Origin of the sequence: Microcoleus sp. K1-B1 (assembly GCF_036704705.1) — a bacterium.
In the GTDB taxonomy this organism is placed as follows: Bacteria; Cyanobacteriota; Cyanobacteriia; order Cyanobacteriales; family Microcoleaceae; genus Microcoleus.
In genome coordinates this window covers 1-57671 of record NZ_JAUBSH010000025.1, presented here as the reverse complement: position 1 = coordinate 57671, position 57671 = coordinate 1, and the positions used below count along the sequence as shown (strand labels likewise).

The window sequence follows — 57671 nt, the reverse complement described above, 5'->3', positions numbered from 1 at the left end:
TCACCAATCTGACAAAACTGGTTCTCTACATCAATCAAATTACCGACATCAGCTCCCTCCGCTCGCTCACGAGTCTGACAAAACTGTATCTCGGCAGCAATCAAATTACCGACATCAGCTCCCTCAGTTCGCTCACCAATCTGACCACACTGGATCTCCACAACAATCCAATTAGCGACATCAGCGCCTTGCGAGCGCTCACCAATCTGACAACACTCGCTCTCTACTTTATCAATCAAATTACCGACATCAGCGCCTTGCGAGCGCTCACCAATCTGACAGAACTGTATCTCACCGGGAATCCAATTAGCGACATCAGCGCCTTGCGAGCGCTCACCAATCTGACAACACTGTATCTCGGCAACAATCGAATTACCGACCTCAGCTTCCTGGACTCACTCACCAATCTGACAACACTGCATCTCGGCTGGAATCAAATTACCGACATCAGCTTCCTGGACTCACTCACCAATCTGACAACACTGCATCTCGGCAACAATCGAATTACCGACATCAGCTTTCTCGGCTCGCTCGCCAATCTGACAACACTGCATCTCGGCTGGAATCAAATTACCGACATCAGCTTTCTCGGCTCGCTCACCAATCTGACCACACTGGATCTCAACAACAATCAAATTACCGACTTCAACTCTCTCGGCTCGCTCACCAATCTGACAACACTGTCTCTCTGGCGCAATCAAATTACCGACATCAGCTTTCTCGGCTCGCTCACCAATCTGACAACACTGGATCTCGGCAACAATCAAATTAACGACATCAGCTTCCTGGACTTACTCACCAGTCTGACAGAACTTTATCTCGGCAGCAATCAAATTAACGACATCAGCTCCCTCGGCTCGCTCACCAATCTGACCACACTGCATCTGGGCTACAATCAAATTAACGACATCAGCTCCCTCGGCTCGCTCACCAATCTGACAACACTGTCTCTCTGGCGCAATAAAATTACCGACATCAGCTTCCTCGGCTCGTTCACCAATCTGACAACACTGGATCTCGGCGACAATAAAATTACCGACATCAACTCTCTCGGCTCGCTCACCAATCTGACAACACTGAATCTCAACAACAATAAAATTACCGACATCAGCATCCTCGGCTCGCTCACCAATCTGACCACACTGTCTCTCAACAGCAATCAAATTACCGACATCAGCATCCTCGGCTCGCTCACCAATCTGACCACACTGGATCTCCACAACAATCAAATTACCGACATCAGCATCCTCGGCTCGCTCACCAATCTGACCACACTGAATCTGGGCAGCAATGAAATTACCGACATCAGCATCCTCGGCTCGCTCACCAATCTGACCACACTGTCTCTCAAAAGCAATGAAATTACCGACTTCAGCTTTCTCGGCTCGCTTACCAATCTGACGACACTGCATCTCGACGGCACTCAAATTACCGACATCAGCTTTCTCGGCTCGCTTACCAATCTGACGACACTGCATCTCGACGGCAATCAAATTAGCGACATCAGCTTTCTCGGCTCGCTTACCAATCTGACGACACTGCATCTGAGCTTCAATCAAATTAGCGACATCAGCTTTCTCGGCTCGCTTACCAATCTGACGACACTGCATCTCGACGGCAATCAAATTACCGACATCAGCTTCCTGGACTCACTCACCAATCTGACCACACTGAATCTGTACAACAATGAAATTACCGACATCAGCTTCCTCGGCTCGCTCACCAATCTGACCACACTGCATCTCTGGCGCAATCAAATTACCGACATCAGCTCCCTCGGCTTGCTCACCAATCTGACAACACTCGATCTTCGCAGCAATAGAATTACCGACATCAGCTCCCTCGGCTCGCTCACCAATCTGACAACACTGGATCTGTCCGAAAATCAAATTACCGACATCAACATCCTCGGCTCGCTCGCCAATCTGACCACACTGTCTCTCAGCTTCAATCAAATTACCGATTTCAGCTTTCTCGGCTCGCTTACCAATCTGACCACACTGTCTCTCAGCTTCAATCAAATTACCGATTTCAGCTTTCTCGGCTCGCTGACCAATCTGACCACACTGGATCTCTACAGCAATCAAATTAGCGACATCAGCTTTCTCGGCTCGCTCACCAATCTGACCGCACTGCATCTCAACTACAATCAAATTACCGACATCAGCTTCCTCGGCTCGCTTACCAATCTGACCACACTAGATCTCAGCTTCAATCAAATTACCGACATTAGCTCCCTCCGCTCGCTCACCAATCTGACCACACTGAATCTCGACTCGAATCAAATTACCGCTATGTGCGTGGTAGGCGAACTCGCACAAAAACGTCTTACTCTCTTGACTACGCCAATTGATGCTCAAAAAGCCACAGAAGCAGTCAAAGTTGCTTATGCCGCTATGGGCTTAGGAGAACCAGAAGTTATTATTTGCAGCAGTCCCCGCGACGCTTTTCTCCAAATCTTCAACTTGGCAAAAGGCGACCATTCACCAAACTGGTCAAACGAAGGGCATGGGAATAGATTGGGGAAAAAGCTAGACTGGAAATGGATGTCCATGTCCCCATCGATTGTGAGAGACTTTACAAGTCCGGCGGTGTGGGAGTATGAGCTCCGTAGCATGACGATGGAGTCGGAAGCAGACACCACAATGAGTTGGCTCATGTACGATTTGGTTGAAGAATATGAGCGAGCGGAACGAACGATGGGGAATGTTTTTCCCGCTCATTGGTTCGACCTGAAATACCCTGAAACCCCCACGACTTTGTTTAAATCAATCTATTTGACTGAATGGTATATTTCTTCATTAGGGGTCAATATTTCCCAAAAGGCACAAGAAATACTTCGCTGCCAAAAGCAGCTTTTCGAGCATTGCGGTTGGATATTTCCCTTTGAAAAAATTTGCGCGGTGTGCGATCGCCCCCGCCACCTGCGCTTTGACAGTCAAAACCGCCTGCACGCGGAAGGAGAACCTGCGATCGAGTTTGCGGATGGATGGAATTTTTATTATTATCATGGTGTCAGATTGCCTGAAGAATACGGCAAAGTCCACCCAAATCAATGGCAATCCCAATGGCTTTTAGCAGAAGAGAATGCCGAAGTTCGGCGAGTGTTAATTGAAGGGATTGGTTACGAGCGCCTTTGTCAAGAATTAGAAGCAAAACAAAAAGATAGTTGGCAGGAATATGCACTATTACAAATAGATAATGCCGATGTCGAGCCGATTTGTTTGTTAAAAATGACTTGTCCGAGTACGGGATTCATTCACGCTTTGAGAGTGCCGCCTGACCTGACATCAGCGAGGGAGGCAATTCGCTGGGCAAATTGGGATATCGATCCAGAGGAATTTTCCGTGCAGACTTGATATAGCAAAAGGAAGAAGGAAGAAGGAAGAAGGAAGAAGGATGAGTTAATAGTAGCAAGGATTTCAGCGATCGAGAATGTCCTTGTTTTAATTTCAGAAACGAGATGACAATTCCTGCAAGAACCAGCTAGCCTAGCTGTAGGCATCTATTTCAATCGGGACTTACGCACGGGCGATGGGAAACGGTTTTTTTTGGGGAATACTTAGTTATAGCACCTAAAAGCGACAAAAACCCTGTTTCTTTGGTGTGGATGCGTAATATCCTGTCCGGTAGATTAGCGATTTGTCGTCGGGCGGGGGCAGGTTTATGAGATTGTCGGTTTTCGGCAATTATTGTCGGTGAACCTGCCCTCCCCCACGAATAATCCCCTCAAATCAATCGGACTCGATCTAACTTCTATTATTCCTAGAAATGCACCGTATCAAACTTCATTCACCCTCCAAACATGGCAAAACAACTAGCAATAGAAACTCGCGGGCTGACGAAACAATTCGATCGCCATATAGCCGTCAATGACATCGATTTGCAAGTAGCAGCAGGCGAAGTATGCGGACTGATAGGCCCCAACGGTGCCGGCAAAACTACTTTGCTGCGAATGTTGGCGGCGGCTGAGGAACCGACTATAGGGGAAATTTACATCAACGGGGATAGGTTATTGCGCGATCGATCGCACCCAATTCTCAAACAGCACATCGGCTTTCTTCCCGATGACTTTCCCCTCTACGACGACTTGACTGTTTGGGATTATTTAGACTATTTTGCCCGACTCTACAACCTCCAGCAACCGCGCCGCCGAGAGCGAATCAACTCCGTCTTAGAACTCGTGCAACTAACCAACAAGCGCAACAGCTTAATTTCTACCCTGTCGCGGGGGATGAAACAGCGCCTGAGTTTGGGGAGAACTATTATCCACGAACCGCTATTGCTGTTGTTAGACGAACCCGTTTCTGGCTTAGATCCGATCGCCCGAATGCAGTTCCGCGAAATTATCAAAGTTTTGCAAGAAGTCGGCATGACCGTAGTCATATCATCTCACGTCCTCAGCGACTTAGCCGAACTTTGTACCTGGGTCAGCATCATGGAACTCGGATATCTGGTCGAAAGCGCACCTTTACAAGAACTTTACAAACGCCTCAGCCGCCAGCAAATTTTCATGTCGGTTTTAGGAAATAAATTAGAAGCGCTAACATCGGAGTTAAAAAACTTTCCGTGGGTGGAAAATTGGGCAATAATCCCGGAAACTCAACAGGTGTGCGTTGATTTTTCAGGAAGCCCGGAAGATGCCGCAAATTTATTACGCGAACTCGTCGCGGCCAACATTCCCCTAACCGAATTCCACTGCACTCAAGAAGACTTAGAAACCATCTTCCTCAAGATGGGACACCAGCAAGCATCCTAAGAAAGCTTTTTCCCTCGTTACCAAGATGAACAGTGAGTTATAACTAACTCATCACCCATTCCTCATAACCAATAAGCAATGACACTCAACTTGTTAGATAAAATAGGCAACTGGAATCCCCAGTTATTTCGAGAAATCAAAGGTCGCTTGAAAATGGGCAATATGGCGATCGCATCTGCCCTTTCTGTCAGCGCTCAACTGCTGCTGTTTATGTATTACAGCGCCCAGATTCCCGTTCCCCCTGCTAATGGCGAGCACACTTATCCCATCTATCACAGATTTTGCACTATAGAGCATGACACTTCCTATGAGACAGAGTGCTTCAGAGATGCCTTTGGCAACTTTATCATTAACTGGCGGGAGTGGTGGTTGCAAATATTCATTTGGCTGAGCATCTTGAGCGTCTTAGCTTTATTAGTAGCAGGGACTTATATGCTTGTGGGCGACTTAGACAAGGAGGAACGCCGCGGCACGCTCAACTTTATTCGCCTCAGTCCCCAGTCAGCCAAAACAATTTTTCTCGGCAAAATTCTCGGCGTCCCAATTTTACTGTATCTAGCAGCAATTCTGACAGTACCGCTGCACCTGTACAGTGGATTAGCTGCTCAAATATCTCTGAATGAAATTTTATGTTTCTACACAGCATTTGCAGGTAGCTGTGCTTTGTTTTACAGCAGTGCGATGCTATTTGGATTGACAACCAGTTGGTTGGGAGGATTTCAACCTTGGTTGGTTAGCGGTACGGTTTTTGTTTTGTTTGGGATTTCTACGCTCCCGTTAACGCGCACTACTGGCGATTTACTAACATTTTTGTCTCCCCTTGCTATCTTGAAATACTGGATTTTTGGAGTGGGGAATAAATATGAAAATTTCCATTGGTTAGCTGAAGATTTAGACAAGTTGCAATGGTTTTACTTGCCCGTCGGTGAAAATATTGCAAGTGGCCTTGCTTTGTCTCTCTTAATTTGTGGTACAGGAACCTATTGGATGTGGCAAGGATGGCAGCGCCGCTTTCCAAATCCCAGTGCTACAGTTTTGAGCAAGCAGCAAAGTTATGTGCTAGTTATCTGCTGTCAGCCAATAATTTTAGGATTTGCACTTCAATCAAACCCTTCACCCTACGCTAATGAAGCCAGTTTACTTGTCTTGAATTTGCTGATTTTCTTAGCTTTAATGGCAGCTTGAACATCGGACAGACAATCTTTGTACGATTGGGCGAGGTATCGGCAACAAATCGTTCCCAGCAGTCAGAAGTTGTGGCGGCGCTACCCGCTAGTCGATTTAGTTTGGAGCGAAAAAAGTCCAGCCATAGTTGCGATCGCGATTAATCTCCTCAGCTCAGTCATAATTTTAATACCTGGGATGCTGTTGAAAAGCAATGAGATAAACGGATTTTTGGGAGTAATTTTCTGCCTAAATCTGATTCTAATTTACGCAGCCATCGTCCAACTATTCCTATTGACAAAAAATCGAAACGGGGAAATTTTGACCGTTATCACAATCGGGAGCGCTATCTTCTTGCCCCCTCTAATTTTATCTATGCTCTTGCTAACCCCCGAAAAAGCTCCTATTTTGTGGTTGTCTTCAACATTTGGTGGCTTTTGGTCTTTGTCGTCTCTGGCAGCGTCAGGAAACACCATTTTGCTCTCCATACTCGGCCAGTGGACTGTCTTGGTGCTGCTGAATCTCAAATTGCGATCGCAACTGAAACTCGCAGGGCAATCAGCTTCTAAAGCACTGCTGAAAGCTTGAAAAAGCAGGGGAAGAACAAGGGGAAGGAATCATTCGGAATTAAAAAACTTTCCTTGGGTGGAAAATTGGGCAATAATCCCGGAAACTCAACAGGTGTGCGTTGATTTTTCAGGAAGCCCGGAAGATGCCGCAAATTTATTACGCGAACTCGTCGCGGCCAACATTCCCCTAACCGAATTCCACTGCACTCAAGAAGACTTAGAAACCATCTTCCTCAAGATGGGACACCAGCAAGCATCCTAAGAAAGCTTTTTCTCTCGTTACCAAGATGAACAGTGAGTTATAACTAACTCATCACCCATTCCTAATCACCAATAACCAATGACACTCCACTTACTAGACAAAATAGGCAACTGGAATCCCCAGTTATTTCGAGAAATCAAAGGCCGCTTGAATATTGGCAATATGGCGATCGCCTCGGCTTTTTCCCTAAGCGGTCAACTGCTGCTATTGATGTATTACAGCGCCCAGATACCCGTTCCCTCTGCTAATGGGGAGTACACTTACCCCATCTCTCACAGATTTTGCGGTTTAGACACTGGCAATTCCTATGATACAAAGTGCGTCATAGATGCCTTGGGCAACTTTGCCATTAACTGGTCGCAGTGGTGGCTAGAGATATTCATTTTGCTGAGCATATTGAGCGTCTTAGCTTTATTAGTAGCAGGGACTTATATGCTTGTCAGTGACTTAGACAAGGAGGAACGCCGCGGCACGCTCAACTTTATTCGCCTCAGTCCCCAGTCTGCCAAAACAATTTTTCTGGGCAAAATTCTTGGCGTCCCAATTTTACTGTATCTAGCAGCAATTCTGGCAGTACCCCTGCATCTGTACGCTGGATTAGCTGCTCAAATACCCCTGAATGAAATTTTATGTTTCTACATAGCAGTTGCAGCTAGCTGTGCTTTATTTTACAGCACTGGGATGCTGTTTGGATTGACAACCAGTTGGTTGGGAGGATTTCAACCTTGGTTGGCTAGCGCTATGGCTTTTGTTGTGTTTGGGTTTTCTTGGCTCCCGCTCACGCGAGCTGCTGGGGATGTGTTACATTTTTTGTCTCCCCTTGCTATCCTGAGATATCCGCTTTTTCTAGCTGATAAAACTGATTTCGATTCGTTAGTTGAAAACTTAGACAAGTTGCAATGGTTTTACTCGCCAGTGGGTACAAATATTGCGAGTGGCATTGCTTTGTATCTCTTGGTTTGTGGTACAGGAACCTACTGGATGTGGCAGGGATGGCAGCGCCGTTTTCCCAATCCCAGTGCTACAGTTTTGAGCAAGGGGCAAAGTTATTTGCTAGTTATCTGCTGTCAGGTAATATTTTTAGGGTTTGCACTCCAATCCGACCCCCCAAACTCAGGTAATTTCATCTGTTTACTTATCTTGAATTTGGTGATGTTCTTAGCTTTAATTGCAGCTTTAACATCTGACAGACAATCATTGTACGATTGGGCGAGGTATCGGAAACAAATCGTTCCCAGCAATCAGAAGCTGTGGCGACGCTACCCACTACTCGATTTAATTTGGAGCGATAAAAGTCCGGCTGTAGTTGCGATCGCGATCAATTTCCTCAGCTCAGTAATAATTTTAACACCTTGGGCGCTGTTGGAAAAAAGTGAGAATAATGGATTTGGGGGTGTAATTTTCTGCATGAATCTTATCCTAATTTACGCAGCCATCACCCAACTATTCCTATTTACCAAAACCCGAAATCCGGAAAATTGGGCCGCAGCCACAGTCGGCAGCGCTCTCTTGTTGCCACCTCTGATTTTATCTATTCTCTTGCTCTCCCCAGAAAAAGCTCCTATTTTGTGGTTGTCTTCAACCTTTATTGGCGTTTTCTCTTTGCCGTCTTTGGCAGCCGTGTCAGGAAATACGGTTTTGCTATCCATACTCAGTCAGTGGACTGTGTTGCTGTTGTTGAATCTCAAATTGCGATCGCAACTGAAACTCGCAGGGGAATCAGCTTCTAAAGCACTGCTGAAAGCTTGAAAAAGCAGGGGAAGAGATCAAACGTGAAACTCCGGTTCAGGCATGGATTTAAATCCCTGCCTGAATGCTTGAGTCCTCTGAAAACGACTGTTTAACTAACTTATTATGCCAATTTCGCATTTATAATCCACTTTATATTGAGCGATGGTTGTCGCCGCTACACAGACAAAGCCCACCTTCGCAGGCTTTAAGATTAAAGTTGAAAAATAATTTCTGACCGTACAGATCCAAAATTATAGAGTCAGCGTATATTACTAATGAACGCAGTACAAAATTTCATAGGTTCGCACCGCTAAAAATTTCAGCTTGCCTGTTTGCAGTTGAGCTGCGATCGCCCTTGGCTACACACCCAACTATAAAATACGGCTAAGCGATCTGTATTTAAAAGTGGGTTTATTTGAATCGGGGGCGAGTTTATATATCATTTTAGCTGCGTGTAATACTTTTATGGCAACCCACCCCTACAGCCGAAAATAAGAAAAACTATCCTAAAAGTGCGAATTTGTGATATTTTGACTGAGAATACCACCGCCGTTAGGCAACAAAAGTATCAAATTTAGAGGGTGACTAGAACATGGCCGAAATTAGAGACACCGCCCAAGCAAACTTGCTAGCAGGAACTCCAGAAGATGACCTGATTTTTGGTTTGATGGGCAATGACACCATTGCCGGAAACTCTGGTAATGACAGCATTTATGGAGGTAAGCAAAGCGATTTAATTGAGGGCAATTCTGGTCAAGATTCGCTATTTGGAGATTTAGAGAACGACACTATTAACGGCGGAGAAGGCAACGATTTTTTAGTGGGCGGGAAAGGCAGCGATTCCATATCGGGCAACTCCGGCAATGATGTTTTGTCGGGGGATAGAGATACTGATATCCTGATAGGGGGAGACGGGGCAGACCTATTTGTTTTGAGGCGCTACGCTGAGGCTGACCCTTTCCGTACCAGTGGCGGTGTGAGTTTGGCAAATGCCGACGCGATCGCCGATTTTACACCCGGTACAGATTTAATCGGTTTGGGGGAAGGTCTCAGTTTTAGCGACTTGAATATTCTGGAAGCTGGAAACGATACTGTTATTCAAGACCGGGTAACAGGAGAATTTCTCGCTACTCTCAGAGGGGTGAGACAAAGTTCGATTAACCAGGCAAGTTTCACTAATAATATTGGCAGCGTTGTTCCCAATCCCCCGCCTCCAGCGCGGACAACGGCTTATGCTTTAACTCCTGCTAATCGGATTGTCGGTTTTAGTCTTTCCAATCCGGGAAGTGTCATCACAGATTTGCCCGTGACTGGATTGCCAGCGGGAGAAAGTTTGCTGGGAATTGATTATCGGCCAGCTAACGGTTTGCTTTACGGTGTGGGTTCTAGCAATCGCTTGTATACTCTCAATCCGATGACTGGGGAAGCAAGTCCAGTCGGTAACGGGCAGTTTGCTGTTCCCCTAAATCCGGGGGCTGCGGGTTTTGATTTCAATCCGACAGTCGATCGAATTCGCTTTGTCAATGAAGGCGATCAAAACGCCCGCCTCAACCCGGATAACGGGGCACTTGTGGATTTTGACACGGTGGCGGGGGGAATTCAACTCGACGGGAATTTGGCTTATGTTGCGGGCGATCGCAATTTTGGGTCAAATCCGGCGGCAGCAGGGGCTGCGTACACGAATAACTTTGCCGGGGGAACTTCGACAACCCTGTTTGTAATTGACAGCGATTTGGATGTTTTGGTGCGACAAGATCCGCCGAATAATGGAGGGTTGAATACGATCGGATCTTTGGGAGTTGATGCTACTAGCGTTCTCGGCTTTGATATCAGGAGTATTGGCGGCCGCGAGGTGGCAGTGGCGGCGCTGGAAGTTGGTGGCATTTCCGGCTTGTACAATATCAATTTAAGTAGCGGTCAAGCTTCCTTTGTCGGTCAAATTGCCGACGGGAGAGAGATTAACGGTTTGGCTTTGCCTTTGCCTACAGCTTACGCCTTAACTGTCAGAAATGGCGCTGAAACAATTGTCGGTTTTAACGAGGCGGCACCGCGGGCGATTCTCAGTGACGTGGCAGTTACAGGGTTACAGCCGGGAGAAAGTTTGCTGGGAATTGATTTTCGCCCCGCTAACGGTGTGTTATACGGTGTGGGTTCTAGCAATCGCTTGTACGCCATCAATCCGGTGACTGGGCAAGCAAGTCCAGTCGGTAGCGGGCAGTTTGCTGTTCCCCTAACTCCGGGGGCTGCGGGTTTTGATTTCAATCCGACGGTTGATCGAATTCGGTTTGTCAATCAAGCCGGTCAAAACGCCCGCCTCAACCCGGATACGGGGGCAATTGTCGATGTTGACACGTTGACGGGGGGAGTTCAACTCGACGGGAATTTGGCTTATGCTGCGGGCGATCGCAATTTTGGCAATCCCGGCGCGGCTGCTGCTGCTGCGTATGTGAATAACCTTGCAGGGGCAGCTTCGACAACGCTGTTTGCAATTGACACCAATTTAGATGTTTTGGTGCGACAAGATCCGCCGAATAATGGGGTGTTGAATACGATCGGATCTTTGGGAATTGATGCTGGTACCGTTCTCGGCTTTGATGTCAGGAGTGTTGGCGGTAACGAGACGGCTTTGGCTGCGATCGAGGTTGGCGGAGTTTCCAGTCTATACAATATCAATTTGACGACTGGTCAAGCTTCGATTGTCGGTCAAATTGGCGACGGGCGAGGAATTAAAGGCTTAGCACTGACTTTGATTTAAATAGGGGAAGGAAGAAGGAAGAAGGAAGAAGGAAGAAGGAAGAAGGAAGAAAAATAATTAAACTTTTTTAATTTACCAATGCCCAATTCCCGATTCCCGATTCTCAATGCCCAATTTGAGTTAATCTATTATTTTGCCAACCAAGATAATATGTTATCTCAAGTTTTTTACTTGCTACGTTCCCGCAGTGACGGCAAATATCTGTCCGCGAATCCCAATCCTGATTCGGCAGTGAGTTACCTGCTGATGTTTCGCGAAGACTATGACGCTTTGAGCTATCTCAATGCCCACGCTGCTGATGTTGCCGATCGATTCGGAGTAGAATCGATTTCCGGTTCTCAGGTGAAAAAGCTGCTTGAACGTTGGGGCTTTAACGGTGTGGGGGTTGTTCAAGACCCGCTGTTACCCAATATTGAGTTTTTATTGACAAAGGGTTGACAATTGACAAGATTTGCTGTTCACCCGGTTTCAGAAAGAAATCGGGTTTTTTTGTCAAGTTTTGAGCCGATCGCCCGATCGAGCTTGTACACTTCTGTGCCCCATATCTAGTGCAAATTGTCAAATTTGTCAAGTTTTCACCCTAAAATCGAAAATCTCAAATCCCAAATCGAAGTAGGATGGCTTTCTGCAATCTAAAATCTAAAATCTAAAATCTAAAATCGACAGATGCCCCATATCTAGTGCAAATTGTCAAATATATTAACCTTTTACCCTAAATCTGAATCCTGTTGTATATTCGTAGTCTGTTGATTTATTCCGACACGTCAGTACACAACCTATGGTTCGAGAATTAGAGCGATCGAGTGCCAGCGAGAAACGCAACCTGTCCGATTTCCCCGAAACAGCACCCGCAGCCAATCCAGTATTTTTCAGGACTTACAGTCGCCGTACCGAGACGGGAAGGGAGACTTGGGCCGAAGTGTGCGATCGAACAGTCAAGGGGCTGCAAAAGCTGGGAAACCTCACCCCCGAAGAAACACAACTGCTGCACCGGATGCAAAACGAGCTCAAAACCCTCGCTTCAGGCCGCTGGCTGTGGGTAGGTGGCAGCAAATGGATCGAGCAACCAGAGAATTTTTCCGGCGCATATAATTGCTCATCAACAAATATTCTCGACTGGCGTTCCTTTGGCTTGTTGATGGATTTGGCAATGATGGGCTGCGGCACTGGGGCAGTCTTGGAACCACAATATATCAACCAACTGCCGCCGATTCGCAACCGTTTAACCCTAACCATGCAAGGCGAAATCGGCTCGACACCCGCCCAGTCGCGCCGTCAAGAAACAGAAGTAAAAATAGCAGAAAAAACCGCCACTATTTATGTCGGAGATTCTCGCCAAGGTTGGGTAAGCTCCTATCAAAGTTTGCTGGAATTATCCACAGATGAAAGATTTGCAGGAGAAGTTCAAGTTTTTATCGATTTGAGCGACGTTCGCCCGGTGGGAGAACCTTTAAAAGGTTTTGGCGGAGTAGCAAATCCGGTGAAATTGCCCGACCTTTATCAGCGCTGCGCCGCAATTTTGAATAAAGCTTTAGGGCGGCAGTTAAATTCAGTTGAATGCTGCGTGTTGATTGATGAAGCTGCGGTGACAATTGTTGCTGGAAACATTAGAAGATCGGCCGGAATGCGTCAGTTTTATGCTGATGACGAACTCGGAGCAAATGCTAAAAATAATTTGTGGCAACAAGATGAAAGCGGCAACTGGAGAATAGATCCAGAACGCGATGCCCTTCGGATGGCCAACCATACGCGAGTTTTCCATACCAAACCTACACTAGAAGAATGTATTGATGCTGTCCGTAAACAGTATTACAGCGGCGAAGGTGCGATTCAATGGGCCGGCGAAGCTGTAGCTCGATCTAACGTTGATTTACTTTCAACACCGAGTCTTAAACTTGAGTTTTTGAAAGCTTATGACGAAGGAAAAGCTAAAGAGTGGTTGCAGGAACGCCATCCTAATATGACTGCTGGCGAGTTAGAGCATAGGTTAGTTCGTGTGGGCTTAAACCCGTGTGGTGAAATCATCGGCTCTAATTTTCATTGTGTCAGTGGCGACACTCTGCTAATTACTAGAGACGGACTGCATAAAATAAAGGACGTTCTTGGAACTGAAATCGAGATTTGGAATGGTAAAAGATGGAGCTGCGTCACACCATTTAAGACAGCGAGTGATACTTGTGGCGGGCGACGCAAACTTTATCGTGTAAAGTTTGGTGATGGTACTTATCTGGATGCCACAGAATATCATCGCTTTTTTGTCAAGGATCGCTTTGGTAAAGTTTACAGAGAAGTTCAAACCAAAGACTTGATGGATACAAGCCGCTATAGCATTCATACTGAACCTTTTACAATTCAGTATGAAGATGGCTTGAATATCGATTCAAGTTATGCTTACACTTTGGGGGTCGCTGTAGGAGATGGAACTACAGACAAAAATGACAATGCGAAAGTTCGACTTTACGAACATAAAATGGCATTGTCAGTAGCAGGAAATAAGTCTCATGAAAGAAGCTATGACTATTTACCTGCTTTTACCGATGTAACTAACTTGAGCTTTTCTGGAGAGTTGCTGAAAAGTTTGAAAGTTAACCCAGAAGCACTAAATGTAATTGCGAGCTGGAATCGGCAAGCAATTTTACATTTTATTGCTGGATTAGCCGATACTGACGGCTCGAATACCCACAGTAATGGTATCAGAATTTATATTTCTGACCGCGATCGCGCTTTTAGAGTTCAGTTACTTTTGACCAAATGTGGTATTCGTTCGTCGCTAAATCTTTGCGCTCATCAAGGGTCAATTACTAATTACGGTGTCCGAAGTCGAGATTTGTACTACTTGCAAATTACTGAATGTGGTGAAATTCCTTGTCAGCGGTTAGATGTGAGCAAAGGGACGAATGCTAAACACAAAGGTAAATGGCAAGTGGTCAGAAGTGTCGAAGAATTACCAGGATTGCACGATACTTACTGCTTCAACGAACCAGAGTTTCATAAGGGAGTTTTCGGCAATACCCTAGCTGGAAACTGTAATTTGGCGGAGGTTCACCTCAATCAAATTGACCCTTACAACTTCAAAGAACAGGAAGAAGCTTTCAGGGCTGCGGCTCTATCTGTCGCGGTACTTCTCAATCACAAATTTCTTGAACCCCGCTATCAATACAGCCGCGAATTAGACCCGATTGTCGGCGTATCTTTCACGGGATTGTTCGATTTCTTCGTTCATGCTTTTGGCGTTGAGTGGCTGCGCTGGTGGGTGGAAGGCCGCCCGCAAACTCCCCAAGGAATCGCTTTTAAACAGCGGGAAGAAGAGTATTTGAGTGGTTGGCGCGAGATTGTCGATCGGGTAGTATGGGATTATTGCGATCGCCATTCCTTAAAACGCCCAAATCGCTGCACAACGGTTCAACCATCGGGTACTAAATCTCTGCTGACAGGTGCTTCGCCGGGGTGGCATCCGCCGAAAGCCCAGCGTTTCATTCGCCGAATCACTTTCGGCAAAAACGACCCCGTAGCCCTCGCCTGCATCGACTACGGATACAACGTGATTCCGTCTCAATCTGACAAGGATGAAAACGGCAATTTGCTGAACAATCCCTTCGATGAACGCTGCACGGAATGGCTGGTAGAAATACCTGTTGCAGTAAGTTGGGCTGATTTACCCGGTGCTGATGAAATTGACATTAACAAGTTCTCAGCGGCGGCACAAATGGACTTTTATATGCAAGTGCAAAAGTTCTATGTCAGACATAACACTTCGGCCACGATTGAACTGCGCGAAAACGAAGTGGAAAGTTTGGGCACTCGGATTTATGAAGCGATTCGCGATGATGAAGGCTACATTTCCGCAGCGCTTTTAGCTCGGTTTGATGCTCTTGAAACTTTCCCGCGTTTGCCCTTTGAACCGATAAACAAGGAAACTTACACCAAGATGGTGGAAGAGACTTTAGCGCGCCGCCAAATAGATGTTTTTCATGCGGCACTGAGTCGCTATGACTTAGGTGAAATGATGGATTCAGGGCCAGCGGGCTGCGATTCCGATAAGTGTTTGATGCCAGAGACTAAGGCTATGTAATAGCCTTGAAAGAAATCCCCCGTTTGGGGGATTTTTTTATGTTGTTTTTAAGTGCTGGTTCAGCAAAAATCGTAGGGGTGAGTTCACCAACCATAATTGCCTAAAATCAATAATCTCGTAAACCCGCCCCCACCCAACGACTAATTGTCACTCTCTCCCCCTGTCCGGGAAGGGATTCTTTGAAAATTACCGATCGAATGTTCTGTAGCAAGTGTCAGCTTGCTGCGACTCTAGCAAGTCGGGGTTAAATATCACCGCGAATTTCCCGCCAGGAACCAAGCGACGGAGAATCTCTAGATGACCGTCCGCATCAGATCGAGTGCGGAACTGACCAACTGTCAACCGCTGCATTTTGGGCAGCAAACGAACCATAACCCAAGGATAAAGTCGTTCTTTGTAAGGCATAATTAACTTGTCTCCATACGTATGGGAGCCAGAGCCAGTGCTGATAGGTTGGTAGCCGGGACGCACTGGCTTTCTGACGAATGTGATGTTCTCCTCTCATACTACGGACAAATTGTGGTTAAGTCAACTTAACCATAGGAATTCTGAATTTGGATAGTTAATGAGTAGTGTGGGGGAAAAACTCAAACAGCGACGCCAATCGCTTTCTTTGACGCAGCAGCAAGTTGCTGATGAATTGGGCGTGACTGTAATGACGGTGAAAAATTGGGAAGCAGGTAGACATATTCCAAAGCTGTATCTAGAACAGACGAAAGCATTGTGCGACCTCCTGAAGCTTTCCTTAGAGGATTTGGTAGATTAAATATTTTTTAAATTTGTAACTAATAGCAACATGATAAGAGGTGCAATTTCAGATGAAATTCCTGGGAAGCTGGCACAGACGATCGCCGGGTGCTGCGTGGCAGTTCTTGGCTCAACAATGCGATCCTTTGCCGCAGTGCCTATCGTACCAGGAAGCGGGCGAACGTCCGCACAACGACATCGGTTTTCGCGTTGCTTTGGTTTCCGGTTCTGTGCTGTAGTCTCCCATTTTGACAACTGTCGTTACAGAGACAAGGAGTATTAGACTCGGATTTGGTTTGATATTAAGCAACTGCAAACCCGGTATTAACGCGCATTTCAGGAGGATAAAAAGCCAGCACGATATCCTCTGGTAAAACTCCAGCTTCTAGCAATTCTTGAGTCACTCCTTCTTCAATCCCATCCCATTCAATCCAAATCTTCCCTTCGCGAAGGCGGAGGTGCAAAACAATATTGTGAACTCTGCCAGTTTGATTCCATCCTGCACCCATCAATAAATAGTTATCGTTTTGTCGATCGCAAATTGTCAGACTTTCAATTTCTGGCTGACTGGATTTATACTGTCCGTGAACGGCTACAATTTTTTGAACTATCTGCCGATACTTTTCTAGCTTATCCATTGTACTATCTCCTCAGAACTTGCATTAAAAACAATTAACTTAATTTCTTGGTCTTGGAGGATCGTTTGAATAGAAACACGCATAAAAAATCCTTGATAAATTTGTTGAGGTACTGCTAAATATATTTCTCTTTCGGGATGCTGCCGCCTCAAAAAGCCTCGGTATATATTGTATTGTCCGACAGCTTTTTCTAGTTCGGAAACTAAGGAAGGACTCGTAAAGCTTTTGATTTCTACAACAATTTTTCGGTGATTCCTTTCAGCAGCGAATAGCTTCTCTGCTGCTAAATCCGCATAGAGACGCAGGTCTTGAAATTCGATTGTCAGCGGATCGTCTGTAATTTCCCAGCCCTCTTTGGCTAAAGCATTTTTGACGCAATCATGATAGATGTCTTGTCTTGGCATGGAAGTAATTATACCAAAAAATTGATCTGCATTTCAGGGCGGTGTCGGAGCAACGACCCATCGTGCGTTATTTAAAAATATCTTTCCGCTTCTGCAACAGCACAGTGGCGGTTAAATAAACTGCGGCGTGCAAACCTAAAATTCCCCAATTCCAAGCCAAGTTTTGCCAAGTCGGTTCGTAGACTGCACTTTTCTCGAATAAGTGCGGTAAGATTGTGCGATCGCACAATCTTACCGCACTTCCCTCAACCGTTCACATAATAATCCCGCGTTCCCTTCGCATTCATCGCTTCTCCGAGTCGATTTAACCCGTACACGTAAGCCGCAGTTCTCATGGAAACTGACAATTCCTGAGATTTTCTCCAAATTGCCTCAGTTTCTTCGACCATTTTATGCTTCAACCGCTGATTGACTTCCTCCAGCGTCCAATAAAGCCCGCTGCGATTTTGCACCCACTCAAAATAACTAACCGTTACGCCTCCGGCATTGACTAAAATATCAGGAATTACCTGAATTCCCCTCGCTTCTAAAATCAAATCAGCAGCAGAATCAATCGGCCCGTTAGCTACTTCAAAAATAAACTTAGCCTTAACATCATTAACATTCGCTTCAGTTATTTGATTCTCCAAAGCTGCTGGAACTAGCACGTCTACATCTAATGCTAAAAGTTGATCATTTGTCAATATTTCGTGTTCGACAATATTGCAAACTGAACCTTCGCAGTAAATAGCTTTGATACCTTTGTTCGAGTCTTTAAAGCCTCGAATACTGGGGATGTCCAGACCTTGTTTAGCATAAATTCCTCCTTGGGAATCGCTGACAGCAACAACTTTGTAACCTGCTTTCCAGAGCAGTTCTGCTATTTCTGCACCTGCATTACCAAAACCTTGTACTGCTACAGTTGTATCTTGAGGATTGAGTTCAAATTTGGGTAAGATAGTTTGTACTACAAAAAAAGCACCCATTGCTGTGGCTGTATCTCTGCCCAAACTACCGCCAATTGTCACTGGTTTTCCAGTCACAACCGCTGGAGAAAGCTGCCGCTTAATAATATTGTACTGATCCATCATCCAACCCATAATCATGGGATTGGTGTAGACATCCGGCGCGGGAATATCGACATCGGGGCCGATGAAATCTGCGATCGCATCGACATAGCCTCGGCTCAACCGTTCCAATTCCAGTTTGGACAATTCCTTGGGATTGAGAGTAATTCCGCCCTTGGCTCCTCCAAAAGGCAAGTTCAAAACTGCACATTTAAAAGTCATCCAAAATGCTAAGGATTGCACTTCATCAAGGGATACTCCCGGATGATAGCGCACTCCTCCTTTAGACGGGCCTCTGGTATTGTCGTAGCGCACCCGATAACCTTGGAAAATTCGCAGGGAACCGTCGTCCATCCGCACGGGAATCGATACCACTAAACTGGATTTGGGGTATTTCAGCCGTTCGATCGTATCCTCGGACAGGGACACATATTTTAAGGCTCGTTCTAATCGGCGGCTGGCATCGGCAAATAATGATTCAGACATAAGAAGTTAGTTGACTGTTGACTGTTGTCAGAGAGAAGAAGGCTTCGAGTGCTTAAGCTAATTTAATCACAATCCTGGTTGAATGCTGCCTCCTTTCTTCTGACAACAGTCAACAGTTAACAGTCAACTACCTTGTGTCGATCGACAATATCGCAGTGCCAAGCAGGATTAAGCAGATACACTTACAATGGAGGGTGATATTTAAGCTCAAGCCTCAATTTGAGTTCGCTCGCTCAAATCACAGCCAGCCATCAGGGGAATTAAATTCTGAAATAGATCGAGGCTTTAGCTGACGTTAGAAACTGAATTATTATTATGGTTGGACTCCTAGCCGCACTCTCTGCGTCTGCGGCAGGGGGTATGAGAATTGCCCTGCCCCTGCTGTTAATTGGTTTGTTGCGGATTGACAAACTTTGGTCGGAAATACCTCTATTGTCTGGGCTTCACCCCCAAGTGGTGATAGCAATTTTAGTGAGTTGGTCGCTGTTAGAGTTATTTGCTTCTAAAACCTTTGTAGGACAGCGGGTACTGCAAATTGTGCAAATTATTTTCAGCCCCATTGTAGGAGCAATTATGGGAATTGCGATCGCTCAGGTAAGTTCGATCGACGACATTATTGCTCACCCTTGGATGCTGTGGATTATTGGTGTTGTAGGAGGTTTGTTGGCTTTAGTGCTGCAACTGGTACAAGCTGGATGGTTTTATCGGCTGCGGGGTTTGCCGATTTGGGTGATTTTCCTCCAAGATGTTCTGTGCATTTCCTTGGTTTTGTTTGCCTTTGACGCACCGCGGCAGGGAGGGTTAGTGGCGATGATGCTGCTGTGGCTGGCAATTCGCAGTTCAAAAGAGTGGTATCGCTGGTACAAAAGTCAGGGAATACCGGGCGATAAGGGAAATCCCCGCCGCCGCAAGCGCGATCCTGATTAATTAGTGATTAGTTATATCGTGTACGGTTGTTTCGGAATGGTTTAACCGCAGAGGGCGCAGAGGGCGCTGAGAAAGAGAAGAGAGAGATAAATAATTCCGATCCCAAGGGATTGGATATCATTAGTCATTTGTAACAACGGTCAACTGTCAACAGTCAACTGTCAACAGTGAACTGTCAACTGTCAACTGTCAACTGTCAATTTAAAGCAATCCGATCGAGTGTAGCGGGCCCTGACCCGTAATCAACTCCAGCAATAGTGCCACAAAACCAATCATCGCCACACGACCGTTCCAGACTTCCGCCCCCGTGGTCAAACCCCACTCCCACTGCTCTTGAGGGTACATTTTCACTATCTTGGAAGGGCGTATAACATCAGAGAATTTAACGCTGGGAGATTCGATCGACTCGATGACTAAATCGGCCAAGGCTTCAATAAACACCGGATGAGTATTCAGGGCCGGCACTCGGTAGAAATTTTTAATCCCCGATTCTTCTGCTAATTCTCGATACTCCATGTCAATTTCTTGCAGAGTCTCGATGTGTTCGGAAACAAAACTAATCGGAACTACCAACAAATCTTGGACTCCATTCTCTGCCAATTCGGTAATGGCGTCTTCGGTGTAAGGCTTGAGCCATTCCACCGGGCCAACCCGACTTTGATAAGCTAGAGTGTGTTCGTTCGATCGATTCAAATGTTCCATAATCAGACGAGTGCAATCTTCAATCTCGCGCTGATAGGGGTCTCCAGCCTCTTCTACGTAGCTGAGGGGGACGCCGTGGGCGCTGAAAAAGATGTGAACTCGATCGGGATCAGGATTGTGGTCTAATTGTTGGGCTATCAGTTCCGACATTGCCTGAATGTAACCAGGCCGCTTATACCAAGAAGGAATTGCGGTATATTCTATATCCTTGAGGGCTGGATCTTTGCCCCACATTTCTTCTAGCTGCCGGAAGCTAGAACCGCTGGTGCTGATGGAAAATTGAGGATACAGCGGCAAAATGGTCAAGTGTTCGATCTGATCGCGCTTAATTTTGGCGAGTGCCTCTTCGGTAAAAGGATGCCAGTACCGCATCCCCACGTATACTCGAGCATCTTGTCCCTTGGACTGCAATCGTTCTTGCAGGGCTAGGGCTTGTTCCTCGGTAATTCGCCGCAAAGGAGAGCCGCCCCCGATTTGGCGGTAGTTTTCCTGGGATTTTTGAAAGCGCAGGGTCGAAATCAACCAGGCGAGCGGTTTTTGCATCCACGGAAACGGAATGCGAATGATTTCCGGGTCAGCAAACAAGTTGAACAGGAAAGGACGGACATCCTCGATTTGATCTGGCCCGCCCAAGTTTAATAGCAATACTCCCACACGACCCATAGCGGTTACAGCTCTCCCATCGTCTCAGTTCTGTTACTTATCTTTATCATATAATTTAATAATATCTTAAGTCGATAGCAAGGTATACATAATTTTGACTATAGCAACATTTTTTAGAGATTTAAGTTATCGGTATCAGTGTCTCTAGGATTGCGATCGCACGTCTGGCTGCTTTGAGCGTAGGCGGCAATCCTCGTTTGGGTCACAACGACCAACGAAAAATGTGCCATCAGCCGATTATTATTTAGAAGCTTTTGCCGACTGTCAGTTTGACAGGAGTACGCAGCAGCGTTGCGATGCACGAAATGCAACGGGCGCAATTGCGACAAATCTTTCAGGAAGTATACCGCGCGATCGAACCCGGTGGTCTATTCATTTTGGTAGATATTCATCGGCATACAAATCCGGTATTTAGGCCAGGGCTGGCTGTTTTTTTGTGGTTGTTTGAGACTGAAACTGACTTGGGGAGTTGGTTTGCAGAGGTGGGATTGCGATCGTACAATTCCGAAGTAACTCCACAACCAAAACTTTATGCTGGCTACAGCATTCAAGTAATCCAACTTCAAAAGTCATTAGTCAGCAGTCATTAGTCAGCAGTCATTAGTCAGCAGTCATTAGTCATTAGTCATTAGTAAAGGACGCGCCAATTATTGACTAAACACTGCTCAGTTCTTACTTTTAAAATGAGGAATATTTAGTCATCGCTAATCCTTCATAACTAATGACTAATGACTGATGACTAATGACTCCTAACTAAACAAACTTTTTCGCTGCTGCCAAAGCAGCCTCAAACTTGAGCAATACATCCTTTTCGGTGTGAATAGCTTTCTCTTGTTCCAGCAGCGGGCGACCAAAGCGAAAAATGCCGTCCTGTTCTACGTGGTCTACATAAGGTAGCGTTTCTGGATGTGGCAAAAATTTTCTGCCGATGGTGTACGGCGTGTGGAAAGAAAAGCTAAAATCTGGAAACTTGTCGCTCTTGATTTCGAGATAGTAAAGCGAGTAATAATCTTTGGTTTCGCAGTACACACATTCGCGGCACTTATTTACAAGTTTGCGGTTCTGATAGAAAAAGTCCCACTTGTCCCAATAGTAGGCATCTTTCATCATTTCCTGGTGGTCGTCGCACAGTTCGAGATATAATTTGTCAGAATCCGCCGGACGGTAGAAGTAAAGCATGGCGTAGGGCATTTCAATCAGTAACTTGACTGCTTGATTTTTTCGCTGGTACCATTCCTGCTGGTGAGTTTCGTAGACTTCCTTATGTTTAATTGCTTTAAAGCTGTTGAGCTGATTTTCTTTTGCCCAGCGCGACGCCCAAACTGTCCAGTAAGCTAGCTGGAAGGTTGCTGAAATTTCTTCCGAACCTTGTTCTTTCCAGTCGGCAATAATTTTTTCCCAAGCTGAACTAAAAGCTAATCGCGATTGTTCGTTTTCTTCAGGGTTTTCTGTATTGATTGGGGTGGGTATTTGGTGATTATTTTTAATCAGCCCTTTGGGTTCTTTACGCCAATTATTAATATCGGTTGGCGTTAGACTTAAGATGAATCTTCTGTCGTGAACAGGATATTCTAAATGGATTCCTGATTTGCGGAAAGAGCGGTATTCTAAAATAGGGAGTTTGTCTTGTTCAATCCACTGCTGGCGTTCTGCGGGCGAACACTTGAGTATTGTTTCTAATTCTACCGGATCGACGGCTAATTCACTTTTGAATGTCTCCCAAAATCTTTCTTGTTCGGCGGGATTTGCTTCCAGCAGGGATACAATTCGGTTGACGAGATGATCCGTTTGGTCTTGGCAATTTTCGGGAAGTCCTAAGAAGTCGAGGAGTTTGGTCTTGAGTATTCGTCTGGCTGAGATTAGCTCGGCTAACATGAGAAGCTCCAGTAGAGTCATGACTTGCGCCCTTGAACTGGCAAGATTTATGCAAGTCTTATATATCTTAACTCAATTGGCGTAAGTCCTACGCTGTAATTGTCCTCTATTGGGCGTTGGGATATAAGCCAAGCAATGTCTATGAAATAATCAAAAATTTCCTGATTTCTCACAAAAAGATGGTAAGATATAAGTGGTTGCGACCCACCCACTCGGCTGCAAACAACAGGTCACAGTAGCAGTAGTATGCTTACCAAGGATAACTGCGAGAGAAAGGGGGAAAAGACAGACCGCTGGTTATTGGGATACGTTCTAATGTGAAATACAATCCAAGTTTGTCATACGGAATAGTTTTTTGCCTTGGGAAACAGGGTTTCTGCGTGGGTTCCCTACAAAGGGATAAAGGCTGCAAAGCCAGAGATGCTGTGTAAGACTTGGATCGTCTTAGGTGACGAATACCCAGTAATGGGATACCCAACAGAGCAACGGCAAATGAGACACGAAGCCTACACTATACCGCAAGGTTAGTGTTAGGTATTTCACTAGATTCTCCTGGGTTGTCGGCAATTGAAAGGTGTGCGCGAGCGAAGCTATCCCATTGCGCCTGCGGGCCCGTTGCGGTCGGGAATCGCCCAACATCCGCGCCATCTCTAAGCCAAAATACTCAAAACAAGGCCAAAAGGTCGATCGACCTTTTGCCCTGATTGGCTAAAACTCATACGTTGCACCATTTTCAATTACTTGTTTAGGAACAGGCAAGATGCCTGTTCCACAAAATATAAATTTTCTTGTGGAACAGGCATCTTGCCTGTTGCTGACAATGGTGCGAGATATCAGCTAAAATCGATAATTGCGATCGCGCACCCACAAACTTACAGGCACAGCATGGCCTGTTTTGTCAACCTTTACTTCTACCAAAAAAGATTGTCGTTGCTTCCTTTGAGCTTCGCTAATCTCCTGATTGACTTTTTCCCTTTCATCCTCTGGCATATAATAAGTTTCTAAGCCGTATTCCATCTGCCAACCGTTATATTTTCCCTTAATTGCGATTTGGTTGGCGGGCAAATTGGTGGGATTTTTGAGACTGACGCGGACGGGTTTCCAAGCTTGGGGGCGGCCGGGATTAGTCGCGGCTTTTGGCGCTTCTAAGATTACATAAAAACTGGTTTGTGGTTTGAGATTGTGCGTATTTTTGGGACAAACAATTCCGGGCGGACAAGGTTTTTTTTCGGTAGGTAAATCTTTCCAGTCGGGGAGTTTTTGGAGATTTGTGAGATCGGAAATATCATATCTCAAAACTTGGTAATATCCGCGCAAAAAGTCGTAAGGGTCTACTGGTGCTGTTTGTAGGACAACTGTTTTGCCAGTAATAAAAGTGTAAACTGCGGTGGCGGGTACGGCGGCAATTAGTCCGATTTGCAAGAGTAAAGGAACCCACAGCCGCCACGCGGGAAGGCGTTTTGCTTCTGGGGAAAGCTGAAACAGATTTGTTGTATCTGGATTTTTAACTAATAAGTCAGTGTTGTTTGTGTTCATGTTATGTATGGGTTATATTGTTTGCGGTTGTTTCGGAATGATTAAACCACAGAGAACGCAGAGGGCGCTGAGTGAGAGAAGAGAGAGATGAATAATTTCTATTCATCGGGGATTTTTGCGAAGTGGCGCTCGAACCACAAACCAGCAGCAATTACGCCAATTCCGCACAAAACAAATACAAAAGATTTGAGCAACAATCCTGTGTTATATTCAAATACTCGGCTGATAATTTGCAGGGTGATTAATACCATGCCTCCCCAAAAAGTCCGGCGGTTTCCTAATGCTAAACCTTCTCGGATTAAGCCGACAGCGAGCAAAAATGATAAAACATTGAACAGAAAAGTTGCTAATTGAGGAATGGGAGTAAAATTGAGGTGAATAAGCGGTATTAAGGCGCTGGCGAGGATGAAAATGCCGATCGCACCTGTACTCAAATCCACACCATTTTGTTTCGGCCGCCGCAGTTCCAAACGTCCCAAACGCAGCCACTCAAACACCGTGAAACCGCCCAAAACAGCCACATTTGTCAGCAAAACCCAATCCAGCTCAGTTTGCCCAGGATTCGGCGAATCTTGCCACCACCAGTGGAAAGAAAGAAAATAAAACAAACTGGCGAGAAACAGCAGTGCTAAACTGCGGGCGGTAGGTTGAAACAGCTTGCTGCGTACCTTCGGCCAGATTGCATCGTCGTATCCCCACAGCAAAGCGGGCGGTAGGGCGCAAAAAATTGCTGTACCCCAGGTTAGATTTAAGCCTTGGACGATAGAAACTTGTAGGGAAAAAATTATCGCGATCGCACCTATGGCAAAAATAGCACGCGATCGACACCAATAAGCCAGCGGCACAAACATTATACTGGCTGCGATCGGCATTTGCCGCACCAAAACTTCCAGCCAAGAAAACTCGACTTTAGAAGACCAATCTAACACGGCAAGCCAATAGCCCAAACCGATTAAAAGTGCGGACAAAACGCCCACGGAAGTCAACCGCAAACTGTAAGCCATTCCGAGCACGCCGATTCCCCAAGCAAGGAAAAGTCCGTAGGAAGAACCGCCAATATGGAACATTTGCGCCATCAATGCCATATTTGCTCCTAAAATCAGAGATCCTAACAGCAACAATCCTTCACCTAGGAGTTTGTTTCGCCCTTTTGTTGCGGGCATATTGGGATGGGAGTTTTTGCTTCGGGATGGGGGAATTCGCCACAGATAGAAACCTGCTGCATTGACTGCTACGAAAAGACTTAGCAGCAGTGCAACTCTCACTTCGCGCGACCAAACTTGCCAGTTTGCGGCTACAAAGGTGATGACTCCTATACCGAGGAGAATGCCGCCGAGACTGATGAGAATGCTGAGGAAACGGTTGCGGGAGGCGGTTTCGAGTGTGTTGAATTGGTAGCGTTCGGAAAGTTGTTGGTAGAATAAAGTGTCGATGAGTCCTTCTGCTTGCCAGAGTTTGGCTTGATCTCGCAACTCGCGCCGAAATTTATCTGAAATCATTGTTTATATTCCAGAGGATTTGAACTCAATACGGTTCAGTTAAGCCCGATCCCCCCTAGCCCCCCTTAAGAAGGGGGGGACAAGAACTTACTCAAAGTCCCCCTTCTTAAGGGGGATTTAGGGGGATCTCCGAGGAATAAACAGTTTTAACTGAACCTTATTGGATTTGAACTGTGATAGTTTTTAATATGTCACTTGTGCGTCGATTGTCGATGGAGGCTGGGACACCTGCTGAACTAGCACAGCAGTTTTGATTGATATCCTTCGGCGGTTGAAACCGTTTCTACATAAACAAACTCTCAGCAGAAAGAAACGAATAAATCAAGGAATGTAATATTATGGTACAAGCTCAATCTAAAAAATTAACTTTTGACGAGTACCTTAATTACTCAAATGATACGGGTCAACGCTATGAGTTAATTGATGGGGAGTTAATAGCTTTGCCACCAGAATCTGAACCTAATAATTTCATTGCTAACTATCTATTTTTCTATCTGGCTAGCAGCGGGCTAGTGCCACTCAGGCTGATTAAAACGCATAATTGCGAGGTTCAAGTTGCCGTTTTGCGATCGGGAGATGCGGCCAACCGCTACCCCGATTTGATAATTCTGGAACCTGAACACATTCCGCTGACAGCAATCAGGCTAACTATCACTTTCGATATGCTGCCTCCTCGGTTTGTTGTGGAGGTAGTGAGTCCGGGTAGAGTGGGCAGGGATCGGGATTACGATCCTCTTCGAGGGCTTCGCCAACGCAAACGAGCTCAGTACGCAGCGCGGGGCATCGCAGAATATTGGGTTATCGATCCAATTGAACAAGTAGTGACTGTTTTGCGGCTTGAGGAGGGGCAATATGTTGAGGTTGGGGTGTTTCGGGATGGAGAGGCGATCGTATCTCCGATGTTTGCACAGCTAAGTTTGACGGTTCAACAGATTTTGAGTGGAGAGGTTTAAGGGCCGATCGATAGCTAATTGGTTAGCATTCATCTAACCACCTACCGATTAGTGAAAATCTCCACCCTCAACCTGATTAAGGCCATGTTTCAATCCCTGATAGGGATTTAGGTTGATTGCAACCTGTAAGTTTCGCTAACAGTCACACCATTTTTAGATAGTGACGTGAGAATATCACCAACCTTACTTTGCTAAATAAATCTAGGCGGGGAAAGCGCTATTTCCCCGCCTAAAGCCTGTAACCTTTACAAATCAGGAAACACCCATATCCTGAGATAGAGCGTCAAACGTACAAAAAGCTAGGCGTGGAAACTCTGATTTTGCTTTTCAGTGAACAGTACATCAAAAGTATTTTTCACCAAAGCAACGCCAAAAATTTAGCTTTCAAGACAGTAATTAGGGAGAGAGGTTAGAATGTAAGACAGTTTATAATTCAAATCCAATGTCAGAAGAGAATCAACCTCAACCTACTGATGCTGTACTCGGTGGCAGAAATGCACACCCCCGACCTTATGATGCGGTGTTAGGTGGAAAGAAAAAAGAGATAACGCCACCTGAAGCGGTGAAAAAAATTGAGCGAGTTATCAGCGAAAATTTGAAGAAGCTAGATTTGACAGAACTAAATCTGAAAGAATTTCCACCGGAAATTTTCAAGTTTACGCATCTAACATCGCTTGACCTCAGTAACAACCAAATTACTACTATCCCAGAAAAAATTGGACAACTTTATAATCTGAAACAGCTTACCCTTAATAGCAACAAAATCACAGCTATTCCAGTAGCACTTGGACAACTTTCCAAGCTAAAAAACCTTAATATTAACTTTAATCAGATTACAGCTATTCCAAAATCGATCGGACAATTTTCCAAGCTGATAGAGCTTGGACTTATGTACAATAAAATTACCTCTATACCAGAAGCACTCGGACAACTTTTTAAGTTGAAAGAACTTTACCTCAATCACAATGAGATTACTTTTATCCCCGAAACGCTCGGACAACTTTCCAGCCTGGAAGTGCTTTGGCTTGATGGAAATAAGATTACTTTTATCCCAGAGACACTAGGGCAACTTTCCAATCTGAAAGAGCTTTTCATCCAAAAAAATGAGATTACTTTTATCCCCGAAACACTCGGACAACTGCGAAAGCTGAAAACTCTTGGGATTGGTTATAAAATTAAACCCATTCCAGAGGCGGTCAAGAAAATACGATATTTAAATATCATGCGTTTATATTACTAAGCCCTGTAACCCTTACAAAATACGATATAATATCCTGATGTGAAACCTAAAACAATTTTAAAATAAGCTAGGCGGGGAAATCCATATTTCCCCGCCTAGAGTTTACAACTGTTGAAAAAGTGTCTGTAAATTGTAAACTATATATTAATTGCTGTTGAATACCTATCACGTAATTCTTTAGCAATAGTAATTAATTCTACCAATTCTGAATGCACAGGAAAACCCCAGTTTGGTTCTTTACAGCTTTTAAACAGTCTAAATACATACGCTTCATCTAAATGTGCTATAGACTTATTTCTTTGTTTAAATAGTTTCTGTACGATTTTATTAGACTTATCAGATATTTTTTCCAAGTCTGATAGTAACATTTTTTCATCTAAATTCTTTTTTTCTAATTTAGAATGAGGCATTTTTAACCATTTATCAAAATCTGTCATAATGCAATTTAATATATTAGGAAGACTTACAGACTGTTTATCGTCATCATAAATTCTTGATAAAGTTAAGATGGCTAATTCCCGAAATTCACAAGCTGATAAATTATTAATTGTAGACGGATTATAAAAAAGGTTATAAGCTTCGTTTAGATATTTTTCCGCTTTATCAATTTCTTGGGATATTTTATGTAATCTCTTTTGTGTTTTAGCTAATGAATGTAAATTATTGATAGTAAAGTTAAAACAATAATTATAAATAAATCCATTTTCATCTTCTTCAATTGTTTCAAGAAAAAACATTATAGTTTCTTCACGACTATTACTCAATTCTTGTCCTTCAAAAATTAACTTATTTAAAATTTCCCAATCGTATTTAGAAAATTCTACAAATGTTTTATTATCGAGTTGAAAACTATATTTTTTATCAACTTCAGGAAGTGATTCATTATTTTTATTAGAAAAACTTAATAATTTTACGAGTTTTTCTAGAGTGGTGGATTTACTATGATAATTGAAATCTGTCATTTTTTTCTTTGGTAAAGTGAGTTACATACATTTTAACGTATGTCAACTATTTACGTTAACTGTTTAACTTAAATCTGAAATGATAAAACAGTTAAATTAACTCAAACCCTTACAGTGTTGAGATTATTTATTTTGATAAGAAATGTTAATACGTTGGTAAAGCCATGTTTTTAAAAAAGTCTCAGGTTTTCATTGACATCTGTGACGCAAAAAAGCTAGACAGCCACCGCTCCGACCGTGCCACCATGCCAGCGCTCCAACAGTCCGATCGACACTGCCACCTTGTCACCTCTCCGACCTCTCCGACCTCGCCACCTTGCCAGCCGTGCAGCGCTGCGACCGCTCGAACCGTTCCGATCGTCCAACAGTACCACCAAACCTCTAAAAGCCCTCTTAGACGGTGAAACGACTCATTTGGTCAACAATGCCCCAAAATTTTCTCAAAACAATTGGGCGCAGTGGGTCAGTAAAAGCCCCGAAATCCAAATGATTTCAGAGCTTTTGTTGTTGCTCTATTCAATTAGTCTTCCCCACGAGTGGGGAGTTTAGAATATCGATAGTAGTTAGGTACTCTAATTCTAAAATTATTTTTATCTAATTCGTCTGTTTCATCTTCAATCTCTACTTCTAATTTTTCCTCGTTGACTTTCAAATAGTTTTGCATAGTTTTACCTTTCTCTGGTAAAGTAAGTATTTTTTCAAAAACACCTAAAAGAGTATTAAACCTGTCTTGCACTAATAAATTTTTCAGAAGTGGGTCAATTGTAGCTTTCCACTCGGAGACTAATTCTTCATCGGTTATTTCCCCCAAGTCTTGAGAGTGTTTATATACCTCCGCCAACAAAAAACGTACAATAGTAGACAATTTTGTTCCATCTTTTAGTTTTTTACGAAAAAGAGAATGTACCCTCCTACAGATGGTTGCAGGAGACACAAGTGCTTTTTTAGGGTGAGATACTTGGGATTCAATTAAAATTTCTGAATCTATTTTTTCGACAGACATATCTGGCATTTTTAAGAGATTATCTCTAAACTCTTTAAAATGTTCAGTTTCTTCATCTTGGGGTTTATCTGAATGTGCAATTGAGTACAGATACTGAGCTAAAGTTGCCATTATTTGTCCATCCAATTAGTTTCCCCAATGAGTGGGGAGGAATTAGTAGCTACTGCGCTAGGAGAAGCTGGTGTACTATTTGTCCTTCAAGGAAAAATCGCTTTTAAAGTCGGTCACAGAGTTCCGCTTCCATCGTGTTCAACATTCTCCAGCAATACTAATTTCGCCAACCTATCCACAGTAGCACTCATATTCCCCTGAGATTCTCCCTCCCAGAAAATATCATCCGGGCAAGCAAACACCTCGCACCAATCAGCCAATTCTGATAAGAGCATTCGATACTGAGCGCTGTTGTAGTCGTGCCAGCCGTGCAACCTAACCAATCACCCCAAAACCCTCTAAACCCCGCTAGATGGCTACATTTTGCCAGCCGTGCCAGTGCCAGCGAGTCGATCGCCCTGTTGCCTCGGAGTCATCAGATCGCCCTGTTGAATCTGGCAATTTGAAGGGGTAACGACAGACTAAAAAAATTACCCCTCAAAAAAACACCTATCCACTTCCGCAAATTTTATCCATCAACCCGATTCAAATTCCAGTCGTAAGGCAAAAAAACGATCGCCAATCCATCACCCACAGCCGCCTCCGGCCCCAAATAACCGCCCACATACTCAGCCACCGAACCCGCCGCCTTTACAAAATCCTCGCCGTACCACTTAAAAATCTTGCTCAAATAAAGCGTCTTTTTCTCGGCATCATATCGCACCTTATCAGGATTGTGAATAAAACGGCTGGCATCCGCTTCTAGTTGAGTCCGTACCGACTCCGGGAAATAAGCCCCCCGGCGCAGCAGCGGGCACCCGACTGAAGCGCAAACTAATGCAAAATGGATGCGCGGTTCCGCAAATTCCGGCCGCAAAATTGCGTGTTCGATTTGATTGAGACTGTACTTTTTGCCGCCAATAATCGTATTTGAACGAGTGAAAAAATCCAAAAAACTCAGCCAGTTGGGAATTCCCAAAACTTTGGGACGGATGGACGCGATCGGATATACTTCCAGAACTTGAGAAATTGCGATCGCATTGTACGCATTCAGCCACAACGCCAGCCGCGCATCCGCATCAGTACCATCCGCCAAATCCACATCGGCCAAACTTTCCAGCCACCCCCTCAAAACATCCGCCCCCTCAGCTTTCCAGCCCCGATAATTGACGCGGCCCAAATCGTCAACGTAGCGTTGCAGCAACTCGTCCCAAATCGTAAAGTCGATCGTACCGATCATTTATTACTATCCCTAATATAAGGCGGGCATTGGTTTAGCTTCTGCTTCTATTTAATACTAGCCTCAACCCAAATAACACCTGCAACCTGAGCATTTTTTTGATTAACCCCCTCAAACGGACTCTGGATTAAATTAGCTTGAGTAAAATTAGCGCCTTGTAAATTAGCTTGCAGCCAAGCAGCCCCGCTCAAATTTGCCCTGGATCAATTAGCTTGTCTAAAATTTGCTGCTCTCAAATCTGCCCCTTGCAAATTCGCATTTACTAAACTCGCGTACCGCAGGGAATGCTGATCAAATCACCGCCCGGACACTGGTTAGTTTACCACAACTAATTGACTTGCTGCGGCTTAGGTGAAATCACTGGTGTAGCCAACCCAAAAATCATTCCAGATGAAACTGCTCCCAAAGTTACAGATTTCCTGCTCTTTACATTCTACAATCTTAAAAGATTCTTAATTTCAATTTCAACGGGGATCGGTTTCTTCCGGCACAACACCCCTCTCACTTTGAGCTGCATTTTTTTTAATTTCCCTTACCTTCCTAACAAATTATGACGGATCAAACCAACTTTTTCGATAAACTGTTAGCGGCTGTTGAAAACAATCAAAGTTTGCTGTATTTAGCCCTCGACCCCGACCCCGAAACCTTGCCCCCGCAGGTTTCCATGACTGGGGAAGAGACTCAAATTTATGTAACTGATTTGTTGTCAAAGCTAAAAAGTGCGATCGACCAAACAGCCGATTTAATCTGTGCCTGCAAAATCACCCTCGGTTTTTACCAATCTCTCGGTATTCCCGGTTGGGCATTGCTGCAAGAAATTTTAACAATTATTCCCCCTCACCTGCCAGTAATTTTAGATGCCAAACACTGCGATTTAAATACCAGCACAGTGTTTGCCAAAATTGTATTTCAAGACTGGCGAGTTGACGCTATTACCTTAAGTCCCTATGCCGGATTCGACCAAGTAGCGCCTTTTTTGTTATACGCCGGAAAAACTGTTTTTGTCCTCTGTGCCACCGCCAACCCGTCAGGGGCTGCTTTGCAAGAATATCCGACGCCAAACAACCCTTTTTACTTGCAATTAGTCCGACTCTCTCAAACTTGGGGAACTCCCGAAAAACTGGGTTTAGAAGTAGGAGTAATGCCGGATATTTTAGCCCGTATCCGCCAAGCGGCTCCTGAACGCCTAATTTTAGTCGAAGGAGACATCGCCGAAGAAAATGACCTCACGGAAGAAAACGACCTCGCACAACTGCTGGCGGCTGGTTTAAGCAAGAATGGTGAAGATTTATTGCTGCCAGTCCCCCCGAGTTTATTAGCGGGGAAAGAGCCGCGCCAAGAAATTGAGAAATTGCGGGATAGTATTAATAAACAGAGGGTGCGGGCGATCGAAGGTAGTCCCACTTGCGAACTGTGGCTGCCCGATGTTTGCTTTTTGCAACCGGAACCTCACCGCGATTTAATCTTGCAACTTTATGACATCGGCTGCGTAGTTTTTGGCGACCACGTACAAGCATCGGGAGCCGTATTTCCATATTACATCGACTTGCGGAAAATTATCTCAATTCCGCAGATTTTCCATCAAATTGTCAGCGCTTATGCAGACATTCTCAAGGATTTAAAATTCGATCGCATTGCCGGAATTCCCTACGGTTCTTTACCCACAGCAACGGGTTTAGCATTGCGGATGGAACGCCCGATGATTTTCCCGCGCAAGGAGGTGAAAACTTACGGGGCTGGCAAATTGATTGAGGGGCATTTTCAGGCAGGAGAAACGATTGTCGTAGTCGATGATATTTTGATTAGTGGCAAAAGCGTGATGGAAGGCGCAGCTAAGTTAAAATCGGCTGGCTTGAATGTGGAAGATATTGTAGTATTGATCGACCACGAACAGGGAGTCAAAGATAAGATGCAGGCCAACGGTTATCGGGCACATTCTGTATTAGCGCTTTCGGAAATAGCTGAAGTTTTGTATCGAGCAAATCGCATTGATACCGAGCAATTCAATCTTTTGACGGCGGAACATTAAACCCCAATTCCTGTAGGGGCGGGTTTTACCAACCCGAATTGCCAACAATTAATAATCTTATAAACCCGCCCCTGATATTTTGTATCCAGCAAGTCGCATTGATACCGAGCAATTCAATCTTTTGAAACCGGAACATTAAACCCCAATTCCTGTAGGGGCGGGTTTTACCAACCCGAATTGCCAAAAATTAATAATCTTATAAACCCGCCCCCTCCCAACGGTAAGCCTCAATGTACATTTTTTCCCTTAGATCAAAGTCAAGGTTGATATAGGTTATTAGTTGTGTGGGGGCGGGTTTATGAGATTGTGGGTGTGCGTCGAATATTATTGGTAAAACCCGCCCCTACAAGGTAAATAAATCAACCTTGCAAAACTTCAATTAAAGCATCGCCCATTGCCCGACAGCCGACGAGTTTCATGCCTTCTGACATGATATCACCAGTACGATAACCTCGATTCAAAACTTCGACAACTGCTTGCTCGATTTTATTAGCAGCTTCCGGCTGATTTAATGCGTAACGTAGCATCATTGCCGCACTCAAAACTTGGGCGATGGGATTGGCTTTATCTTGTCCAGCGATGTCCGGTGCGGAACCGTGTACGGGTTCAAAAACTCCCGGCCCGCTTGCTCCCAAACTAGCAGAAGGCAGCATCCCAATACTACCAGTTAGCATCGCTGCGGCATCGGAAAGAATGTCGCCGAATAAATTGCCGGTGACAATTGTATCGAACTGTTTGGGCCAGCGAATTAACTGCATGGCTGCGTTGTCAACGTAGAGGTGAGAAAGTTCGACATCAGGGTATTCTGAAGAAAGGGCAATAATACGATCGCGCCACAGTTGCGAAACATCCAAAACATTCGCTTTATCAACGGAACACAGCCTTTTCCCCCGCTTCCTGGCCGTCTCAAAAGCAACGCGCCCGATTCTGTCAATTTCTGACTCGGTGTAAGCCATCGTATTGACGCCGCGTTTTTCGCCTGTTTCCGTCTCAAAAATACCTTTCGGTTTGCCGAAATAAATGCCCCCTGTGAGTTCACGGATGACCATAATATCCACGCCTTCGACAACTTCCCGTTTCAAACTAGAAGCATCAACCAATTGGGGTAAAATAGTCGCCGGACGCAAATTTGCAAACAATCCCAATCCGGCGCGCAGTCCTAATAATCCAGTTTCTGGCCGCTGTTCGCGGGGCAAATTATCCCACTTGTAACCGCCAATAGCTGCTAACAATACTGCATCGCAGTTGCGGCACTTTTCCAGTGTTTCTTCTGGCAGCGGATTGCCTGTTGCATCAATAGCAGCGCCGCCCATTAAAGCTTCTTGAAATTCAAAGCCGATGTCCAATTGTTGACCGACAAGTTTCAGGACATCTACCGCCACAGCGATAATTTCAGGGCCGATGCCGTCTCCTGGTAAAAGAGTGATGCGGTAGTTTTGAGTCATATCGATTTAGGAGTTTTGATTTGAGATTTGAGATTGAGAGTTAATGGGAATTCTTTGGAAATGCAAGACATTCTCACAAGGCTATAATCATATCAGGATAAGCAACCTCAGAATTCATTATGACATTCCCGACTTACCCGCCTGCTCAAGCTGAACCGCCTTTAGACCCCCGGCAGAGTTTGCCAACAATGTATGATTTACCTAGCGAAGACCCAAAGGAGCCCGGTTTGCCAGATACATTTCATTTAGATCAGCCGCAACTCTTGGAATTCACGTTTTTGCCGCCGGGATGGGATGCGGAACAAGTCTTTACAGCGAGTGACCTAAATTTGTATTACGATGCAACACAACCGCGCTGGCATAAACGCCCGGATTGGTTTGCTGCGGTGGGTGTGCCAAGGCTTTATCAAGGGCGCGATATGCGTTTGAGTTATGTAGTTTGGCAAGAACGGGTAAATCCGTTTGTGGTGGTGGAATTGCTATCGCCGGGAACTGAAGATGAAGATTTAGGGCGGACTGTTCAGCAAGCTGGGGAACCGCCGACTAAGTGGCAAGTTTATGAACAAATTTTGCGGATTCCTTACTATTTTGTGTTCAGTCGCTACACGGATGAATTGCGAGCTTTTCATCTTGTAGGAGGCCACTATGAACCTGCCGAATTAATTGATGGGCGGTTATTTATTCCTGAGTTGCAGTTGAGTTTAGGTTGGTGGCAAGGCACTTATAAGAGTATGAATCGGTTGTGGTTGCGGTGGTTTACGGCCCAAGGAGGATTGATTTTGAGTCCGGGTGAAAGAGCAACGGCGGCGGAACGGCAACTGATAGAATCTCAACAGCAACTGACAGAATCTCAACAGCGAGAGGAAAGACTAGCGGCCCGGTTGCGGGAACTAGGTATCGATCCTGAACAGTTGGTTTAATAGCGATCGATCGCACCCAACCCAAAATACCAGTAAGATGAGTCACATCTGCGGAATGTAGGTTACAAAAATGAGATGCTCCCAAAATCAAAGTGCACCACTACTGATTTTATTGTTGAGGCATTTGCAATCCCTGTAGGTAAACAAAAATTATTTCCCCCTCTCCCCCTGAATCAGGATACACAATTTAAATCCGCAACAGCTTAGTCTAATCCCTAATCATTTGTCATGTTATGTCTATCCTATTTCTCTTGTCACAAGGCTTTTGGCTCTGGATGCTGATTGATTGCATGCAAAACGATCCACAAAAAAATACATGGATATATGTCTTGATGTTTGCCAATGTTCCTGGTGCGGTTGCCTACTTTTTCGTTCGCAAGTTGCCGTACTTGTCTATACCCAGCCCTAGCTTTCTCAAAGGATGGACGAAGAAAGATGCCTTGTGGTCGGCTCAGGCAGCAGCTCATAACATTGGACACGCCCATCAGTATATCAACTTAGGAAATATTTTGCTGGAGATCGATCGACTGGATGAGGCGCAATCAGCCTATAAAAAAGCCTTGGAAAAAGAACCTAACAATATCTATGCTCTTTGGGGAAATGCGACCATCGCACTGCGACAACACAACTATCAAGCGGCTCAAACTGACTTGCGAACCATCTATCAGCTAGAACCAGATTTCAAGTTTGGTGAAGCCTCGTTGGTCTACGGTCAAACTCTCTATGCTCTGAAAGAATGGGATCTGGCTAAACGCCATCTTGAACAAGATATAAAACGGTGGAGCCACCTAGATTCTTACATTATGCTGGCAACCATCGAGCGCGATAATGGTAACATAGAAAGGGCGATCTACCATTTGGAAACAATGCTGTTTAAGGTCAAAGGTACTCCGGCGTTTCACCATCGAAAAAACATCCAATTTATCAGAAAAGCAGAAAAAATGCTAAGAACATTGAAGCGCTAAATTAGACAGGGACTTAGGTCTCACAGCGGTATTTCGGGTTAAGTTGATACTAATGGATCGCCCATAACCCCTTTTCAAATCCTCGAATCCGCGCAACAAGCACGAGTGAAATAAAATAACAAAAGTTCGATCGCACGCACGTACAAAAAAATCGGCAAGGAGTCGCACCAGTGGCAGAGGGCGAAGGCATACCAACATCAGCACAGATTGATTATCGGGACTATTCTTGGGCCTTTTGGCCAGTTGTCCCCCTCTATCCCTACAGCAAGCGGCGCACCATCCGCAAGGAAATTGTTAAGGACACAATCTGGACTTTTGACCAACTACAAGGCATTTTCTACGTAGTCGTCCCGATTCGGATGACAGTAATTAAACTAGAACCCGAAGGCCTTCTCGTCTACGCCCCGGTTGCACCGACTCCTGAGTGTATCCGCTTGGTAAAGGAGTTAGTAGCAGAGCACGGGGAGGTGAAGTACATCCTGCTGACAACGGTTTCGGGCATCGAGCACAAAGTTTTTGTCGGCCCCTTTGCGAGGTGTTTTCCCGAAGCGCAGGTATTTGTCGCCCCGCAGCAGTGGAGTTTCCCGGTGAATTTGCCGCTGAGTTGGCTGGGTTTGCCCGCCAAACGCACCTCTGTACTGCCCTTTGACAGCAGCAACACGCCCTTAGCCGATCAATTTGACTGGGCAATTCTCGGCCCGCTAGACCTCGGTTTGGGCAAATTTGCTGAAGTTGCATTATTTCACAGACGATCGCGCACGCTGATGTTAACAGATTCCATAGTTTCGATTCCCGAAAATCCGCCGGCGATCGTCCAACTCGACTCGTACCCGCTGCTATTTCACGCCAAAGACAGCGCCTCGGACATTGTGGCAGACACCCAGGAAAATCGGCGCAAAGGGTGGCAGAGAATCGCCTTATTTGCCATGTATTTTAGCCCCAGCGTGCTGGAAGTGCCGCCGTGGTCGGAGGTATTTGCCAGCGCGCGCAAAGCGCCAGAACGCTCTAGAAAAGCTTATTTCGGGTTGTATCCGTTCAAGTGGAAAACAGATTGGGAGCGATCTTTTGAGGCTTTGCGGGGAGGAGGGCGGTTGTTGGTGGCGCCGATTTTGCAGACTTTGATTCTCAACCGCGCGCCGAGGGAAACTCTCGATTGGGTGGATCAAGTGGCGAGTTGGGACTTTCAAAGGATTGTACCTTGTCACTTCGATAGTGCGATCGACTCCCGGCCGCGTGAATTTCGCCAAGCATTCTCGTTTCTGGAAAAACACTCGCCTGTTAATTCCTTACCCGAAGATGATTTTAAATTGCTCAGGCAGATTGATGCGGGTTTGAATAAAACTGGTTTGGTTCCACCTGCGAAAGACAAGGTTTAATCTTACATTTTGAACCTTTGTTAACAACAGGCAAAATGCCTGTTCCACAAAACTCAATGTTATTGTGGAACGGGCCGGAGAGCCCGTTCCTAAACAGGTAATTAAGAAGGGTGCAACATCTCAGTTTAATCTTATACCAAGTTGCGTTCAGACGTACAATCATGAGTGATACCAAGTTGGGGTATAAACCGTAATTCCATGAATAAGAAAAACTTTTTGCTGGTACTCTGTCTGTTGCTACCAAGCCTAGTCATAGGCTGCAAGCAGTCACAAACCTCTCAACAAACATCAAGTCCGTTTGCCGCCACACAAACCACCATCCCAGGTTGGAAAAAATTTGAGGGACGCGGTGCACAATTGCAGTTACCGGAGAGTTATAGCGGCGGAGATCTCAGCCAATATCTGGACGTGGTGGTTCAGAAGCTGGAATCTTTGGGGCCCTACTATCAGCAGATAGCTCAGTCTCTTAAACAGAATCCATCCGCATTCGTCATTTGGGCTTTTGACTCGAAGGCTGGTAAACCCGGTTTTCTGAGTAATGTCGCTATTGCTAGAGAGTCAGTTGGATCTACAGTGACAATAGATACATACTTGGATATGATTACCAAACAATTACCCAGCGAATTTCGTGTCGTGGAGCAGAAGAAGGTGTCGCTTGACCGCTATCAGGCAGGTCAGATTGTGACAGAAGCAACAATTTCGGGTGTAACTGCCAAACAGATAATGTACACGATTAAGCAAGGGAGCAATATGTGGATTGTTGCATTCTCTACCAGTGCTGAGGAATTTGAACAGCGCAGGCCCACGTTTGAACAAAGTATTAACACGTTTTCAGTGAGCGATTAGCTCGACTTTTTTTCCAGCGAACATTGTATGCCTGTTGTATAAGCTGATACTAAGTTGCGTTCAAAGAGCTTATTCTAAAATGTGGGAAATAAGTCATATCAAATCCGTTAGCATCGGAATAGTAAATTCGAGTTCACTGTTGACTGTTGACTGTTCACTGTCAACCGTCAACAGTCAACATCATTCCGGTGTAACCGGAAATGATATCATTGAGCGCAAGCGGTGCGGATTAGATGCTAGATTGACAAGCCCTTGACAAAGTTTATCGACTAGCTTAGACATTGACTTGAATATTCGGTTATTAAAGTAGTTTTCTCGTAAATCTTCCCACAGATGTTCAACGGGCATTAATTCGGGGCTATAAGACGGTTGAGTCAACAGCCGAATATTTTCGGGAATTTCCAAATTATTTGACATTTATCACCCTCAACTAGATTCTACATCAGAATGCAACTGGGTATTACATCTTGCACCATTCTCAAGAACAGGCAAGATGCCTGTTCCACACAACTCAATTTTCTTGTGGAACGGGCCGGAGAGCCCGTTCCTAAACAGCTAATTGAGAATAGTGCAACATCTGAGTTGACTCAGATATCTGTAGGGACACAGCAATGCCGTGCCCTTATCTTTCGCACTTAAACTCATCAAACTTCACCACTTCCGACTCCGGTTTCCGCGTATCAAAATAGTAGCTGCTAACCGTACCCTCTCCCGTATCAAAAATAGTAAAAGCCGTAATATCATTGCTATCAATATACGGCAACGGCAGCCCATCTTTCCCCAACAAAGGCGCAACAGTTGGCAGCACAGGTTCCAATCCGTTCGGGTCTCCAATAGCGCTGTAATCTTCCCGATATGCCGGCGGCACAAATCGGCGCTTTTCCCCCACAAAAGCACCGTAACTGTTGCCAACATTAGAAGTCTCCAAAAAGTGCATTCCGCTGGAACTTATAAACCGATTCCACAAGTGCGAATGTCCGTAAAATACCAACTGCACCCCCGCTGATTCTAGTAGCGGCACTACATCCCGAATCAGATAATCTTGCTGTTTCGGATACTCGTAACGCACCATTTTAATCTCGCCATCGAGAGCGCGATCGACTATTTGCACTGGATCAGTATAAGCAGGTACAATATTGTCACCCAGAGAATGTGGCGGGTAGTGAAACATCACAATTTTATATTTTGCCTGCTGGAATTCCGCACTGTTTAACTCTTGTTGCAGCCAAGTATATTGAGGGCTGCCCTTGACAATCGGCTCAAAAATATGCTGTCCGTATCCCCATTTTTCGGGATTATTAAAATCTGCGTCCCGTTCGCGATACCTGCCTCTCGCACCCGGATCTAAATTCGGAGTCCGCCAGATATTTGCAACGTATAAAGTCACTAACCGCACGTCGCCAAAAGTCACAGCATAGTAATTTTTGCCTCCAGGTAAATTGAATATATCGTCATAGGTATCGCTATTAAAACTATTGTTTTTTAGCCAGATTTGCCGCGCTGAAGGGTCATTATTAGGATTCAAAGAGGCAGCACGTTGAGCGTAGATTTTCTCGGCAGCGGCGCGGGGAAAAGGATCATTAAATTGCTCACCGAGTGTGCTGTTGGTTGCAAAGCGGCCCATGATTTCGTGATTGCCAATGGCGGGAAATAAAGGCGCGTTTTGGATCAGTTCGCCGCCGCTGTAAACGGTTTTGATGCCGTTTTTGTCGAGTTCGGAAAATGCCCGACCTTGCATAGCGGGAAAGAAGGCGCGGCCTCGGTCGTCGTCAAACCATTCGGAAGCGCGATCGGGTATATTAACTAAATCCCCTGCCATAAAAACCGCGTCAACTCTCCCAACTGTTTCGGCTACTTTCTGGAGATTGGCCGCTGTCATAGGCATCAATTGATGGTCGGAAGTGAGGAGAATTTTGAGCGGCCTTCCTGCTGCGGGTGTGGGAGAAAGAGTGAAAACTTTGCTGCTGACAGATGCGCCATCTTTCCTTTGGCTGGTGACTCGATAAGGAATGCGAACACCGGGCCTTAAATTGGCGACTTCTGCTTCGTGGCGCCAGATGTCCCGGACAATGAGATTGCTGTCAATTATGTTTTGTTTGATTTCATCGGAGATGCGCGAGTCTTTGTCTTCGCGAGTGCGGCTTAGCTTCGTAGTATTTGCGGGTACAATTTGATTCAAGTTTTCGCCGTAAGCAACAGTGTTGCGAGTACCGGCAAACTCTGTGAACCAGACAACTCGCACCGAGTTTGCTGTTGGGACTTGCAAAAACGGATCGGTTAAAAGCTGAGGTTTGTTAAGGTAAGATTGCATCATGAAACCTAGCAATAGGACAATCAAAATCAAAACAGCAAAAAACCAGGGATTGCGAGAAGAACCTTGATAAATTTCTACTTTATTAGGCAAAGGCGTTAACATAAGTCATTAGTCATTAGTTGTAGGGGTGGGTTTTACCAGCCAAACAGAACTCCCCCCAAATACATATAAACCCGCGCCACAAACTTTAAATTTTAAACTACCAACGTTATCAAAAAGTTAAGAAATTAGTAAAATATCTCCTATAAAAGAAATCTCCATCCTTTTGGGAAATCTTCTTATAGCGGTTCTCAGGAAAGTAAGGTACTCTTCCAATGCCCAATGCCCAATGCCCAATGCCCAAAAACACCTCATGTTACTGAGAAAGGCTATATCTCTGAATTCTCTTTCTCTGCGCCCTCTGCGCCCTCTGCGGTTCATTAAAAAAAATCTTTCTCAAAAATGCTTGAGACTGGCGATATAACATTCTTAACACCCTTTCTTCAATCTAAAATCTAAAATCTAAAATCCCATGACTCGCCACCTTCTCAAAGCTAACTGCAAAACCGTACACTTGGGCGGTTTTTCTCCAAAGCTCGAACCTGCTTTAAGGGTGGATTCGGGCGATCGCATCGATATCGAAACCTATTCAGGATATTATGTTGCTGACAAAGGGCCGCCGGAATTTCTCACCCCCGAATTTTTAGATATTTGTCAGAATTTGCCTCCCAACCGCAAAGTTGGTCCAGGGCCCCACTTGCTGACAGGCCCGATTTATGTTAACAATGCCGAACCGGGAGACGTTTTAGAAATTCACATTGAGGATGTTTACCCGAGTTTACCAGTAGGATTTAATGCAATTCGCGCCGGATGGGGAGCTTTACCGGAGTATTTCCCCGAACCGAAATTGCGGTTTATTCCGCTAGATTTAGAGCAAAAAACTGCTGAATTTCCCGCAGGTAGTGGCATTCGGATTCCCCTGCATCCTTTTTTTGGAATTATCGGCGTTGCCAATGCAGAAATCAACCGTTCTTCTATTCCTCCAGAGCGCTACGGGGGCAATATGGACAATCAGGAACTCCAACCAGGAACGCGGTTATTTTTACCTGTTTTTATGCGCGGCGGTTTACTGTCCATCGGCGACGGACATTCGGCACAAGGAGATGGTGAAGTTGACGGTACTGCCATTGAAACTTCGATGAACGGGACTATTCAAATCATCTTACGCAAGGATTTATTTCTGATATTTCCGTTTGCTGAAACGCCCACTCATATTGTGATTATGGGATTCGGTAGAACATTAGATGAAGCGTTTGAGCTGGCAGTAAAACAGACGGTTTATTGGCTGCAAAAGTTTGCAGGTTTCAAAGAAGAAGATGCTTATGTTTTGTGTTCCCTGTCCGTAAATTTTCGGATTACGCAGGCTGTCAATAATCCTCAAAAAGGAGTTCACGGAATGATTCCCAAGTGTATTCTGCTCGATGTGAACATTATTGACCACCGAGTGTGAGGTAAAATGATAACACGCGATCGACCAAAAATTTAGGATCGCGATCGCACAAACTACACAAATTTGTCACTGCTGTGGTCGATCGGGATCGTGTTCCTGTTGACAATTAAGCTTAAAATGGATAAGTTACCAGTTCTACCTAAATCGAACTCAACATGAAAAACCAGACTGACGATGTTGCCAAAAAAGATTTAGTCGATCGAGCTTTTGGGAGTGCAGCAATACCAGATCCAACAGCGTGGGTGCACGAACATTATTTTCTGGCTAATTTCGCTGATACTCTGGCCCACATCCAAGAACATATGTCTGAAGACAGTTGCGAAATCGGGGAGAATGGTGACTCTGGCGAGGGACTCTTATCCATCGATGCCAAAATTAGAGATATGTTGAGAGCTACTTTTAGCGACGACGGCTGGCAGTATGTCGAAAGTTTATTGTGAGTTTGGTAAAATCCATAAGTATTTGTACGTTCATCATTTTAGAGCGTAAGTTATACCAGTTTAAAAAAAGAATCCAACTTTCGGCAGGTGATCTAAACCATTAGATCATGCGTTATGCCCAATTCTTTAACCTCAAATATCAAATCTCCAATAATATCAGTTTCCTAACCCAACGCAGACTTGCAACTGGGAGTAGCTGCGTGCATTTTCACCCCCATTTGAAGTAAACTTGACCTATTGTGATGTAGGATACTTTAGATGGGGGGGAAATTACTGTCGCTAGGAATTTCGATCGATCGCAAAAACGCTGCACTTTCTTCGGGCAAAGCAGTATTGATAAACATCCCGCTGCCCAACTCAAATCCAGCTTGCTTGGTGACTCTGGGAATAATTGCGATATACCAGTGAAAGTATTTTGTTCCCCCTTCGGCGATCGGCACCGATCGAATATTATAGTTGTAATCTGGATTGTTTAATCCGTAATAAAGCTTAGCGAGTACAGTTTTCAAAGTATCAGCAAGATCCGTAATTTCTGCATCAGTAATCTCATCAAACGAAGAGGAATGTCGGCGCGGAAAAATCCAAGTGTGAAACGGTGAAAGTGCAGCGTAAGGGATAAAAGCCACAAAATGTTCACTCTCACAAATCACTCTTTCCTCCGCCGCTAATTCGTCTTCCAAAGTCCGGCAAAACAGACATTCTCCGGTGTCATCAAAATATCTAATAGCTTCGTCGATGCGGCTGCGAAATTGGCTGGGTACAACGGGCGTCGCAGCTATCTGCGAGTGTGGGTGTTCGAGAGAAGTTCCGGCAGTTTCCCCGTGATTTTTGAAGATAATAATTGTTTCAATGTGGGGATTTTTTCTAATTTCTACATAACGCTGGCGGTATACTAAAAGTATGTTTGCAACTTCTTCAACACTCAACAAAGCTGTAGTTAAATCGTGTCGCGGGTGTTCGACAATTACTTCGTGAACGCCGATTCCTGCCATCGTGCGGTGAATTCCCGATGATATCCTCATCCATTCTGCTGTCGGGGAGAGGGCGGGATATTTGTTGCGAATTGCCCTGACTTTCCACCCAGTGCGATCGCCCAAACGGGAAGTTTCTAAGGTTCCATCTTCCTCATTTCCCACACAAAACGGGCAATCGGCGCGGTGCGGTGGCACTACTGCTGTCCACTTTTTTTTGTTAGCGAATTGATCCGGTCTTGTCGCCCGTTCGGTGGCGATGATTACCCAATCTCTGGTAATTAAATTTTGTCTAAGTTCAGACACTTTTTTACCTTCAGTTGTAGGGCTTAACCGTTTATTATTGTATAGAAAAATTTGGATTTTGTCATTTGCTATTGCAATTTTTTAACATTTCTTGATTTCTAATTTTCCCAGCCGTTTCTAACAGAAGTTAACAACTGTTGACCTCGACGATAGAGGGCGATTACTACTAAAGGTGGTACAGAACATCTGTCTAAGCAGTATAGGCAAGCACTGATTTTAACCGCAGAGATTAAGCCAACTGCAACTGCACATTCTGCAACTTGCAAATCGCTTTCAAAACTTGCGCCAACAAGAGCGATCGCTCTGTGTCAGTCAAACTCAATTCCGGTAAAATCTGATAAGTACAAGGATTTCCCCGCGTCAGATACACAAACTGATAGTTACGTCCATTCGTCGTCAATCCCCACACAGACGATTGCTGCTGCAAACTTTTATAAGCATAAGTCAGCAATTGCGGCAAACCGGCCCAAGGATCGATCGCACTATTTTTCGCCTCGACTACCAAAATCCAAAACTGTGCCGCCGCGAGCTCTGCATCCGGCTGATTTACCGCTAAAACATCCAAGCGCCCTTTAATTAAAGTATCCCCATCCTCCACCTCGATCGGGATGCTATCTTCCATTGTCAGCACGATCGGAATATCAAAAAATCCTGCTAATCTCATTAACGGTGAAAGCACTAAAAACTTAACAAGTTTTGCAGAAACTTTCCCTGCTTCTAGATGACGCCAAAAGTGATTACCGATTAGCAATAATTCCTGCTGTTCAAAATCCGTCAGAGGTTCCATAGATAAAAATTCAGCAAAAGAGCCTCCTATTTTTCTTTCCAATTTGAGAAGGCGGCGAACGTCATTTAGCGAGAGTTGGCTTGCTTCTAAATTTTGCGTCATGGCTTTAGTGCGATCGGCTTATCCAGTAAACTGTATTATAGAGGCTTTGCTCGTGAGGTACTCCCCAATTAGCATCCAATTACGAATTACGAATTACCAAGAAACTCGGCTATCTGACAGACCAATCTTCTAAAGCCATTTGCACCATTCCTTCTACAGTCGCAAAATCTGCACGGGTAACAGGCCTTAATTTTTTGCGAGATTTCATATATTTGCGATAATTGATATAGTAGTCTTCAAAACAGGAAAATATTTCATTAATCTCAGGAGTATTGAGAGGATATTCTAATCTCCAGTCTGAATTCCTTGTACATAATTGTGTATTTAGATCGCAGACTTCATTGGGCTGGATAAAATCATCAGTTTCTACTAATATCCCTGCTACTGCCTTCGTCCAACGTTTTGCGATCGGCTTACGTGGATTGAAATCAACCGTTGGTAAGTACACTTGCAGAGACAGCTTTCCTGTAGGAAAATTTTCCGACGGAGAGTATAACAAAGCAGCGCATATTTTGTTGCCAATTATTTTACCTTGTTGGTTATATTTTGCAAATTCTAGAGATTTTATCATGCCACTTGCATAGTAGCAAGTTAGGATATTAAAACTCATAGTTGAACTGTAACCTAGAATCTTTTGGATGATGTTTAAAATAGCTTCTCGCTTGTCGCAATTAGCTAATAAATAGCCTTGGATAAACGACGGAAGTGAATCAAATAATGAATCCTCTAAGATATCAATTTTAACTCGCGAGATGTTTTTCGTATCTAGTTGATTGAAAGTTAAATAATAGTCTTCTCTTGAATCTTTAGTGATTTCATAAGTTAACAGCAAAACTCCTGGCAGCTTACTTTTAGCATAATCGATAGCAGTAGGAGAGAAGTGAGAAGCCACAGCCACAAGCAGAAAGCCCTGATTAAAATCTACCCTTGAAAATTCCGAACTTTGAGGGCGTTCGCTCATTAGGCTATTTCTGTATCGTATCAATTGGTCGATACTGTCTTTGCCACCTCCTTTCTTTAATTCTACAAGGGCTAATTGACCTAAAGTTGTTACACCTAAAATATCCGAGCGGTTTCCCTTATTGATCGAGAGCTGTCTTTTGATAGGTTCTAAGTTTAGCAATGGTTTTAGATGCAACCAAGTAAATTCTTCTAGCAAAGCTTCGGATTTGAATAAAAACTTTCCTTTAAAATATCTCAGCATAATTATTATTTTTGTGGTTGTTTCTATTAATAGGAGTCAATCATCCTCTAATTTGCAGCACTTGTCAATATCTGTCAAAATTTTGGGTCATGGCTTTAGTGCGATCGGCTCGTCCAGTAAACTATCTATATTATAAAGCCGTTAGCATAGGAGTGAAGCCCGTTTAATTTATTTTTATTAACTTTCAAAAAAACAGCTCAAACCATCTTCGGTTCCGGTATTATAATATTATTAACCCTTATCCTAACCACCAAGCAATGCAACTTGAAGACTATTTCAACTTCCTAAGACCTGACGATATTCGGCTCAAAGGTTCCCGCATTGGCATCGAAACCATTCTTTATGAATACCTGTTTCGCGCTCGAACTCCCGAAGAAATTGCCAACATTTATACATCGCTCACCCTGGAACAAGTTTATGCGACCATTTTGTACTACCTGCACAACAAAGAAGCAGTCGGTCAGTACATAACCGAATGGCTGGAGTGGGGAGAAAAAATGCGAGAAGAACAACGTCGCAATCCTCGTCCAGTATATGAAAAAATCCGCAAACTGAGAGCAGAAAGAGATGCAAGGAGAAAGGCTGATGGCAATCCAGTATCTCTTTGATGAAAATGTCGATCCTGCGTATGTCAATCAAATTCGCAGGCGCCATCCCGATATGGTTGTTCTAGCAGTGGGAGAACTAACAGCACCTTCCAAAGGCACTCTCGACCCGGAAATTCTCATTTGGTGCGAAATCCACAATTTCATTCTCGTTACCAACAACCGTCGCTCTATGCCCGTTCATTTAACAGATCATTTAGAGCAAAATCGCCATATTCCTGGAATATTCATCCTAAATTCCAAGCTGAGTATTGGTCAAAATATTGACGAACTTATTTTGATTTATGAAGGCTCGTTTGATGATGAGTACCAAGATAAAATTGAGCATTTACCGCTACCATAATTTCTAATACAGTCCCAACATTTACAAAATTCCCCAAAGTCTTAAGGAAAATAAACATACTTTTGTCCCAACTTATGCACACAATAGCTAAAAAGAGTAACTGAACTAAAAACTAACAGCAATGTCACAAGATACCATCGAATCAATTCTGCATGAAAAACGGCTATTTCAGCCGCCCGCTGAATTTTCTCAAAAAGCTCACATCAAAAGCCTAGAAGAGTACCAAGCCCTCTACGACAAAGCCAAAGCTGACCCCCAAGCCTTCTGGGCAGAACTCGCCACCCAAGAATTAGACTGGTTCCAAAACTGGGATGCCGTGCTCGACTGGCAACCGCCTTTTGCTAAATGGTTTGTCAACGGCAAAATTAACATTTCTTACAATTGTCTCGATCGCCACTTAACCACTTGGCGCAAAAATAAAGCCGCCCTGATTTGGGAAGGTGAACCCGGAGACTCCCGCACCCTCACCTACGCGCAACTCCACCGCGAAGTCTGCCAAATGGCGAATGTGATTAAGGAATTGGGAGTCCAAAAGGGCGATCGCGTCGGCATTTATATGCCCATGATTCCCGAAGCTGCGATCGCCATGCTAGCCTGCGCCAGAATCGGTGCAGTACACAGCGTTGTTTTTGGCGGTTTTAGTGCAGAAGCTTTGCGCGATCGACTTAACGACGGCCAAGCAAAACTCGTCATCACCGCTGACGGTGGCTTCCGCAAAGATGCTGCAGTCGGCCTCAAAACACAAGTAGACAAAGCATTAGCAAATAATGCCACACCAAGCGTTACCAACGTTCTCGTAGTTCAGCGCACCAAACAGAAAATTGACATGGAACCAGGGCGCGATCATTGGTGGCACGATTTACAAAAAGGTGCCTCGGCAAATTGTCCCGCCGAACCGATGGACAGCGAAGATATGCTGTTCGTACTCTACACCAGTGGCAGTACCGGCAAACCGAAAGGTGTCGTCCACACAACCGGTGGTTATAACCTTTATACCCACATGACAACCAAATGGATATTCGACCTCCAAGATACCGATGTTTACTGGTGTACTGCTGATGTCGGCTGGATTACTGGACACAGTTATATTGTCTACGGGCCGCTGTCCAACGGTGCGACAACTTTAATGTATGAAGGTGCTCCTCGCCCTTCAAATCCTGGCTGTTTTTGGGATGTAATTGAAAAATACGGCGTCACCGTTTTCTACACTGCACCCACTGCGATCAGAACATTCATGAAAATGGGCGAACACTTGCCGAATGCGCGCAATTTGTCCTCTTTGCGATTGTTAGGAACCGTCGGCGAACCGATCAATCCCGAAGCTTGGATGTGGTATCAGCGCGTAATTGGCAACTCGAATTGTCCGATCGTCGATACTTGGTGGCAAACAGAAACCGGGGGAATTATGATTACCGCTTTGCCCGGTGCAATTCCTACAAAACCCGGTTCTGCAACCCTACCGTTCCCTGGAATTGTGGTCGATGTTGTTGACCAAGATGGCGAACCAGTCACTAACGAAAGCGGCGGTTATTTAGTGGTGAAACATCCTTGGCCGGGAATGATGCGGACGCTTTACAACGATCCCGATCGTTTCCGTCGCACTTATTGGGAATATTTGCACCCGAAAGATGGCGAATTTGTGTACTTTGCTGGAGACGGCGCGCACAAGGACAAAGACGGTTATTTCTGGGTAATGGGCCGCGTTGACGATGTAATTAATGTGGCTGGACACCGACTCGGCACAATGGAAGTCGAGTCAGCTTTGGTATCGCATCCAGCGGTGGCGGAAGCTGCGGTTGTTGGCAAACCGGATGAGATTAAAGGTGAGGAAATTGTGGCTTTCGTGACGCTGGACAACTCGCAGCAACCTAGCGATGAATTGGCTAAGGAATTGAAGCAGCACGTTGTTAAGGAAATTGGGGCGATCGCCCGTCCCGGCGAAATTCGATTTACTGATGCTTTGCCGAAAACTCGAAGCGGCAAAATTATGCGGCGTTTGCTGCGTTCTTTAGCTGCGGGACAAGAGGTTTCTGGGGATACTTCGACTTTGGAAGACCGGACTGTTTTGGATAAGTTGCGGGGAGGTGCGTAGGGGTATGCAACCGCAGATTTTAGCTGATTAACGCGGATGAACGCTGATGTAATTTTATCGGCGTTCATCTGCGGTTTAATTGTTAAATATGAGCTACAATCAAGATAACTTCTGGACTGGATCTGAGCGCGATGCCTCCACTACTTAGCAAAACCACAGATCAGCGAATTGTTCATCATGGAATGTGGGAACGGTTTAAATTTATCCAAAAAGGCTTTGAAGGCTCCCCTAGAGTGCGACTATTTTACTATGATGGGACGATCGAGATTCTGATGCCTGGAGAAGACCACGAAACTTTTGCTCATGTTATCGGTTACTTAGTGACTACCTTTCTCGTCGAACAGGGAATTTTCTTCAAGCCCACAGGAGCAATGACGCAGGAAAGATCGGGAGTTGTCTCTGTGCAAGCAGACGAATCCTACTACATTGGGAGTGTAAAACCAATTCCCGATTTGTCGATCGAAGTTGTCTTTACCAGTGGAGGAATCAGTAAGTTAGAGCGCTATAAAGCTTTAGGTGTTCCAGAGGTTTGGTTTTGGGAAGATGGATTACTGAAGATATATCATCTCCAAGATGGTAGCTATGAAAATAGCGAACGCAGTCAGCTACCCGGACTCAACAACCTCGATATCGATTTGATGAAACGCTGTATTTTGATGGCGGAAACTGATGCTGGGGAAGCTATTAGATTGTTCCGTCGAGAGATGTAGCCGATCGCAATTTAGCAAATTATGTATGACCGTAGCAGCCAATAGACCGTCAGTATTTTGATGCCATCAGTTTCTGATTAAAAAAGCAGTGTTTTGCAAATTATATCAACAGTTTTTAGATGAACAGAGCTACCAATTCAATCCCTACATTTGACTCAATGCTCTTGCCCACAATTCAGGCTCTACAAATGCTGGGTGGCTCTGGAACTACTGAAGAGATTTATGACCGAGTAGCGCAGATTCTCAACTTACCTGACGAGGTGCTGGATATCCCACAGGGAAACAAATCCCAGAGTGCTGTTGAGTATCGACTTGGTTGGAGTCGTACTTACTTGAAGAAATACGGGCTTTTACAAAATTCCTCACGTGGCGTGTGGTCTTTAGTTTCCACATCTATAGATTTTGATATTCTCGATGCCAAAGAAATTGTCAAGGTGGTTCGAGATACTGACAAGAAAAAGGTGATGCAGCCCGACAATTTAAACGAAAATGTTGAAGCTGCTGAAACTTTAGAAGAACTTGCATGGCATCAACAGCTTCATCAAATACTGCTATCACTAGAACCTTCTGCATTTGAGCGTTTGGCACAGCGCCTACTACGTGAATCAGGCTTTATACAAGTACAGGTTACAGGTAAGTCCGCCGATGGTGGAATTGATGGTGTAGGTATTGCCCGTATTAGTGGTTTCTTGAGCTTTCATGTTCTGTTTCAGTGCAAGCGCTATCAGGGTTCGGTTACGGCTAGTCAAATTAGAGACTTCCGTGGGGCAATGCAGGGACGAACCGACAAAGGTTTATTCATTACAACTGGGACATTTACCAGAGATGCTGTCAAAGAAGCAACACGAGATGGCGCACCCCCAATAGATTTGATTGATGGTGAGCAGTTAGTTCAACGACTAAAAGAGTTGGGGCTTGGTGTCAAGATAAAAATGATTGAGTCTGTGGAAGTGGATGCTAATTGGTTTACGAAGATTTAAGCTTCGATTGTGAAACGATCGAGCATCAGTCAATCGATCGCAAGCAATATTTGAACGTGGGTGGATCGATCGCCTGCATACTACAGTTAGGCGCTCGCTCTTTTGTTATCCAAGATTCATCGACGGCAAGAATAATTTGACCGAATCTAGCACCTGGTTTTACACATTCCAGAACAGCCATTACTCTTTCTCCTTATGCTATGTTAGATATTTTTACGGTAGCAATGAATTATTTGGCTCATCTATTCTTATCAAAAGGCACGCCAGAATCCCTGATTGGCAATCTCTTAGGAGATTTTGTCAAAGGAACAGCCGTCAACCTTTATCCCGATGAAATTAGAAAAGGCATCGATTTGCACCGCAAAGTAGATAGCTACACGGACTCTCACCCAATAGTGCGATCGAGTAAAAGCCTTGTTTGCTCCCACAGACGCAGGTTTGCTGGAGTTTTGATTGACGTGTTTTACGACCACTTCTTGGCTAAAAATTGGCTGGAATATTCAGAAATTCCACTCCCTGATTTTTCTCGCCATGTCTATAAAGTCCTGCAAGACAATCGCGATATATTGCCGGAATCTCTTCAGCGGGTGCTGCCAACAATAATTGCCCGCGACTTGCTTTCATCTTATCAGGACATCGCTGAAATCGGCATCACTCTTACAAGAATGTCTGCCCGAATCAAGCGGACAAATAACTTGGCAAGCGGCATAGAAGATTTGACAGCTAACTATCAGCGCTTAGAATCGGATTTTCGGGAGTTTTTTCCCGATTTGATCAAATATGCGAATGTTGGCAAATTTTAATATAAAAAACAAAAATTACAGTTGCTAGTGATAACGAACTCGTGTATAATCCAAGCGATACCTGCATGAAATCTCAAGTGCAACAGGGTTCAAAATATGGCAACCAGAATTCCGAACCTGCAAATAACTAAAGTAGTTGATGGCGACAGCATCAAAATTTCTCTCAACGGCAAAACCGAGGCTCTGCGCCTGATTTGCGTCGATACAGAAGAAAGTCATTCGGGAGGCTCTAAACCTGTAACGGCAGCGGGGAAAGCAGCTTCAGAAATGGCTAAAAAATACTTCGCCACAGCAGATGGCGGACTTGCTCAAATTGACATAGAATTTGATACAGACGATTCGGTTGAAGTGGCTCTACAAAAACACCGTGACAACTACGGGCGTCTCCTCTGTTACGTACATAAAGACGGAGAAAATTACAATCTTAAACTGATTGAAGAAGGCTGGAGTCCCTACTTCGTAAAATACGGGCGCTCCAGATTGTATCACCGACAAATGACTGATGCAGAATCGGCAGCAAAAGCTTACAATCTGATGATTTGGAATCCGATTACCAATGCCAAAATCCCCTCTCGCAACTATGCTAATTTACTGCCTTGGTGGGCGATGCGAGGCTCGATTGTTGAAGAGTTTCGGTTGTCGGAAGCAACGGCAGGAGCGCTTTCTTTGAGGTTGCACTACCCGAAAATATTAGCGGCTTCTGAGAAAGCTAAATCTATTACTATTTTCTGCGATTTGCAGGCTGGGATTAATAAATGGATCGGCGGCAGCGCTCTGATTTATGCTGGTTCGGTGTATCATAAATTAGATTTGTGGATACCAGATGCTGAAACTGATGAAAGAGCTCCCTTGAAGCGACTAATCGAGAAGCGTTATGCGGGTCTGGGACGGGGATATGTGTATGTCAGTGGGAAGGTAGAACAGTACAAAGGGAAACCTCAAATAGTTTTGAAGGATATCAAACAACTTTCAGACTTTCCCCGATAATATTTAAACTAGAGTTAATTTTATCAATACTTTTTACTAAGCAGTCGCGCATTTAAATTGTATATTCAAGGCGGGCGGGACGCCCAACCCCTACTCCCCACAAGACGGGGAATTGTTTTTTAACAGACAATTTAAATGTAGAACAGCTTACATATAATTTTCTTAGGAAGTACGATCGCGCAAATAGAGGGCGATCCTAAAAAACGATCGCCCTCTATTGAGCCATGATATTCTCTTTATCAAGAGAGACAGGAACATTTATTGCTGCATTGAAGGAGTATCAAAAAATCTGCATCCTAATGGATTTGTGCGTGCAGATTGATTTTGAGGAGTTGTTATAGGAGGACTAGAGTTAGAAGGTGTGCTATTCAATTCTGAGACGGTAAAAGATTTAGAAGTGTTAGGATTTTTCCAGAGAGGGCTGGCAGAAGTGTTAGCAAGATTTGGTGATTCGGTAATTGTAATCTCCTGTGTTGCATTTACATTTGTCTGCGATTTGACTGTCGTTTGTGCGTGACATGGATAGGCAGTCATAGCAGAAATTACAGCCAAGCTCAGAAACCCAAAATAGCCCGTTGATTTAATCATATTTATCTAAACCTAAACTTAAAGAACTATTAGTAATGCTCCTATTAATAGATTAAGTTAGGAAAACTTATATTTCAAGCGTGTTTCTGCGTATTTTTTTAAACTTAATAGTTAGGTATTTGTATGTAGGAAAAAAAGAGAAAAACGGGGAAATTACTACTAAATGTAAAGTTGCAGTAAAGATAGCGGGTTTTTACTGAGAAAAAATCTTAGGAAATCCCGCTGGGGTTTTAATCACTGTCTGCTGACGGAAGAACACCTTTCTCGCTTAACAGGCAGGATGCCTGTTCCACAAAATTAAATTTTCTTGTGGGTCGTGCCTCGGGGCCGAGTTCACCAAAATTGTTTGCAATTCGCGATCGCTCTACTAAACCCGGCCCCACAGGATTAAACTCTTAAAAGGAAAATGAAGTTCTCAATACACCAACTGAGATCGGGTCGCTATCGGGAGTGTGACCGGGTTGAAAAATCAAGATCAATCCAGGGGTGACGCTGATATTATCATTAACCTGCCAACGGTAGAATACCTCTACATGAGTAGTCGTTCCGGGTTGCCCGCCCGATCGCCCTAAACCCGTATCTAAAAAATCAGGAACGTTATTGCCTGTAGGTAAATTGCTGCTGACAATTTTAGGAGGTTGCCCGATATAAATTCCTCCTAAATTTCCGGCTTTAAACAAATCGGGGAAATTGACAAAAACCATATAATTTGTAGTGGCTACCGTACCAGATTTACCAGGAATCCGAGAATTAGTATAACCAGCCCAACCTCCCAGAGAAACTCGCGATGAAAGGCGCCAATTTAAACTTGCTCCCACTGCATTTGTTTCCAGAGAATCGGACTTATTTGTGTTAGGATTGATGGCAGTTAATTGGCTATCCCCCGCCAAACTAATCAGATTACCGTCCGGCGAATAATCGTTAACATAATAGATAGTAAAATCAACTGGATCTGCTGGTGTCAGAGTTAGTTGTACACCCAAGGTATTGTGTCCTCTCGGCCCGTTAGAACTGACAAAAAATCCCGAAATGTTAGTTGAATAAACTGCTTGCAAGCTGGCTCGCTTCGCAAATTGCCAGTCAATGCCAATGCCGCCTAAACCCAAACCAGTGTTCAAAATAGGGTTTCTTTGGGCGAAGGCAGAAAGGGGGCCCGAAGCTGCACTTTCTGCCCGATTCGGCCCTCGGAAACCGGTAATCATGTTAACTCCTGCTGTTCCTGCAAACACTGCCAATTTGTCGCCGACCAGAAAGCGGTAGTTGAGGTCGCTGACAGTTAATCCAGAAGTTTCGGCTAAATTATAAGCAACGTTTACGTCTTCGGTTAATTGTGGTGAATTGGTTCCGTTCTGGTTGTAAAAACCGATTAATAAGTTACTGCGAGGACTAAATTGAGTGGTTAAGTAGAATTGATTTAGGTTAATGGTGTTGACATTTGTACCGGGGTCTTTGGTATCTCTTTTGCCGTCTCTAGGAGCGCGATCTGCACGGTTGGGCGTGCGCCCTTGGATTCCAAAAATAGTGAATCCCGACAGCTTAGTTGTGGTCGAAAATTGATTTGCTTCTAGTTCGCTAGTTCGCGCTTCTAGCACATCCACTCTGCCTCGCATTGTGGCAATTTCGGCGGCAAATTCTTCTTGCAATTTTTGCAGTTTTATTAAGTCGTCTCGCTTAGCTAGACTTTCAGTTGATTTGGCGATGGAGTCGCGGATTGTATCTAAACAAGCATTGACTCCTGCTGCAAATTCATAGCGCGTTATAGCGCGGTTTCCGCGATAGGTTCCGTCGGGGTATCCAGCTATGCAGCCGTATTTTTCTACTAAGGATTGCAGTGCTTGAAATGCCCAGTCTGTGGGCTGTACGTCGCTGAGTTGGGAAACTGATGTAACTTGTTCTATTGAGTTTTCAGCCTGGTCAACTAATGGGGGATTTTCTAATTTATTTTCTTCAACTAATGTGGGTATTGGGGCGGGCTGCGTTTCTCTGGCTTCGGATATGTGAGTTTCTATCTCACTTGCGATAGGTACGGGCGGCTGCGATGTGGGGTTGATCGGTGCATTTACATCTACATTGTCAGAATTTTCGAGTAATTGCCGATCGAGATTACGATCAAAATTCTCCGGTAGATTATTTGTCTGTGCGGGTAATTGATACCATTCATTAACTGGATCTTCCAAATTTGCACTATTGGCTGTTGTTTCAGGATCTGTCGTTTCGGCTAAGGCGGGAATGCTGAATAATGCCGGCCATCCAAATCCTAGTATTAAGCTGCTAAGGATTTTCCAAATTTGTCGATCGCACTTGTGATTTTTCATGTTATTTATACTTTGTGAGTTGAGAGCCAAAAAAGTGAGAAAAAGCGCGATTCCCGACGGGATTGCTAGGCTTCATGCACTATTCGAGATGAAGGGCGATCGTAAATTCCATTCCTTCTCCCAAAACCGACGAACAAGTCAAAATGCCACCCTCGCTTTCTTCCACTATGTGACGGCTGATTGACAATCCGGTTCCCGTTTTTTTTAACATATTTTGTAATGAATGAAGAGTCAAAAATATGTGATATTTTTCCCCTCATATCTTCCTCTACTATTGTCTTTGAGTTTAATCAAAACCTATCGATCTCAACCCCAAAAAAGTAGTAACACTAATAATTGAGACTGGCCTATAATCGATAAAAATTTATTTTTGTGGTTTTTGTTATCACTTAATTGTTTTAACAACTATAAAACTATATAAACAGATAACTTAGCGATCTTTGAAAGCTTGAGTAAATTAATATTTTTTTATTTTTGGAATTTGCGGACGGTTATTATTTCCCTTCACACGAGGTCACAAAATAATAAAAATTATATCATTTTTTCCAGGACGCTAATACTTTATCCTCGCTGTATGCACGTCAAAGGTGCGGAGCGAGTGAGCGTGTAACATCGTTCGGAGAGAAACACAATCAATTGTTTTAGCTAGCCAACTTTTTAACTTCAGTATCATTACGCTTGACCAAGCCAAAATATTTAGTGTATTTAAATTATTTAACCAGTTAATACTATAATATTATCACCGCAAATCTGTAGCTGCCAATAGCGGCGCGATCGATCCACACTCCAGAGACTTAAAAGCTATGTGCCAATTACTGGGAATGAACTGCAATGTTCCGACAGATATTTGCTTTTCTTTTGAGGGTTTTTCTGCAAGGGGGGGCAAAACGGACGTTCATCAAGACGGTTGGGGAATTGCTTTCTTTGAAGGTTTGGGATGTCGGCTTTTTATAGACTCTAAACCTGCGATTGCTTCTCCGGTTGCAGAAGTAGTGCGTCGCTATCCCATTCATTCAACTAACGTCATTGCTCACATCCGCAAAGCTACGCAAGGCGAAATTGCTCTGGAAAACTGCCACCCTTTTATTCGGGAACTTTGGGGACGTTATTGGGTGTTTGCTCACAACGGAAATCTCGAAAACTTTTATCCAGAATGTGCCGGAGTTTACAAACCGGTTGGCAAAACTGACAGCGAAAAAGCCTTCTGTTTGATATTAGAAAATCTGCGATCCACTTTTCCTCAAAGCAAGCCTGCTGTAGCGGAAATTTACGCGGTACTGCAGGAAATTACTAAAAGTTTGGCACAACACGGAATTTTTAATTATTTACTTTCCGATGGAGAACACTTGTTCACCCACTGTTCTACTAATCTGCATTATATTGTGCGACAAGCACCTTTTGCTAGCGCTCACTCGATCGACGAAGATGTAACTGTCGATTTCCGGGAATTGACCAAGGAGGACGATCGCGTGGCTGTTATTGCCACTTTTCCGCTGACAGATAACGAAGTTTGGACGCAAATTCAGCCGGGAGAATTGCTGGTATTTCAGGATGGTTTGCCGCTCACTTTTGGGCTGCTAGAGTTAAGTTAAGGAGATTTAAACAAATTTAAAGCCTAAACAGAGCATCGAACCTGCTAAATGACTAGCTTTGTAGGGTGCATCTCAGTTTGGCAAATACATCAAATTGAAAGTTGACCATTGAGATAAGCACAGCGAAGAGCAAGGATAG

53 protein-coding genes and 2 pseudogenes (1 of these 55 running past the window's edge) are annotated in these 57671 nt (G+C 44.5%); 31 read left to right on the top strand and 24 right to left on the bottom strand.

Going from position 1 to position 57671, the window contains the following annotated elements; all coding sequences use genetic code 11:
• The 10 genes and pseudogenes from QUA83_RS12070 to nrdJ all read left to right on the top strand — a co-directional run.
• Positions 1-2309 (top strand): annotated as a pseudogene (locus QUA83_RS12070) (leucine-rich repeat domain-containing protein); its annotated part reaches 484 nt to the left of the window's first position; the annotation flags it as partial.
• A 474-nt stretch (positions 2310-2783) separates the two neighbouring features.
• Positions 2784-3359: pseudogene (locus tag QUA83_RS30555) on the top strand (DUF6745 domain-containing protein); the annotation flags it as partial.
• A gap of 446 nt (positions 3360-3805) precedes the next feature.
• The gene (locus tag QUA83_RS12065; RefSeq protein WP_333293391.1) at positions 3806-4759 is read left to right on the top strand and encodes an ABC transporter ATP-binding protein; all 954 of its coding nucleotides are present in this window, start codon (positions 3806-3808) and stop codon (positions 4757-4759) included.
• Positions 4760-4837: 78 nt separating this feature from the next.
• Entirely contained in the window at positions 4838-5944 is a 1107-nt protein-coding gene (locus tag QUA83_RS12060) for a hypothetical protein (protein WP_333293390.1), read from the top strand.
• A gap of 18 nt (positions 5945-5962) precedes the next feature.
• Positions 5963-6511 (top strand): hypothetical protein, encoded by a 549-nt coding sequence (locus QUA83_RS12055; RefSeq protein ID WP_333293389.1) that lies wholly within the window; start codon positions 5963-5965, stop codon positions 6509-6511.
• Positions 6512-6568: 57 nt separating this feature from the next.
• The gene (locus QUA83_RS12050; RefSeq protein ID WP_445301770.1) at positions 6569-6754 is read left to right on the top strand and encodes a hypothetical protein; all 186 of its coding nucleotides are present in this window, start codon (positions 6569-6571) and stop codon (positions 6752-6754) included.
• A 78-nt stretch (positions 6755-6832) separates the two neighbouring features.
• On the top strand, positions 6833-8503 hold the full coding sequence (locus QUA83_RS12045; protein ID WP_333293388.1) for a hypothetical protein: 1671 nt from the start codon (positions 6833-6835) through the stop codon (positions 8501-8503).
• Positions 8504-9077: 574 nt separating this feature from the next.
• A complete protein-coding gene (locus QUA83_RS12040; protein WP_333293387.1) occupies positions 9078-11240 on the top strand; it encodes a DUF4394 domain-containing protein in 2163 nt (720 codons plus the stop codon).
• A 150-nt stretch (positions 11241-11390) separates the two neighbouring features.
• On the top strand, positions 11391-11678 hold the full coding sequence (locus QUA83_RS12035) for a hypothetical protein (protein WP_333293404.1): 288 nt from the start codon (positions 11391-11393) through the stop codon (positions 11676-11678).
• Positions 11679-12018: 340 nt separating this feature from the next.
• The gene (gene nrdJ, locus QUA83_RS12030) at positions 12019-15312 is read left to right on the top strand and encodes a ribonucleoside-triphosphate reductase, adenosylcobalamin-dependent (protein ID WP_333293386.1); all 3294 of its coding nucleotides are present in this window, start codon (positions 12019-12021) and stop codon (positions 15310-15312) included.
• A 186-nt stretch (positions 15313-15498) separates the two neighbouring features.
• On the opposite strand, the gene QUA83_RS12025 is transcribed toward nrdJ, so the two are convergent.
• On the bottom strand, positions 15499-15717 hold the full coding sequence (locus QUA83_RS12025) for a hypothetical protein (protein WP_333293385.1): 219 nt from the start codon (positions 15715-15717) through the stop codon (positions 15499-15501).
• Between the two features lie 160 nt (positions 15718-15877).
• Here QUA83_RS12025 and QUA83_RS12020 point away from each other — a divergent pair, with 160 nt between their 5' ends.
• Both QUA83_RS12020 and QUA83_RS12015 read left to right on the top strand, forming a co-directional pair.
• Positions 15878-16078, top strand: a complete 201-nt coding sequence (locus QUA83_RS12020) for a helix-turn-helix transcriptional regulator (RefSeq protein WP_333293384.1) — start codon at positions 15878-15880, stop codon at positions 16076-16078.
• A gap of 52 nt (positions 16079-16130) precedes the next feature.
• Positions 16131-16298, top strand: coding sequence for a hypothetical protein (locus QUA83_RS12015; protein WP_333209487.1), 168 nt, complete (start codon positions 16131-16133; stop codon positions 16296-16298).
• A 63-nt stretch (positions 16299-16361) separates the two neighbouring features.
• Here the strand turns inward: QUA83_RS12015 and QUA83_RS12010 are convergent, their stop codons facing one another.
• The 4 genes from QUA83_RS12010 to QUA83_RS11995 all read right to left on the bottom strand — a co-directional run bounded on the left by QUA83_RS12010 (position 16362) and on the right by QUA83_RS11995 (position 18633).
• On the bottom strand, positions 16362-16697 hold the full coding sequence (locus tag QUA83_RS12010) for a XisI protein (RefSeq protein ID WP_333293383.1): 336 nt from the start codon (positions 16695-16697) through the stop codon (positions 16362-16364).
• Positions 16685-17101: an element excision factor XisH family protein gene (locus QUA83_RS12005; RefSeq protein WP_333293382.1), complete on the bottom strand. Its 417-nt coding sequence runs from the start codon at positions 17099-17101 to the stop codon at positions 16685-16687. The genes QUA83_RS12010 and QUA83_RS12005 overlap by 13 nt, the downstream gene beginning before the upstream one ends.
• A 67-nt stretch (positions 17102-17168) precedes the next feature.
• Complete coding sequence (locus tag QUA83_RS12000) at positions 17169-17330, bottom strand: hypothetical protein (protein ID WP_333293381.1); 162 nt, start codon at positions 17328-17330, stop codon at positions 17169-17171.
• A 16-nt stretch (positions 17331-17346) separates the two neighbouring features.
• The gene (locus QUA83_RS11995) at positions 17347-18633 is read right to left on the bottom strand and encodes a Glu/Leu/Phe/Val dehydrogenase (RefSeq protein WP_333293380.1); all 1287 of its coding nucleotides are present in this window, start codon (positions 18631-18633) and stop codon (positions 17347-17349) included.
• 315 nt (positions 18634-18948) lie between these two features.
• On the opposite strand from QUA83_RS11995, the gene QUA83_RS11990 reads away from it, so the two are divergent.
• On the top strand, positions 18949-19560 hold the full coding sequence (locus QUA83_RS11990; protein ID WP_333293379.1) for a DUF4126 domain-containing protein: 612 nt from the start codon (positions 18949-18951) through the stop codon (positions 19558-19560).
• A gap of 201 nt (positions 19561-19761) precedes the next feature.
• On the opposite strand, the gene hemH is transcribed toward QUA83_RS11990, so the two are convergent.
• A complete protein-coding gene (hemH, locus tag QUA83_RS11985) occupies positions 19762-20925 on the bottom strand; it encodes a ferrochelatase (protein WP_333293378.1) in 1164 nt (387 codons plus the stop codon).
• Positions 20926-21179: 254 nt separating this feature from the next.
• On the opposite strand from hemH, the gene QUA83_RS11980 reads away from it, so the two are divergent.
• Positions 21180-21515 (top strand): hypothetical protein, encoded by a 336-nt coding sequence (locus tag QUA83_RS11980; RefSeq protein WP_333293377.1) that lies wholly within the window; start codon positions 21180-21182, stop codon positions 21513-21515.
• Positions 21516-21678: 163 nt separating this feature from the next.
• Here QUA83_RS11980 and QUA83_RS11975 read toward each other — a convergent pair whose 3' ends face one another.
• The 3 genes from QUA83_RS11975 to QUA83_RS11965 all read right to left on the bottom strand — a co-directional run bounded on the left by QUA83_RS11975 (position 21679) and on the right by QUA83_RS11965 (position 25835).
• Positions 21679-22800: a hypothetical protein gene (locus QUA83_RS11975; protein WP_333293376.1), complete on the bottom strand. Its 1122-nt coding sequence runs from the start codon at positions 22798-22800 to the stop codon at positions 21679-21681.
• Between the two features lie 837 nt (positions 22801-23637).
• Positions 23638-24336 (bottom strand): GDYXXLXY domain-containing protein, encoded by a 699-nt coding sequence (locus QUA83_RS11970; protein WP_333293375.1) that lies wholly within the window; start codon positions 24334-24336, stop codon positions 23638-23640.
• A 98-nt stretch (positions 24337-24434) separates the two neighbouring features.
• Complete coding sequence (locus QUA83_RS11965) at positions 24435-25835, bottom strand: DUF2157 domain-containing protein (protein WP_333293374.1); 1401 nt, start codon at positions 25833-25835, stop codon at positions 24435-24437.
• A gap of 338 nt (positions 25836-26173) precedes the next feature.
• Between QUA83_RS11965 and QUA83_RS11960 the strand changes: the two genes are divergently transcribed.
• Both QUA83_RS11960 and QUA83_RS11955 read left to right on the top strand, forming a co-directional pair.
• Positions 26174-26788 carry a Uma2 family endonuclease gene (locus tag QUA83_RS11960; RefSeq protein WP_333293373.1) on the top strand — a complete coding sequence of 205 codons (615 nt, stop codon included), beginning with the start codon at positions 26174-26176 and terminating at the stop codon, positions 26786-26788.
• A 442-nt stretch (positions 26789-27230) separates the two neighbouring features.
• Entirely contained in the window at positions 27231-28028 is a 798-nt protein-coding gene (locus QUA83_RS11955) for a leucine-rich repeat domain-containing protein (protein WP_333293372.1), read from the top strand.
• A 137-nt stretch (positions 28029-28165) separates the two neighbouring features.
• Here the strand turns inward: QUA83_RS11955 and QUA83_RS11950 are convergent, their stop codons facing one another.
• The 6 genes from QUA83_RS11950 to QUA83_RS11925 all read right to left on the bottom strand — a co-directional run bounded on the left by QUA83_RS11950 (position 28166) and on the right by QUA83_RS11925 (position 31604).
• Positions 28166-28990, bottom strand: a complete 825-nt coding sequence (locus QUA83_RS11950; RefSeq protein ID WP_333293371.1) for an AbiU2 domain-containing protein — start codon at positions 28988-28990, stop codon at positions 28166-28168.
• Positions 28991-29510: 520 nt separating this feature from the next.
• Positions 29511-30119, bottom strand: coding sequence for a hypothetical protein (locus QUA83_RS11945; RefSeq protein ID WP_333293370.1), 609 nt, complete (start codon positions 30117-30119; stop codon positions 29511-29513).
• Positions 30120-30217: 98 nt separating this feature from the next.
• Positions 30218-30379: a hypothetical protein gene (locus tag QUA83_RS11940; RefSeq protein ID WP_333293369.1), complete on the bottom strand. Its 162-nt coding sequence runs from the start codon at positions 30377-30379 to the stop codon at positions 30218-30220.
• Positions 30380-30612: 233 nt separating this feature from the next.
• Entirely contained in the window at positions 30613-31323 is a 711-nt protein-coding gene (locus tag QUA83_RS11935; protein WP_333293368.1) for a DUF547 domain-containing protein, read from the bottom strand.
• Positions 31324-31370: 47 nt separating this feature from the next.
• Entirely contained in the window at positions 31371-31514 is a 144-nt protein-coding gene (locus tag QUA83_RS11930; protein ID WP_333258921.1) for a pentapeptide repeat-containing protein, read from the bottom strand.
• 12 nt (positions 31515-31526) lie between these two features.
• The gene (locus QUA83_RS11925) at positions 31527-31604 is read right to left on the bottom strand and encodes a pentapeptide repeat-containing protein (protein ID WP_333293403.1); all 78 of its coding nucleotides are present in this window, start codon (positions 31602-31604) and stop codon (positions 31527-31529) included.
• A gap of 269 nt (positions 31605-31873) precedes the next feature.
• Between QUA83_RS11925 and QUA83_RS11920 the strand changes: the two genes are divergently transcribed.
• Entirely contained in the window at positions 31874-33352 is a 1479-nt protein-coding gene (locus QUA83_RS11920) for a bifunctional orotidine-5'-phosphate decarboxylase/orotate phosphoribosyltransferase (RefSeq protein ID WP_333293367.1), read from the top strand.
• A 359-nt stretch (positions 33353-33711) separates the two neighbouring features.
• On the opposite strand, the gene leuB is transcribed toward QUA83_RS11920, so the two are convergent.
• Positions 33712-34797 (bottom strand): 3-isopropylmalate dehydrogenase, encoded by a 1086-nt coding sequence (gene leuB / locus QUA83_RS11915; protein ID WP_333293366.1) that lies wholly within the window; start codon positions 34795-34797, stop codon positions 33712-33714.
• 119 nt (positions 34798-34916) lie between these two features.
• On the opposite strand from leuB, the gene QUA83_RS11910 reads away from it, so the two are divergent.
• From QUA83_RS11910 to QUA83_RS11895, 4 genes are all read left to right on the top strand, one after another.
• Entirely contained in the window at positions 34917-35717 is an 801-nt protein-coding gene (locus QUA83_RS11910) for a Uma2 family endonuclease (protein WP_333293365.1), read from the top strand.
• A gap of 290 nt (positions 35718-36007) precedes the next feature.
• Positions 36008-36682, top strand: coding sequence for a tetratricopeptide repeat protein (locus QUA83_RS11905; RefSeq protein ID WP_333293364.1), 675 nt, complete (start codon positions 36008-36010; stop codon positions 36680-36682).
• A 170-nt stretch (positions 36683-36852) separates the two neighbouring features.
• Positions 36853-38058 carry a DUF4336 domain-containing protein gene (locus tag QUA83_RS11900; RefSeq protein ID WP_333293363.1) on the top strand — a complete coding sequence of 402 codons (1206 nt, stop codon included), beginning with the start codon at positions 36853-36855 and terminating at the stop codon, positions 38056-38058.
• 198 nt (positions 38059-38256) lie between these two features.
• Entirely contained in the window at positions 38257-38904 is a 648-nt protein-coding gene (locus QUA83_RS11895; protein ID WP_333293362.1) for a hypothetical protein, read from the top strand.
• 180 nt (positions 38905-39084) lie between these two features.
• On the opposite strand, the gene QUA83_RS11890 is transcribed toward QUA83_RS11895, so the two are convergent.
• A complete protein-coding gene (locus tag QUA83_RS11890; RefSeq protein ID WP_333293361.1) occupies positions 39085-39321 on the bottom strand; it encodes a transposase in 237 nt (78 codons plus the stop codon).
• 205 nt (positions 39322-39526) lie between these two features.
• On the bottom strand, positions 39527-41320 hold the full coding sequence (locus tag QUA83_RS11885; RefSeq protein ID WP_333293360.1) for a metallophosphoesterase family protein: 1794 nt from the start codon (positions 41318-41320) through the stop codon (positions 39527-39529).
• Positions 41321-41729: 409 nt separating this feature from the next.
• Between QUA83_RS11885 and QUA83_RS11880 the strand changes: the two genes are divergently transcribed.
• Positions 41730-42707, top strand: a complete 978-nt coding sequence (locus QUA83_RS11880; protein ID WP_333293359.1) for an acetamidase/formamidase family protein — start codon at positions 41730-41732, stop codon at positions 42705-42707.
• Between the two features lie 155 nt (positions 42708-42862).
• Positions 42863-43147 carry a hypothetical protein gene (locus QUA83_RS11875; protein WP_333250057.1) on the top strand — a complete coding sequence of 95 codons (285 nt, stop codon included), beginning with the start codon at positions 42863-42865 and terminating at the stop codon, positions 43145-43147.
• Between the two features lie 254 nt (positions 43148-43401).
• Here the strand turns inward: QUA83_RS11875 and galT are convergent, their stop codons facing one another.
• From galT to QUA83_RS11860, 3 genes are all read right to left on the bottom strand, one after another.
• A complete protein-coding gene (gene galT, locus QUA83_RS11870) occupies positions 43402-44424 on the bottom strand; it encodes a galactose-1-phosphate uridylyltransferase (RefSeq protein WP_333293358.1) in 1023 nt (340 codons plus the stop codon).
• Between the two features lie 229 nt (positions 44425-44653).
• Positions 44654-45313 (bottom strand): restriction endonuclease subunit R, encoded by a 660-nt coding sequence (locus tag QUA83_RS11865; RefSeq protein WP_333293357.1) that lies wholly within the window; start codon positions 45311-45313, stop codon positions 44654-44656.
• Positions 45314-45422: 109 nt separating this feature from the next.
• The gene (locus QUA83_RS11860; protein WP_333293356.1) at positions 45423-46517 is read right to left on the bottom strand and encodes a hypothetical protein; all 1095 of its coding nucleotides are present in this window, start codon (positions 46515-46517) and stop codon (positions 45423-45425) included.
• A gap of 257 nt (positions 46518-46774) precedes the next feature.
• Here QUA83_RS11860 and QUA83_RS11855 point away from each other — a divergent pair, with 257 nt between their 5' ends.
• From QUA83_RS11855 to QUA83_RS11835, 5 genes are all read left to right on the top strand, one after another.
• The gene (locus QUA83_RS11855) at positions 46775-47125 is read left to right on the top strand and encodes a DUF433 domain-containing protein (RefSeq protein WP_333293355.1); all 351 of its coding nucleotides are present in this window, start codon (positions 46775-46777) and stop codon (positions 47123-47125) included.
• Positions 47103-47465 (top strand): DUF5615 family PIN-like protein, encoded by a 363-nt coding sequence (locus QUA83_RS11850; RefSeq protein WP_333293354.1) that lies wholly within the window; start codon positions 47103-47105, stop codon positions 47463-47465. The genes QUA83_RS11855 and QUA83_RS11850 overlap by 23 nt, the downstream gene beginning before the upstream one ends.
• 121 nt (positions 47466-47586) lie before the next feature.
• Positions 47587-49557 (top strand): acetate--CoA ligase, encoded by a 1971-nt coding sequence (gene acs, locus QUA83_RS11845; RefSeq protein ID WP_333293353.1) that lies wholly within the window; start codon positions 47587-47589, stop codon positions 49555-49557.
• Positions 49558-49688: 131 nt separating this feature from the next.
• Positions 49689-50267 (top strand): Uma2 family endonuclease, encoded by a 579-nt coding sequence (locus QUA83_RS11840; RefSeq protein WP_333293352.1) that lies wholly within the window; start codon positions 49689-49691, stop codon positions 50265-50267.
• Between the two features lie 119 nt (positions 50268-50386).
• Positions 50387-51247 carry a restriction endonuclease gene (locus tag QUA83_RS11835; RefSeq protein WP_333293351.1) on the top strand — a complete coding sequence of 287 codons (861 nt, stop codon included), beginning with the start codon at positions 50387-50389 and terminating at the stop codon, positions 51245-51247.
• 25 nt (positions 51248-51272) lie between these two features.
• On the opposite strand, the gene QUA83_RS11830 is transcribed toward QUA83_RS11835, so the two are convergent.
• The gene (locus QUA83_RS11830; protein ID WP_333293350.1) at positions 51273-51428 is read right to left on the bottom strand and encodes a hypothetical protein; all 156 of its coding nucleotides are present in this window, start codon (positions 51426-51428) and stop codon (positions 51273-51275) included.
• Positions 51429-51447: 19 nt separating this feature from the next.
• Here QUA83_RS11830 and QUA83_RS11825 point away from each other — a divergent pair, with 19 nt between their 5' ends.
• The gene (locus tag QUA83_RS11825; protein ID WP_333293349.1) at positions 51448-52050 is read left to right on the top strand and encodes an ACP phosphodiesterase; all 603 of its coding nucleotides are present in this window, start codon (positions 51448-51450) and stop codon (positions 52048-52050) included.
• A gap of 96 nt (positions 52051-52146) precedes the next feature.
• Positions 52147-53037 (top strand): thermonuclease family protein, encoded by an 891-nt coding sequence (locus QUA83_RS11820; protein WP_333293348.1) that lies wholly within the window; start codon positions 52147-52149, stop codon positions 53035-53037.
• 983 nt (positions 53038-54020) lie between these two features.
• Here QUA83_RS11820 and QUA83_RS11815 read toward each other — a convergent pair.
• The gene (locus QUA83_RS11815) at positions 54021-55940 is read right to left on the bottom strand and encodes an iron uptake porin (RefSeq protein WP_333293347.1); all 1920 of its coding nucleotides are present in this window, start codon (positions 55938-55940) and stop codon (positions 54021-54023) included.
• 79 nt (positions 55941-56019) lie between these two features.
• Entirely contained in the window at positions 56020-56151 is a 132-nt protein-coding gene (locus tag QUA83_RS11810) for a hypothetical protein (RefSeq protein ID WP_333293346.1), read from the bottom strand.
• Between the two features lie 592 nt (positions 56152-56743).
• Here QUA83_RS11810 and QUA83_RS11805 point away from each other — a divergent pair.
• Positions 56744-57532 (top strand): class II glutamine amidotransferase, encoded by a 789-nt coding sequence (locus QUA83_RS11805; protein WP_333293345.1) that lies wholly within the window; start codon positions 56744-56746, stop codon positions 57530-57532.
• The last annotated feature ends 139 nt before the right edge of the window (positions 57533-57671 follow it).

Bases quoted from the DNA above. Each gene is read 5' to 3' on its own strand.
- QUA83_RS12065 (WP_333293391.1), top strand. From the start codon at position 3,806: ATGGCAAAACAACTAGCAATAGAAACTCGCGGGCTGACGAAACAATTC.
- QUA83_RS12060 (WP_333293390.1), top strand. From the start codon at position 4,838: ATGACACTCAACTTGTTAGATAAAATAGGCAACTGGAATCCCCAGTTA.
- QUA83_RS12045 (WP_333293388.1), top strand. From the start codon at position 6,833: ATGACACTCCACTTACTAGACAAAATAGGCAACTGGAATCCCCAGTTA.
- QUA83_RS12040 (WP_333293387.1), top strand. From the start codon at position 9,078: ATGGCCGAAATTAGAGACACCGCCCAAGCAAACTTGCTAGCAGGAACT.
- QUA83_RS12035 (WP_333293404.1), top strand. From the start codon at position 11,391: ATGTTATCTCAAGTTTTTTACTTGCTACGTTCCCGCAGTGACGGCAAA.
- nrdJ (WP_333293386.1), top strand. From the start codon at position 12,019: ATGGTTCGAGAATTAGAGCGATCGAGTGCCAGCGAGAAACGCAACCTG.
- QUA83_RS12025 (WP_333293385.1), bottom strand. From the start codon at position 15,717: ATGCCTTACAAAGAACGACTTTATCCTTGGGTTATGGTTCGTTTGCTG.
- QUA83_RS12020 (WP_333293384.1), top strand. From the start codon at position 15,878: ATGAGTAGTGTGGGGGAAAAACTCAAACAGCGACGCCAATCGCTTTCT.
- QUA83_RS12015 (WP_333209487.1), top strand. From the start codon at position 16,131: ATGAAATTCCTGGGAAGCTGGCACAGACGATCGCCGGGTGCTGCGTGG.
- QUA83_RS12010 (WP_333293383.1), bottom strand. From the start codon at position 16,697: ATGGATAAGCTAGAAAAGTATCGGCAGATAGTTCAAAAAATTGTAGCC.
- QUA83_RS12005 (WP_333293382.1), bottom strand. From the start codon at position 17,101: ATGCCAAGACAAGACATCTATCATGATTGCGTCAAAAATGCTTTAGCC.
- QUA83_RS11995 (WP_333293380.1), bottom strand. From the start codon at position 18,633: ATGTCTGAATCATTATTTGCCGATGCCAGCCGCCGATTAGAACGAGCC.
- QUA83_RS11990 (WP_333293379.1), top strand. From the start codon at position 18,949: ATGGTTGGACTCCTAGCCGCACTCTCTGCGTCTGCGGCAGGGGGTATG.
- hemH (WP_333293378.1), bottom strand. From the start codon at position 20,925: ATGGGTCGTGTGGGAGTATTGCTATTAAACTTGGGCGGGCCAGATCAA.
- QUA83_RS11975 (WP_333293376.1), bottom strand. From the start codon at position 22,800: ATGTTAGCCGAGCTAATCTCAGCCAGACGAATACTCAAGACCAAACTC.
- QUA83_RS11970 (WP_333293375.1), bottom strand. From the start codon at position 24,336: ATGAACACAAACAACACTGACTTATTAGTTAAAAATCCAGATACAACA.
- QUA83_RS11965 (WP_333293374.1), bottom strand. From the start codon at position 25,835: ATGATTTCAGATAAATTTCGGCGCGAGTTGCGAGATCAAGCCAAACTC.
- QUA83_RS11960 (WP_333293373.1), top strand. From the start codon at position 26,174: ATGGTACAAGCTCAATCTAAAAAATTAACTTTTGACGAGTACCTTAAT.
- QUA83_RS11955 (WP_333293372.1), top strand. From the start codon at position 27,231: ATGTCAGAAGAGAATCAACCTCAACCTACTGATGCTGTACTCGGTGGC.
- QUA83_RS11950 (WP_333293371.1), bottom strand. From the start codon at position 28,990: ATGACAGATTTCAATTATCATAGTAAATCCACCACTCTAGAAAAACTC.
- QUA83_RS11940 (WP_333293369.1), bottom strand. From the start codon at position 30,379: ATGCTCTTATCAGAATTGGCTGATTGGTGCGAGGTGTTTGCTTGCCCG.
- QUA83_RS11935 (WP_333293368.1), bottom strand. From the start codon at position 31,323: ATGATCGGTACGATCGACTTTACGATTTGGGACGAGTTGCTGCAACGC.
- QUA83_RS11920 (WP_333293367.1), top strand. From the start codon at position 31,874: ATGACGGATCAAACCAACTTTTTCGATAAACTGTTAGCGGCTGTTGAA.
- leuB (WP_333293366.1), bottom strand. From the start codon at position 34,797: ATGACTCAAAACTACCGCATCACTCTTTTACCAGGAGACGGCATCGGC.
- QUA83_RS11910 (WP_333293365.1), top strand. From the start codon at position 34,917: ATGACATTCCCGACTTACCCGCCTGCTCAAGCTGAACCGCCTTTAGAC.
- QUA83_RS11905 (WP_333293364.1), top strand. From the start codon at position 36,008: ATGCAAAACGATCCACAAAAAAATACATGGATATATGTCTTGATGTTT.
- QUA83_RS11895 (WP_333293362.1), top strand. From the start codon at position 38,257: ATGAATAAGAAAAACTTTTTGCTGGTACTCTGTCTGTTGCTACCAAGC.
- QUA83_RS11890 (WP_333293361.1), bottom strand. From the start codon at position 39,321: ATGTCAAATAATTTGGAAATTCCCGAAAATATTCGGCTGTTGACTCAA.
- QUA83_RS11885 (WP_333293360.1), bottom strand. From the start codon at position 41,320: ATGTTAACGCCTTTGCCTAATAAAGTAGAAATTTATCAAGGTTCTTCT.
- QUA83_RS11880 (WP_333293359.1), top strand. From the start codon at position 41,730: ATGACTCGCCACCTTCTCAAAGCTAACTGCAAAACCGTACACTTGGGC.
- QUA83_RS11875 (WP_333250057.1), top strand. From the start codon at position 42,863: ATGAAAAACCAGACTGACGATGTTGCCAAAAAAGATTTAGTCGATCGA.
- QUA83_RS11865 (WP_333293357.1), bottom strand. From the start codon at position 45,313: ATGACGCAAAATTTAGAAGCAAGCCAACTCTCGCTAAATGACGTTCGC.
- QUA83_RS11860 (WP_333293356.1), bottom strand. From the start codon at position 46,517: ATGCTGAGATATTTTAAAGGAAAGTTTTTATTCAAATCCGAAGCTTTG.
- QUA83_RS11855 (WP_333293355.1), top strand. From the start codon at position 46,775: ATGCAACTTGAAGACTATTTCAACTTCCTAAGACCTGACGATATTCGG.
- QUA83_RS11850 (WP_333293354.1), top strand. From the start codon at position 47,103: ATGGCAATCCAGTATCTCTTTGATGAAAATGTCGATCCTGCGTATGTC.
- acs (WP_333293353.1), top strand. From the start codon at position 47,587: ATGTCACAAGATACCATCGAATCAATTCTGCATGAAAAACGGCTATTT.
- QUA83_RS11840 (WP_333293352.1), top strand. From the start codon at position 49,689: ATGCCTCCACTACTTAGCAAAACCACAGATCAGCGAATTGTTCATCAT.
- QUA83_RS11835 (WP_333293351.1), top strand. From the start codon at position 50,387: ATGAACAGAGCTACCAATTCAATCCCTACATTTGACTCAATGCTCTTG.
- QUA83_RS11830 (WP_333293350.1), bottom strand. From the start codon at position 51,428: ATGGCTGTTCTGGAATGTGTAAAACCAGGTGCTAGATTCGGTCAAATT.
- QUA83_RS11825 (WP_333293349.1), top strand. From the start codon at position 51,448: ATGTTAGATATTTTTACGGTAGCAATGAATTATTTGGCTCATCTATTC.
- QUA83_RS11820 (WP_333293348.1), top strand. From the start codon at position 52,147: ATGGCAACCAGAATTCCGAACCTGCAAATAACTAAAGTAGTTGATGGC.
- QUA83_RS11815 (WP_333293347.1), bottom strand. From the start codon at position 55,940: ATGAAAAATCACAAGTGCGATCGACAAATTTGGAAAATCCTTAGCAGC.
- QUA83_RS11810 (WP_333293346.1), bottom strand. From the start codon at position 56,151: ATGTTAAAAAAAACGGGAACCGGATTGTCAATCAGCCGTCACATAGTG.
- QUA83_RS11805 (WP_333293345.1), top strand. From the start codon at position 56,744: ATGTGCCAATTACTGGGAATGAACTGCAATGTTCCGACAGATATTTGC.